51 protein-coding genes and 1 pseudogene are annotated in these 55,837 nt (G+C 72.0%); 20 read left to right on the top strand and 32 right to left on the bottom strand.

The window, feature by feature from the left end; translation table 11 throughout:
• Positions 1-157: 157 nt before the first annotated feature.
• The 3 genes from A5481_RS04260 to A5481_RS04250 form a co-directional block, all read right to left on the bottom strand.
• Positions 158-1,186, bottom strand: coding sequence for a cyclase family protein (locus A5481_RS04260; protein ID WP_048436056.1), 1,029 nt, complete (start codon positions 1,184-1,186; stop codon positions 158-160).
• Between the two features lie 115 nt (positions 1,187-1,301).
• Positions 1,302-2,510 carry an ABC transporter substrate-binding protein gene (locus A5481_RS04255; RefSeq protein ID WP_048436064.1) on the bottom strand — a complete coding sequence of 403 codons (1,209 nt, stop codon included), beginning with the start codon at positions 2,508-2,510 and terminating at the stop codon, positions 1,302-1,304.
• Positions 2,511-2,706: 196 nt separating this feature from the next.
• Positions 2,707-3,393 (bottom strand): histidine phosphatase family protein, encoded by a 687-nt coding sequence (locus tag A5481_RS04250; RefSeq protein WP_048436055.1) that lies wholly within the window; start codon positions 3,391-3,393, stop codon positions 2,707-2,709.
• A gap of 75 nt (positions 3,394-3,468) precedes the next feature.
• On the opposite strand from A5481_RS04250, the gene A5481_RS04245 reads away from it, so the two are divergent.
• The 3 genes from A5481_RS04245 (at position 3,469) to A5481_RS35100 (ending at position 7,282) form a co-directional block, all read left to right on the top strand.
• On the top strand, positions 3,469-3,867 hold the full coding sequence (locus A5481_RS04245) for a PaaI family thioesterase (RefSeq protein ID WP_048436054.1): 399 nt from the start codon (positions 3,469-3,471) through the stop codon (positions 3,865-3,867).
• A 94-nt stretch (positions 3,868-3,961) separates the two neighbouring features.
• Entirely contained in the window at positions 3,962-5,410 is a 1,449-nt protein-coding gene (locus A5481_RS04240) for an MFS transporter (protein WP_048436053.1), read from the top strand.
• Positions 5,411-5,629: 219 nt separating this feature from the next.
• A complete protein-coding gene (locus A5481_RS35100; protein ID WP_064503789.1) occupies positions 5,630-7,282 on the top strand; it encodes a Tle-like phospholipase domain-containing protein in 1,653 nt (550 codons plus the stop codon).
• A 40-nt stretch (positions 7,283-7,322) separates the two neighbouring features.
• Here A5481_RS35100 and A5481_RS04230 read toward each other — a convergent pair whose 3' ends face one another.
• A complete protein-coding gene (locus tag A5481_RS04230; protein ID WP_064503788.1) occupies positions 7,323-8,396 on the bottom strand; it encodes an NAD(P)H-dependent flavin oxidoreductase in 1,074 nt (357 codons plus the stop codon).
• 363 nt (positions 8,397-8,759) lie between these two features.
• Here A5481_RS04230 and A5481_RS04225 point away from each other — a divergent pair, with 363 nt between their 5' ends.
• The 4 genes from A5481_RS04225 to A5481_RS04210 all read left to right on the top strand — a co-directional run bounded on the left by A5481_RS04225 (position 8,760) and on the right by A5481_RS04210 (position 11,642).
• Entirely contained in the window at positions 8,760-10,271 is a 1,512-nt protein-coding gene (locus tag A5481_RS04225; protein ID WP_048432186.1) for a DEAD/DEAH box helicase, read from the top strand.
• 195 nt (positions 10,272-10,466) lie between these two features.
• Positions 10,467-10,652, top strand: a complete 186-nt coding sequence (locus A5481_RS04220; protein ID WP_048432187.1) for a YegP family protein — start codon at positions 10,467-10,469, stop codon at positions 10,650-10,652.
• Between the two features lie 326 nt (positions 10,653-10,978).
• Positions 10,979-11,287, top strand: a complete 309-nt coding sequence (locus A5481_RS04215; protein ID WP_048432188.1) for a hypothetical protein — start codon at positions 10,979-10,981, stop codon at positions 11,285-11,287.
• 160 nt (positions 11,288-11,447) lie between these two features.
• Positions 11,448-11,642, top strand: coding sequence for a hypothetical protein (locus tag A5481_RS04210; protein ID WP_048432189.1), 195 nt, complete (start codon positions 11,448-11,450; stop codon positions 11,640-11,642).
• Between the two features lie 11 nt (positions 11,643-11,653).
• On the opposite strand, the gene A5481_RS04205 is transcribed toward A5481_RS04210, so the two are convergent.
• Genes A5481_RS04205 through A5481_RS04160 form a run of 10 tightly spaced genes read right to left on the bottom strand, consistent with a single transcriptional unit; the run spans position 11,654 to position 25,018 of the window.
• Positions 11,654-12,136 carry an NUDIX hydrolase gene (locus tag A5481_RS04205; RefSeq protein ID WP_048432190.1) on the bottom strand — a complete coding sequence of 161 codons (483 nt, stop codon included), beginning with the start codon at positions 12,134-12,136 and terminating at the stop codon, positions 11,654-11,656.
• Between the two features lie 7 nt (positions 12,137-12,143).
• On the bottom strand, positions 12,144-13,310 hold the full coding sequence (locus tag A5481_RS04200) for an ABC transporter permease (protein ID WP_048432191.1): 1,167 nt from the start codon (positions 13,308-13,310) through the stop codon (positions 12,144-12,146).
• Complete coding sequence (locus A5481_RS04195; RefSeq protein ID WP_048432192.1) at positions 13,307-14,332, bottom strand: ABC transporter permease; 1,026 nt, start codon at positions 14,330-14,332, stop codon at positions 13,307-13,309. Before A5481_RS04195 ends, A5481_RS04200 begins: the two co-directional genes overlap by 4 nt.
• Positions 14,329-16,425, bottom strand: a complete 2,097-nt coding sequence (locus tag A5481_RS04190) for an ABC transporter substrate-binding protein (RefSeq protein ID WP_245238621.1) — start codon at positions 16,423-16,425, stop codon at positions 14,329-14,331. The genes A5481_RS04195 and A5481_RS04190 overlap by 4 nt, the downstream gene beginning before the upstream one ends.
• Positions 16,422-17,303 (bottom strand): hypothetical protein, encoded by an 882-nt coding sequence (locus A5481_RS04185; RefSeq protein WP_048432193.1) that lies wholly within the window; start codon positions 17,301-17,303, stop codon positions 16,422-16,424. The genes A5481_RS04190 and A5481_RS04185 overlap by 4 nt, the downstream gene beginning before the upstream one ends.
• Positions 17,304-17,322: 19 nt before the next feature.
• Positions 17,323-19,200, bottom strand: a complete 1,878-nt coding sequence (locus A5481_RS04180; protein ID WP_048432194.1) for an ABC transporter ATP-binding protein — start codon at positions 19,198-19,200, stop codon at positions 17,323-17,325.
• Positions 19,197-21,446 (bottom strand): glycosyltransferase, encoded by a 2,250-nt coding sequence (locus A5481_RS04175; protein ID WP_048432195.1) that lies wholly within the window; start codon positions 21,444-21,446, stop codon positions 19,197-19,199. Before A5481_RS04175 ends, A5481_RS04180 begins: the two co-directional genes overlap by 4 nt.
• Positions 21,443-22,540, bottom strand: coding sequence for a glycosyltransferase family 4 protein (locus A5481_RS04170; protein WP_048432196.1), 1,098 nt, complete (start codon positions 22,538-22,540; stop codon positions 21,443-21,445). Before A5481_RS04170 ends, A5481_RS04175 begins: the two co-directional genes overlap by 4 nt.
• On the bottom strand, positions 22,537-23,781 hold the full coding sequence (locus A5481_RS04165; RefSeq protein WP_048432197.1) for a glycosyltransferase: 1,245 nt from the start codon (positions 23,779-23,781) through the stop codon (positions 22,537-22,539). The genes A5481_RS04170 and A5481_RS04165 overlap by 4 nt, the downstream gene beginning before the upstream one ends.
• 25 nt (positions 23,782-23,806) lie before the next feature.
• Positions 23,807-25,018, bottom strand: coding sequence for a glycosyltransferase family protein (locus A5481_RS04160; RefSeq protein ID WP_048432198.1), 1,212 nt, complete (start codon positions 25,016-25,018; stop codon positions 23,807-23,809).
• Positions 25,019-25,266: 248 nt separating this feature from the next.
• On the opposite strand from A5481_RS04160, the gene atzD reads away from it, so the two are divergent.
• Positions 25,267-26,382: a cyanuric acid amidohydrolase gene (gene atzD, locus A5481_RS04155; RefSeq protein WP_048432199.1), complete on the top strand. Its 1,116-nt coding sequence runs from the start codon at positions 25,267-25,269 to the stop codon at positions 26,380-26,382.
• 235 nt (positions 26,383-26,617) lie between these two features.
• On the opposite strand, the gene A5481_RS04150 is transcribed toward atzD, so the two are convergent.
• From A5481_RS04150 to A5481_RS04140, 3 genes are all read right to left on the bottom strand, one after another.
• A complete protein-coding gene (locus A5481_RS04150; protein WP_048432200.1) occupies positions 26,618-26,950 on the bottom strand; it encodes a c-type cytochrome in 333 nt (110 codons plus the stop codon).
• A gap of 57 nt (positions 26,951-27,007) precedes the next feature.
• The gene (locus A5481_RS04145; protein ID WP_048432205.1) at positions 27,008-28,282 is read right to left on the bottom strand and encodes a PQQ-dependent sugar dehydrogenase; all 1,275 of its coding nucleotides are present in this window, start codon (positions 28,280-28,282) and stop codon (positions 27,008-27,010) included.
• Between the two features lie 123 nt (positions 28,283-28,405).
• A complete protein-coding gene (locus A5481_RS04140) occupies positions 28,406-29,845 on the bottom strand; it encodes an amidase (protein ID WP_048432201.1) in 1,440 nt (479 codons plus the stop codon).
• A 279-nt stretch (positions 29,846-30,124) separates the two neighbouring features.
• Here A5481_RS04140 and A5481_RS33245 point away from each other — a divergent pair, with 279 nt between their 5' ends.
• Positions 30,125-30,271: a hypothetical protein gene (locus tag A5481_RS33245; protein ID WP_156311708.1), complete on the top strand. Its 147-nt coding sequence runs from the start codon at positions 30,125-30,127 to the stop codon at positions 30,269-30,271.
• Positions 30,272-30,419: 148 nt separating this feature from the next.
• A complete protein-coding gene (locus tag A5481_RS34560) occupies positions 30,420-30,557 on the top strand; it encodes a hypothetical protein (protein WP_167350027.1) in 138 nt (45 codons plus the stop codon).
• Between the two features lie 142 nt (positions 30,558-30,699).
• Here the strand turns inward: A5481_RS34560 and A5481_RS04135 are convergent, their stop codons facing one another.
• The 6 genes from A5481_RS04135 to A5481_RS04110 all read right to left on the bottom strand — a co-directional run bounded on the left by A5481_RS04135 (position 30,700) and on the right by A5481_RS04110 (position 38,637).
• The gene (locus A5481_RS04135; protein WP_048432202.1) at positions 30,700-32,001 is read right to left on the bottom strand and encodes an MFS transporter; all 1,302 of its coding nucleotides are present in this window, start codon (positions 31,999-32,001) and stop codon (positions 30,700-30,702) included.
• Positions 32,002-32,085: 84 nt separating this feature from the next.
• On the bottom strand, positions 32,086-33,639 hold the full coding sequence (locus A5481_RS04130; protein WP_048432203.1) for a UxaA family hydrolase: 1,554 nt from the start codon (positions 33,637-33,639) through the stop codon (positions 32,086-32,088).
• A 269-nt stretch (positions 33,640-33,908) separates the two neighbouring features.
• Entirely contained in the window at positions 33,909-34,652 is a 744-nt protein-coding gene (locus A5481_RS04125; RefSeq protein WP_048436296.1) for an ABC transporter ATP-binding protein, read from the bottom strand.
• A gap of 14 nt (positions 34,653-34,666) precedes the next feature.
• On the bottom strand, positions 34,667-36,496 hold the full coding sequence (locus A5481_RS04120) for a branched-chain amino acid ABC transporter ATP-binding protein/permease (RefSeq protein ID WP_082173419.1): 1,830 nt from the start codon (positions 36,494-36,496) through the stop codon (positions 34,667-34,669).
• On the bottom strand, positions 36,493-37,368 hold the full coding sequence (locus A5481_RS04115; protein WP_048436304.1) for a branched-chain amino acid ABC transporter permease: 876 nt from the start codon (positions 37,366-37,368) through the stop codon (positions 36,493-36,495). The genes A5481_RS04120 and A5481_RS04115 overlap by 4 nt, the downstream gene beginning before the upstream one ends.
• Positions 37,369-37,476: 108 nt before the next feature.
• Positions 37,477-38,637 carry an ABC transporter substrate-binding protein gene (locus tag A5481_RS04110; RefSeq protein ID WP_048436297.1) on the bottom strand — a complete coding sequence of 387 codons (1,161 nt, stop codon included), beginning with the start codon at positions 38,635-38,637 and terminating at the stop codon, positions 37,477-37,479.
• Positions 38,638-38,845: 208 nt separating this feature from the next.
• On the opposite strand from A5481_RS04110, the gene A5481_RS04105 reads away from it, so the two are divergent.
• The 3 genes and pseudogenes from A5481_RS04105 (at position 38,846) to A5481_RS04095 (ending at position 40,660) form a co-directional block, all read left to right on the top strand.
• Positions 38,846-39,916 carry a malate/lactate/ureidoglycolate dehydrogenase gene (locus A5481_RS04105; RefSeq protein WP_048436298.1) on the top strand — a complete coding sequence of 357 codons (1,071 nt, stop codon included), beginning with the start codon at positions 38,846-38,848 and terminating at the stop codon, positions 39,914-39,916.
• A gap of 127 nt (positions 39,917-40,043) precedes the next feature.
• A pseudogene (locus A5481_RS04100) lies at positions 40,044-40,289 on the top strand (BrnT family toxin); the annotation flags it as partial.
• Positions 40,271-40,660 carry a helix-turn-helix domain-containing protein gene (locus A5481_RS04095; protein WP_048436300.1) on the top strand — a complete coding sequence of 130 codons (390 nt, stop codon included), beginning with the start codon at positions 40,271-40,273 and terminating at the stop codon, positions 40,658-40,660. The pseudogene A5481_RS04100 and the gene A5481_RS04095, both read left to right, overlap by 19 nt.
• 3 nt (positions 40,661-40,663) lie before the next feature.
• On the opposite strand, the gene A5481_RS04090 is transcribed toward A5481_RS04095, so the two are convergent.
• Complete coding sequence (locus tag A5481_RS04090; RefSeq protein WP_048436301.1) at positions 40,664-40,888, bottom strand: hypothetical protein; 225 nt, start codon at positions 40,886-40,888, stop codon at positions 40,664-40,666.
• Between the two features lie 144 nt (positions 40,889-41,032).
• On the opposite strand from A5481_RS04090, the gene A5481_RS04085 reads away from it, so the two are divergent.
• Positions 41,033-42,052 (top strand): SMP-30/gluconolactonase/LRE family protein, encoded by a 1,020-nt coding sequence (locus A5481_RS04085; protein ID WP_082984892.1) that lies wholly within the window; start codon positions 41,033-41,035, stop codon positions 42,050-42,052.
• 140 nt (positions 42,053-42,192) lie between these two features.
• Here the strand turns inward: A5481_RS04085 and xseA are convergent, their stop codons facing one another.
• Positions 42,193-43,767 carry an exodeoxyribonuclease VII large subunit gene (gene xseA / locus A5481_RS04080; RefSeq protein WP_048433037.1) on the bottom strand — a complete coding sequence of 525 codons (1,575 nt, stop codon included), beginning with the start codon at positions 43,765-43,767 and terminating at the stop codon, positions 42,193-42,195.
• 154 nt (positions 43,768-43,921) lie between these two features.
• On the opposite strand from xseA, the gene purD reads away from it, so the two are divergent.
• From purD to A5481_RS35660, 4 genes are all read left to right on the top strand, one after another.
• The gene (gene purD, locus A5481_RS04075) at positions 43,922-45,211 is read left to right on the top strand and encodes a phosphoribosylamine--glycine ligase (protein ID WP_048433038.1); all 1,290 of its coding nucleotides are present in this window, start codon (positions 43,922-43,924) and stop codon (positions 45,209-45,211) included.
• 55 nt (positions 45,212-45,266) lie between these two features.
• Positions 45,267-46,175: an alpha/beta fold hydrolase gene (locus A5481_RS04070; RefSeq protein WP_048433039.1), complete on the top strand. Its 909-nt coding sequence runs from the start codon at positions 45,267-45,269 to the stop codon at positions 46,173-46,175.
• A gap of 120 nt (positions 46,176-46,295) precedes the next feature.
• Entirely contained in the window at positions 46,296-47,171 is an 876-nt protein-coding gene (rarD, locus tag A5481_RS04065) for an EamA family transporter RarD (protein ID WP_048433040.1), read from the top strand.
• Positions 47,172-47,255: 84 nt separating this feature from the next.
• On the top strand, positions 47,256-47,378 hold the full coding sequence (locus A5481_RS35660; RefSeq protein ID WP_280818801.1) for a hypothetical protein: 123 nt from the start codon (positions 47,256-47,258) through the stop codon (positions 47,376-47,378).
• A 313-nt stretch (positions 47,379-47,691) separates the two neighbouring features.
• Here the strand turns inward: A5481_RS35660 and A5481_RS04060 are convergent, their stop codons facing one another.
• Positions 47,692-48,459 carry an SDR family oxidoreductase gene (locus A5481_RS04060; RefSeq protein ID WP_048433041.1) on the bottom strand — a complete coding sequence of 256 codons (768 nt, stop codon included), beginning with the start codon at positions 48,457-48,459 and terminating at the stop codon, positions 47,692-47,694.
• A 17-nt stretch (positions 48,460-48,476) separates the two neighbouring features.
• Entirely contained in the window at positions 48,477-49,166 is a 690-nt protein-coding gene (locus tag A5481_RS04055; protein ID WP_048433042.1) for a GntR family transcriptional regulator, read from the bottom strand.
• A 184-nt stretch (positions 49,167-49,350) separates the two neighbouring features.
• Here A5481_RS04055 and A5481_RS04050 point away from each other — a divergent pair, with 184 nt between their 5' ends.
• Positions 49,351-50,277, top strand: coding sequence for a 3-hydroxyacyl-CoA dehydrogenase (locus A5481_RS04050; RefSeq protein WP_048433043.1), 927 nt, complete (start codon positions 49,351-49,353; stop codon positions 50,275-50,277).
• 11 nt (positions 50,278-50,288) lie between these two features.
• The gene (gene kce / locus A5481_RS04045; RefSeq protein ID WP_048433044.1) at positions 50,289-51,218 is read left to right on the top strand and encodes a 3,5-dioxohexanoate:acetyl-CoA acetone transferase; all 930 of its coding nucleotides are present in this window, start codon (positions 50,289-50,291) and stop codon (positions 51,216-51,218) included.
• Between the two features lie 100 nt (positions 51,219-51,318).
• Here kce and A5481_RS04040 read toward each other — a convergent pair whose 3' ends face one another.
• The 5 genes from A5481_RS04040 to A5481_RS04020 all read right to left on the bottom strand — a co-directional run bounded on the left by A5481_RS04040 (position 51,319) and on the right by A5481_RS04020 (position 55,584).
• Positions 51,319-52,038 carry a DUF1013 domain-containing protein gene (locus tag A5481_RS04040; RefSeq protein WP_048433045.1) on the bottom strand — a complete coding sequence of 240 codons (720 nt, stop codon included), beginning with the start codon at positions 52,036-52,038 and terminating at the stop codon, positions 51,319-51,321.
• A 292-nt stretch (positions 52,039-52,330) separates the two neighbouring features.
• Positions 52,331-53,275 (bottom strand): ribose-phosphate pyrophosphokinase, encoded by a 945-nt coding sequence (locus tag A5481_RS04035; RefSeq protein ID WP_048433046.1) that lies wholly within the window; start codon positions 53,273-53,275, stop codon positions 52,331-52,333.
• A 259-nt stretch (positions 53,276-53,534) separates the two neighbouring features.
• Complete coding sequence (locus A5481_RS04030) at positions 53,535-53,783, bottom strand: DUF4170 domain-containing protein (RefSeq protein WP_048433047.1); 249 nt, start codon at positions 53,781-53,783, stop codon at positions 53,535-53,537.
• 158 nt (positions 53,784-53,941) lie between these two features.
• Positions 53,942-55,024: an alkene reductase gene (locus tag A5481_RS04025; protein ID WP_048433057.1), complete on the bottom strand. Its 1,083-nt coding sequence runs from the start codon at positions 55,022-55,024 to the stop codon at positions 53,942-53,944.
• A gap of 155 nt (positions 55,025-55,179) precedes the next feature.
• Positions 55,180-55,584 (bottom strand): hypothetical protein, encoded by a 405-nt coding sequence (locus tag A5481_RS04020; RefSeq protein WP_048433048.1) that lies wholly within the window; start codon positions 55,582-55,584, stop codon positions 55,180-55,182.
• Between the last annotated feature and the right edge of the window lie 253 nt (positions 55,585-55,837).

The raw sequence follows: 55,837 nt of genomic DNA, 5'->3' as shown, positions 1-55,837 counted from the left end.
CTGTTCTCCCGTCGATGGATGCTTCGTGCGTTCGCGCCGACAGAGGCCGTCCGCGGTCGCGGCCTTCCTCTCCCGGGCGCGGCCTCATCCCGAGGTCGCGGCCGGGAGGTGCGGACTGACGCGGATCCCGCACGACCGTCGGACGCTCATCCGCTCGTCATACCGTGGCGATCGGCGTCGTCGGCGAGCCGACCGCGCCCGGCAGCCGCAAGGGAGGCGCGGTGAGGAGGAAGCGGTGGCGACCGTTCGCCCGCAGCCAGGTGGCGAGCGGGGTGAGGTGCCACAACTCGCCGAGATTGACCCCGAGCCGGAACAGGCAATGCTCGTGGAGCGGCAGGGTGGCGCAGCAGCCGTCGCCCGGCAGCGCCGGATGGACCTCGACCGCGTAGTTGTCGGCGATGAGGGCGACGAGCCCCGAATCGGTGATCCAGTTGAGGAGCTTGCGGTCGCGCCCGTCGAGGCCGGCGCAGAGGTCGTGGACCACGGCCGGGTCGGGGTTGCGGTTCATGCCGAGCAGCCGCTCGGCGAAGCCCGTATGCAGGCAGACCATGTCGCCGGGCTCGACCGTCACGCCGTCGGCGTCGAGGATCTGCCGCAACTGGTCGTAGCCCACCGCCACCCGGGCATCGCCGAGATGGGCGTGCAGGTCGATCATCACGCCGCGGCCCTGCATGCCGCGCTCGGCCAGGCGCTCGATGCCGAGCGCCTGGGCGCGGGAGGGCGCGCCCGCCTCCTCCGCCACCGTCGGCCCGGTGATGTCGGAGCCGGCCCGGAAGCCGTTGTAGTAGACCGGGCGCGGGGTGCCGTCGCCCTCGACGTCGAACAGCGAGCCGACATGGGCGAGGCTGTCCCACTGCGTCGAGTATTGCAGGTGCAGCACCGCGAGGTCGTCGCTGATGACGTCGGTGGCGTCGGGCACCTCCTCGCACACGAGGAAGTTCATGTTCGGCCGGCCGCTCGCCCGCACCGTCGGGCGGATCTGCGGCGGGTGGCGGCGCGGGTTCAGCACGTTGCCGCCCGGGAAGTCGAGCGGCAGGCTGAGGCAGAAGGTCAGCCCCTCCCGCACCTCGGCGGCGCCCTGGCGCACCTTCTCGGGGGTCAGCAGGTTGAGCCGGCCGAGCTCGTCGTCGGGGCCGAAATCGCCCCAGGTCGAGCCCTCCGGGCGGCGGCGCCAGCGCATCGTCATGATTGTTGCCCTCGCTGCTGGCGCCGGATGAGCGATCCGCCGCACGCGCGGCGGCGCGCGGTCGCGCGTGCCGACGGCCGGGGGCCGTCCGGTTGCAATGGTCCGGCCATCGGGGTCATTTCTTCACCAGGGGGCAGCGGGAGGCGGAGAGCGGCTGGAAGGCTTGGTCGCCCGGGACCGTGGCGACGAGCCGGTAGAGGTCCCAGGGGCCCTTCGACTGCTCGGGCGTCTTGACCTCGAACAGGTACATGTCGTGGACCATGCGGCCGTCCTCCCGGATGCGCCCGCCGCGGGCGTAGAAGTCGTCGACGGGCATCGCGCGCATCGCCGTCATCACCGCGGCGGTCTCGTCGGTGCCGGCTTTGCGCACCGCCTTCAGGTAGTGCATCACCGTCGAGTAGACGCCGGCCTGGGACATGTTCGGCATCTTGCCGACGCGGTCGAAGTAGCGCTTCGACCACGCCCGCGTCTCGTCGTTGAGGTCCCAGTAGAACCCCTCCGTGAGCCGCATGCCCTGCGTCGCCTTGAGGCCGAGGCTGTGGACGTCGCTGATGTAGACCAGCAGCCCGGCGAGCGTCTGGCCGCCTTGCGTCAGGCCGAACTCGGCCGCCTGCTTGATCGCGTTGGTGGTGTCGGCGCCCGCATTGGCGAGCCCCACCACCGTGGCGCCCGACGCCTGCGCCTGGAGCAGGAAGGAGTAGAAATCGGCCGTGTTGAGCGGCACCCGCACGCTCCCCAGCACCTTGCCGCCCTGCGCCTTCACCACCGCGCTCGCGTCGCGCTCGAGGTCCTGGCCGAAGGCGTAGTCGGCGGTGACGAAGAACCACGACGTGCCCCCGGCCTTCACGGTGGCGAGCGCGGTGGAATTCGCGAGCGCGTAGGTGTCGTAGGCCCAGTGGACCGAGACGGGGGAGCAGGCCTCGTTGGTGAGCCGCACCGCGCCCGGACCGTTGAACACGATCACCTTGTTCTTGGCCTTGGCGATGTCGGCGGCGGCGAGCGCGGTCGCCGAGGCCGCCACGTCGAGGATCGCGTCGACCCCGCCGGTATCGAACCAGGCACGCGCCGTCGCCGCCGCGATGTCGGGCTTGTTCTGGTGGTCGGCGACCACGACCTCGACGGGGGCGCCCAGCACCGTGCCGCCGAAATCCTCCACCGCCATGCGGGCCGCCGCGGCGCTCCCGGGCCCGGTCACGTCGGCATAGGGACCCGACATGTCGAGCAGGAACCCGAGGCGGACCACGCCGTCGGACACCTTCGCCGAGACCTGCTGCGCATTCGCGGCCGGCGCCTGCTGCGCGCGCGCCGCCCCCTGCCAGGCCATGCCCGGCACACCGACGGCCAGAGCCGCCGCCAGAAGCGTTGTCCTCACCCGGTCCGTCCTTCGTCGAAGACGTTCGTTCAAGCGGTACGCCGTCGAGGGCGCCCGGGTGCATGGTCCGGACAAGGGGACCCGGTTGTCAACTGCGGGAGAAGCGGGGCGGTGCTGAAAAACCGGTATGGCCCCGCTTCACTGCCCGTCAGGCGGCCGGCCCGGCTCCCTCGGCCGCGCCGAGCCAGGGCTGCCCGTTGACCATCCCGATGCGCCAGCCCGCCCCGTCGGGACCGGCGTAGTGGTCGAGGCGGGTGAGCGAGCAGTTCTCGACCGCGAAGGCGAGGCCGCCCTGGGGAGGCACGTTCAGCGCGAGCGCGATCGCCGCCCGGATGGTGCCGCCATGGGCCACCGCCACGATGTCGCGGCCGCTATGCTCGGCGGTGAGCTCGGCGATCGCGGCGTTCACCCGCGCGCAGAGTTCGGCAAAGCTCTCGCCGCCCGGCGGGCGCTCGTCGGCGGGGGCGAACCAGTAGCTCGCGGCGGCGGGCTGGCGCTCGGCGAAGAAGCGGGCGCGGTCGAGGCCCTGCCACTCGCCGAGATTCTGCTCGGCCAGGGCCGGGAGCGCGGTGAGGCGAGGGACCGCGCCGTCGACCGTGAAGTCGCCCGCCTGCCACAGGGCCTCGGCGGTCTGGCGGGTGCGGCCGAGATGGCTCGCGACCCAGACCGCGCCGCGGGGCAGCACCGGGGCGAGGCCGGAGAAGACCTGCGCGTCGCCGCAATCGCACGGGATGTCGCGGCCGCCGTAGATGCGGCCGCCGTCGCCCCGCACGGGGGCGTGGCGCACCCACCACCAGCGGGTACGGACGAAGGAGGAGGGGGTCTGGGCGCTCATGCCCCCGTCATACCCCGAATTGCCAGGCTGGCGAACACTCCGCATAGGTGCGGCGACACGAGACGGAGCGACACGATGGACGCGGCGGACGACATGATCTTCGGGGCGAACATCCCGTTCGCCCGGCTCTGCGGCATCGAGGCTCTCGGCGTCGTCGACGGCCGCACGCGCCTGCGCCTGGAGCTGGGGCCGCAGCACGGCAACAACCTCGGCATCGCCCATGGCGGCATCCTCTGCACCCTGCTCGACATCGCCATGGGCACGGTGGCGCGGCTCACCGCCGGCCGCCCGGTGGTGACCCTCGACATGCAGACCCGCTTCCTCTCGCCGGGCCACGGCGTTCTGCTGGCGGAAGGCCGGGTGACCCGGGCCGGCCGGTCGATCCTGTTCTGCGACGCCGAGATCCGCGACGAGGCCGGACGGGTGGTGGCGACCTCGACGGGGGTGTTCAAGCCAGTCGGCGTCAAGGGCTGAGCCGGGCGCCGAACGGTTTCCGGGGTGTTGCGGGTTTCCGCCGCGCGGCCGGGAGCCATGTCTTCAAGCGACATGGTCAGCCGGAAAGGCCCCGATGACGCCTCACACGACCCGCACCGCGCCCGGCGGCGTGATCGAGACCGACGTCTCGGCCCGGCTCGACCGGCTGCCCTGGGGCCGGTTCCACACCCTGGTGGTGCTGGCGCTCGGCATCACCTGGGTGCTCGACGGGCTCGAGGTGACGCTCGCGGGCGCGCTCGCCGGCGCCCTCAAGGCGAGCCCGACGCTGCGCTTCTCGAACGCCGAGATCGGGCTCGCGACCTCGAGCTACCTCGCCGGCGCGGTGCTGGGGGCGGTCGGCTTCGGCTGGCTCACCGACCGGCTCGGGCGCAAGAAGCTCTTCTTCATCACGCTGGCGGTCTACCTCGCAGCCACCGCCGCCACCGGCCTGTCCTGGAACCTGTGGAGCTTCTGCCTCTTCCGCTTCCTCACCGGAGCCGGCATCGGCGGCGAGTACACGGCGATCAACTCGACGATCCAGGAGCTGATCCCGGCCCGCGCCCGCGGCTGGACCGACCTCGTCATCAACGGCAGCTTCTGGCTCGGCGCGGTCCTCGGCGCCGGCACCTCGCTCGTCGTGCTCGACCCCGCCCTGTTCGGGCCGGATACCGGCTGGCGCGTCGCCTTCGGGCTCGGGGCGTTCCTTGGGCTCGTCATCCTGTTCCTGCGGACCTGGATTCCCGAGAGCCCGCGCTGGCTGATGACGCACGGGCGCCACGAGGAGGCCGAGGCCCTGGTCGCCGGCATCGAGGCGCGGTTCCGCGCCGAGGGCCACGCCCTGAGCGACGGCCCGTTCCCGAAGGCGCGCCTGCGCCAGCGCAGCCACACGCCCCTCGCCGAGGTGCTTGCCGCGCTCAAGATCTATCGCCAGCGGGCCTGGGTCGGGCTGGCGCTGATGTCGGCCCAGGCCTTCTTCTACAACGCGATCTTCTTCACCTACGCGCTGATCCTGATCGACTTCTACGGGGTGCCGGCGGACGGCGTCGGCTGGTACATCCTGCCCTTCGCCGCCGGCAACTTCTTCGGGCCGGTGCTGCTCGGCCGGCTGTTCGACACGGTCGGCCGCAAACCCATGATCGCGCTCACCTACGGCCTGTCGGGCGTGCTGCTGGCGCTCAGCGGGCTCGCCTTCCAGCAGGAGCTCGTCACCGCGACGACCCTCACCCTGTGCTGGATGGCGGTGTTCTTCTTCGCGTCCGCTGCGGCGAGCTCGGCCTACCTCACGGTGAGCGAAGTGTTTCCCCTCGAGATCCGGGCGCTCGCCATCGCGCTGTTCTACGCCGTCGGCACCTCGGTCGGCGCGGTCGGGCCGGCCCTGTTCGGGGTCCTGATCGAGGGCCATTCCCGCAGCGCGATCTTCGGCGGCTACCTGCTCGCCTCGGTCCTGATGATCGCCGCCGGGGTGGTGGCGGGGATCTGGGGCGTGGCGGCGGAGCGGAAATCGCTGGAGGACGTGGCGAAGCCGCTGGCGGCGGCGGAGTAGGGGCGCGGTCCGGCCGACCGCACGCGACCCCTTCGCCTCATCCCGGTGCCGCGACAGCGGTGCCCGGCATGATTCCGACCCTCACCTCATCATGAAGGTGCACTGGCGCATAGTCATGAAAGCATGCATTGTCGTCGCTTGCTCCTGTCAATTGGCGCAACAAGCAATCATCAATAAGGAAGATTTGTCAAAAATTCGACACTCCTCGGAGGAAACGCGATGCCGGCCCCGACCACGCAGAATTTCTTCGATGCCTCGAACTGGGTCTACGGCTACAGCGACAGCAATGCGCTGCCGCCGATCCCGGTCGGCTTGACGCCGTTCTATTACAAGACAGGACAATTCGATTCCGGATTGCTGCCGAGCGGGTTCCACGGCGCCGCCTTCCTCATCCCCGGCGCCCGGCCGCAGGTGATCGTTGCTTTCGAGGGCACCGACGTCTCAGGGATCGACATCCGGCCCGATTTCCTGCTGGCGCAGCTCGAAGCGGATGTGAGTCTCTTCGTCGGGGTGGTCCCGCAGGCTCTGCGCGACGCGACGACCTTCACCCGGGAGGTGCTCACAGCGGCCTCGGCGCAAGGCATCCAGCACGATCAGGTCTCCCTCACCGGCCATTCGCTGGGGGCTGCCGCAGCAGCCTACGTCTCGACGCAGACCGGCCTCGACGGGACGACCTTCGCGGCACCGGGGCTGCCGTCCAACACGGTCAACTTCGGCCAGGCCGGCCTGCTCACCAACTACGTCGATCACGGCGATCCGGTCGGGAATTACAGCGCCACCCCGATCGATATCGAGGACGGGTTCCTCTTCTCGAGCGCGATCCGGCGCGTCGGCGATCCGAGCTATACCGGGGACGTCCTGGACGTCATCCCCCTCGCGGCCGCGGCGGCCGCGGCGGCACCGGGCAACCCCGACCCGGTGCGGGCCGGCGGCCTGCTGGTCCTCGGAGGATTGGCGGCGGAGAACCATCCCCTCACGCATTACGGCGAGGACCTGAACCTCCTCCTCAACGACACGCCCGTGCTGGCCGATGCCAGCCGGATCGTCTCGGGCCGGGACTACGCCCAGTTCTACGGCGACATCATCGACCGGAATTTCCTGGTCGGCGATGCGTTCTACGCCATCCGCAATCCCGACGTGCGCGCCGCGGGCGTCGATGCGGAGCAGCACTACGACCGGTATGGCTGGCGCGAGGGCCGCGATCCCGATGCGTTCTTCTCCACCAACGGCTACCGCGCCGCCAACCCGGACGTGCGCGCGGCGGACGTGAACCCGCTGCAGCACTTCGACCAGGCGGGCTGGCGCGAGGGGCGCGATCCGTCGGCGGCGTTCGATACCGGGCTCTACCTCAAGAACAACCCGGACGTCGCAGCGGCCGGAATCGACCCGCTCGCCCATTACCTGCAATACGGCCGGGCCGAGGGCCGGACGATCGCGGCCGCGATCGGCCCGACCGCCTCGTTCACCCACGGGTCGTTCGACGCCGAATACTACCTCCTCGCCAACGGCGACGTGGCGGCGGCGGCCCTGAGCAGCGGCGGCGACACGCTCGACTACGCCTACCGGCACTACGAGCAGTACGGTTGGCGCGAGGGCCGCGATCCGAATGCGTTCTTCGATACCAGGGGCTACCTCGACGCCTACGGCGACGTGAAGGCGGCGGGAATCGACCCGCTGATGCATTACGACACGTATGGCTGGAAGGAGGGCCGCGATCCCTCGAAGGGCTTCGACACCACGGCGTATCTCGCTGCCTACGGCGACGTCGCGCAAGCCAGGATCGACCCGCTGACGCATTACCTGCAATACGGCGCGCTCGAAGGGCGCGCGCCCTTCGCCGACGGCACGTTCGGCGCCGGCGCCACCGGCTGAACGACCGGTGACGTCCCCCCGCCGCAGCGGCGGGGGGCGGCTATCTCAGCGATTCCCGGACCCCCGCCCAGATCCCCGCCGCCACCTCGCCCGCCGGCAGCACCTGCGCCAGTCCCGCCGCCTGCCCGGCCCAGGCCTGCATCCGGGCGAGGTCGCCCTCCCGCGCCGCCGCCTCGCGCATCGCTTGCGTCAGGCCGCGCTGGATCGGGTAGGGGGCGGGGACCGGGGCGTCCGGGTCCGCGGCGGCCGCGACGTAGTCCGTGGCGAGGCTGCGGCCGGCGCGGCCGCTGAAGGCGCGGGTCAGCCGCGTGCCCTCGGGACGGGCGCGGCCGAGGCCGTCGGCCCAGGCCGGCGGGATCCCGGCCTCCGGGCAGCGCAGGAAGCCGGTGCCGACCTGCATGGCGCTGGCGCCGAGGAGCAGGGCCGCGGCGGCGCCGCGGGCATCGGCGATGCCGCCGGTGGCGACGACCGGGATCCCGACGGCATCGACGACCGCCGGGAGCAGCGCCATCAGGCCGACCGCCTCGGCCTCCGCCCGCGCCGGATCGAAGCGGCCGCGATGGCCGCCGGCCTCGGCGCCCTGCGCCACCACGGCGTCGGCCCCGGCCCGTTCGGCGGCCAGCGCCTCCGCCACCGTGGTGACGGTGGCCCACCAGGCGATGCCGTGCGCCTTCAGCCGCGCGACGACCTCCGGCGGGTAGAGCCCCATGATCGAGGAGACGATGCGCGGCCGGGCCGCGATCATCGCCTCGACCTGCGCGGCGAAGTCCGGCGGCGCCGCATCGCCGGCCTCCGGCGCCACCGCCGGCCCGAAGCGGCCGAGGAAGGCGCGAAGGACCGCCTCGTTCCCGGGATCGCGGGCCGGGGCCGGGTCGGGGATCCACAGGTTGACCTGGAACGGCCCGGCCTCCCGCACCGCCTCCGCCCAGGCCAGGATCGCCGCCGGTTGCATCAGCAGCGCCCCGCAGGCCCCGAGACCGCCGGCGCGCATCACCGCGACCGAGAGCGCCGGCGGGCAGGCCCCGGCCATCGGGGCGAGGAGCACCGGCAGGCGCAGGCCGTGCGCGGCCGCGAAGGCGTCGGCGCGGGCGAGGGCAGGGTGGCGGTCGGTCATGCGGGGAAACTCCGGCACGGACGCGACCGGCGTCGACGTCCCGAGCGTAGAGACATCGGCCGGCCGACCCGCGCAAGCCGGGCAGGGGTCCCGCGCAAGCGCCGCAGGGGCCACCGATTGACTTCGCACCTGCACAACGCCATATGGCGGATTGCAGCGTCAGCGGCCGACCATGGTCCGCTCGAGAGGGCTGCGTGACGGATTTCGCCGCGGCACCTGCGCGGCAGGCCCGGCCCTCTCTTAATCGCTCGTCCCTTGGATCGCTCCATCACGCGGGCGGTCTCCCGACATCGGATCGCGATGAGGGCCGTGCGTTGCGCGCGCCTTGCGGCGATCCCGCTGCCAAATACCAAGAAGATTCCCTTGACCCAGTTCACCGATTTCGGCCTCGCGGCGCCGATCCTGAAGGCGCTCGCCCAGGCCGGCTACGTCACGCCGACCCCGATCCAGGCGCAGGCGATCCCGCCGGCCATGCAGGGCAAGGACCTGTGCGGCATCGCCCAGACCGGCACCGGCAAGACCGCCTCCTTCGCGCTGCCGATCCTGCACCGCCTCGCCGGCGACGCGGCCAAGCCCGCGCCGCGCCGCAGCTGCCGCGTGCTGGTGCTCGCCCCTACCCGCGAGCTCGCCAGCCAGATCGCCGACAGCTTCAAGGAGTACGGCCAGTTCCTGAAGCTCACCACCACGGTGGTGTTCGGCGGCGTCACCATCGGTCGCCAGGAGCGGGCGCTCGCGGGCGGCGTCGACGTGCTGGTCGCCACCCCGGGCCGGCTCCTCGACCTGATCGACCGCCGCTCGCTGACCCTCGACGGCGTCGAGTACCTCGTCCTCGACGAGGCCGACCAGATGCTCGACCTCGGCTTCATCCACGCGCTGAAGCGCATCGTGAAGCTGCTGCCGGCCCAGCGCCAGAGCCTGTTCTTCTCGGCCACCATGCCGAAGAACATCGCCGGCCTCGCCGACCAGTACCTCAAGAACCCGGTCCAGGTCGCCGTGACCCCGGTCGCGACCACCGCCGAGCGGGTCGACCAGAAGGTCGTCTTCGTGCCGACCGGCTCGAAGCAGTCGCTGCTCGCCACGATCCTGCGCGACGAGTCGATCGACCGGGTGCTGGTCTTCACCCGCACCAAGCACGGCGCCGACCGCGTGGTGCGGGGCCTCGAGCGCGACGGCATCGGCTCGGCGGCGATCCACGGCAACAAGTCGCAGCCGCAGCGCGAGCGGGCGCTCGCCGCCTTCCGCGCCGGCACCTGCCGGGTGCTGGTCGCGACCGACATCGCGGCCCGCGGCATCGACGTCGACGGCGTGTCCCACGTCGTCAACTTCGACCTGCCGAACGTGCCGGAGGCCTATGTCCACCGCATCGGCCGCACCGCGCGCGCCGGCAAGGACGGGCTGGCGATCTCGTTCTGCAACGACGAGGAGCGCGCCTACCTGCGCGACATCGAGCGCCTGACCCGCCAGAAGGTGCCGCTGATGGCGATCCCCGAGGGCTTCGTGCCGCCGAGCCGCGAGGAGGCGGCGCAGGCCGTCGCCGAGGCCGAGCGCGACCGGCGCCAGCCCGGCTCGGGCCCGCGCGGCCAGCGCCCCGGCGGCGGCCGCCAGGGCCAGCAGCCCGGCGGGCGCCAGGGCCAGCCGCGCCACGGCGCCGGCCGTCCCCAGGAGCACCGCGAGCCCCGCGCCGACGGCCGCGGCGGCCACGAGGGCCGTCAGGCCCGCCCGCAGGGGCAGGGCCAAGGCCGCCCGCAGGGGCAGGGACAGGGTCGCCCCCAGGGCGGCCAGCGCGCCGACGGCAACCGCCAGCAGCGCCCGGCGGGCGGCGGGGCCAACCGTGACGGCCGCGCGATCGGCTGGCTCGACCGCGCGCCGCGCTGACGCGCCTGAACCGCTCCGACGACTGAGAAGCCCGCGCTCCGGACAGGAGCGCGGGCTTCCCGCATTTCAGGCGCTGATTCAGCGCGGTGCGATCCGGCATCGGATCGTCACGCTGCGAACGCGATGCCGGCCGGCGTTGCCTCCGGTCGTTGCGGCGCCATCTGTTGCCATGACACGTCTTGGCAGGAGACCCCGATGCGCTTCGAACTCTATCGCGACGGCAAGGGCGAGTGGCGCTGGCGCCTGCGGGCCGAGAACGGCGAGGTGGTGGCCGATTCGGGCGAGGGCTATGTCCGCCGCGAGGATTGCGAGCACGGCATCGCCCTGGTGAAGGGCGCCACCAACGCCCGGGTCGTCGACATGACGCTCAAGATGGCCTGACGACCGCTGCATACGCAGCCGAGACGTCAGGCAGGGCGGCTCGTGATCGCAGGGTTGGCGGAGCCGACGAGATTGACGAATGGCCCGCCAGGGACGGAACGATCCGATGGTTCGGCCGCGTATTGCATCGTTGCGCTGGCCGGGAGATGGAAATGCCGCACCGAACAGGCCGCGATCCCGAGCGATCTCGACATCGCCCCGGTCCGAGGCGGCAACGCATCGTTCACCTCATGACGGACGACGCGCAACGCTTTTCCGGTCCCGTGCGTTTCCGCCGTCCATGCCTCCGTCCGGCGGCATGCCCGTACGAGTGAGGGACCGATCCCGTGCTGAAGACCGTGATGCTGGCCGCTGGCCTGATCCTCGGCGGCGCCGCCGCCCTGCCGCAGGCCGCGACCGCCGCCCCGCTGACCGAGACGGCCGCCGCGCCCGTCGCCGCCGCCCCGACCGCCTGGGCGCAGTACGGCTATTACGGCCGTCCCCGCCATTTCGGCCCGCGCGGCTACGGCTACGGCTACCGTCGCCATTTCGGCCCGGGCTACGGCTTCCGCGGCCCGCGCCATTTCGGCCATCGCCACTGGGGTCACCGGGGCTACGGGTACGGCGGCCCGCGCGGCTATTACCGCGGTTTCTGAGAGGCTCCGCCGGCCGGCCGCCGCATCCGGGGCGGCCGTGCCACACTCTCGCCCCATCTATGACCTTGGCTGTAACAGCTCGGCCGTTCCGGCGGCCGGGCTTGGCTCATGGCGGGTCCGCTCGCGCAGCGGGGCCGCCCCACAACCAAGGGGAACCGGAATGCCGCACACCATCGCGGAGCGTCGCCGGCGCGTCGAAGCGCAGCTTCAGGACTACGAGCGGATGCTCGCCGAGATCCGTTCCTCGGCGGGCCTCGGCGCCAACAGCCGCGCCCTCCAGCTGCAGCACGCCCGCCTGATCTCGCAGGCGCGCACCGAACTCGCGTCGCTCGACGCCGAACTCTCCCGCGCGTAGGCCGGCAGACGTCACCCGGTCCCGCGGCCCTCCGCGGGACCCTCGAGGACGGCTCGCGCCGCGTCGTAGAGCACCACGACATCCGCCGGATAGATCCGGATCGGCGGCGCCGAGAGCTCGGCCCGCGACCACCAGCGATGCTCGGCCAGGACCTCGGCCTCGTGCGGCGTCCAGCCGTCGCGCGACAGGGGACCGCTCCCGGCCCTCACGGCGAAGAACCGCTCCCGCGCCCGGACCCGCTCGCCGTCGGCCAGGCGCATCGTGAACGTCCGCTCGCCGATGTCCGGCGCCGCCTCCGGACAGGTCAGGCCGGTTTCCTCGCGCAATTCCCGGATGGCGGCCTCGGAAAAGCTCTCGCCCGGCTCGACACCGCCGCCCGGCGTCGCCCAGTACTCCTCGCCGGCGAGCGCGCCTTCGCGGAAGAGGAAGCGGAACAGCAAGAGCCGGTCCTCGCCGGCGAGCACGACGAGCCGCGCGGCAGGGCGCTCGCGCATGAATGCCCTAATGGTACGGATCGGCCGCGTCGCGCAGACCGTCGCCGAGGAAGTTGAAGGCCAGCACCACGATCACCACGGGCAGGATCGGCGCCAGCAGCCAGGGATGGAGCTGCACCGCCGCGAGATTCTGCGCCTCGTTGAGGAGCACGCCCCAGCTCGTCACCGGCGGGCGCAGGCCCAAGCCTAAGAACGACAGGGCGGTCTCGCCGAGGATCATCGAGGGGATCGACAGCGTCGCCGAGGCGATCAGGTGGCTCATGAAGTTCGGGATCAGGTGCCGGGCGATGATCCGGGTCTTCGACGCACCCATCAGCTCGGCGGCACGGACGTAATCCTCCTCGCGGAGCGCCAGCAGCTTCGAGCGCACGGCGCGGGCGAGGCCCGGCCAGTCGAGGAGGCCGAGGATCAGCGTGATGCCGAAGAACACCAGGATCGGGCTCCAGTTCGGCGGCAAGGCCGCCGACAGCGCGAGCCAGAGCGGCAGTTCGGGCAGCGAGCGCAGGATCTCGATCACGCGCTGGATCACGTTGTCGACCCAGCCGCCGAGATAGCCGGCAAGCCCGCCGAAGAACAGCCCGAGGGCGAAGGACACCGCGATGCCGACGAGCCCGACGGTGAGCGAGATCCGGGTGCCCGAGATGATCCGCGAGAGCAGGTCGCGCCCGAGCCGGTCGGTGCCGAGCAGGAACATCGTCCCGTCCTTCGGCGGGCAGACCAGGTGCCAGTCGGTGTCGAACAACCCCCAGAACGCATAAGTATCGCCGCGGCAGAGGAAGCGCAGGGGCTGCACGACGCTCCGGTCCACCGTGTAGTCGCGGTGGAAGGTCTCGATGTTGAAGGTGAAGTGGTAGGGGTGGGTGTAGGGCCCGACGAACCGGCCGTCGTGGAACAGGTGGACCGATTGCGGCGGCGCGTACAGGAAGTCGCCGTGGCGCTTGGCCGGATTGTAGGGCGCGATCACCTCGACGAACGGGATCAGGGCGTAGAAGGCGATCAGGATCAGCCCCGCCGCCACCGCGACCCGGTGCTTGCGGAACTTCCACCAGGTGAGGCGCCAGGACGAGGCGCGGTCGACGGCGCTTCTCTCGGCGCCCGCCGGCTCGGTGCGGCCGGGATCGAAGGGCGCGGCGTCGACGAAGTGCTGCGGCCTGTCGCGGAGATCCAGGTTCATCGGCCGCCTCCCCCGAGGCGGATGCGCGGATCGAGCCAGGCCAGCAGCAGGTCGGAGACCAGCATGCCGATCACGGTCAGCATCGCCACGAACATCAGGATGAATCCGGCCAGGAACTGGTCCTGGCTCTTGAGGGCGGCGAGCAGGATCGGCCCGACGGTCGGCAGGCTGAGCACCAGCGAGACCAGCACCGAACCCGAGATCAGGTGCGGCAGCAGGTTGCCGATATCGGCGATGAACGGGTTGAGCGACATCCGGAACGGGTATTTCAGCAGCGCCCGGGTCGGCGGCAGGCCCTTGGCGCGGGCGGTGACGACGTATTGCTTGCCCAGTTCGTCGAGGAGGTTGGCGCGCATCCGCCGGATCATCGCGGCGGTGCCGCCCAGCCCGATCACCAGGGTCGGGACGACGAGGTGCGCGAGCAGCGAGCGCACCTTGTCCCAGGTCCAGGGCTGCCCGGCATAGGCGCTGTCGAACAGCCCGCCGATCGAGACCCCGAACCAGCGGTTGGCGTAGAACAGCATCACCAGCGCCAGCAGGAAGGACGGGGTGGCCAATCCGATATAGCCGATGAAGGTCGCGACGTAGTCGCCGATCGAGTATTGCCGCGTCGCCGAGTAGATCGCGATCGGGATCGACACCAGGTGGACGAAGATCACCACCGCGAGGTTGACGACGAGGGTGAGCCACAGCGCGTCGCCGACGACCTCGCGCACCGGGCGGTCGTACTCGAACGACCAGCCCCAATTGCCCTGGAGGAGGCCGTTGAAGGCGCCCTCCGGATTGGGCCACAGCCCGATCCAGCGCAGGTACTGCTCCCAGACCGGGCGGTCGAGGCCGTATTGCTGCATCAGGAACTGCGCCTTGGCGACCGAGGCCGCCTCGCCCTGCGAGCGCAGCTCGGCGATCTGGTTGGTGAGGAAGTCGCCCGGAGGCAGCTTGATGATGACGAAGACGAGGGCGGAGATGATCAGCAGCGTCACCGCCATGGTGACGAGGCGGCGGGCGAGGTAGCGGATCACCGCGCGGCCTCCTTCGGGTTCGGCCCCCAGTAGAACTGATCCATGCGGTAGATCCCGATGAGCGCCGTCGGCTTCCAGCTGTAGATCTGCTTGTCGGGCACGTTGAGGAGCCTCGTCTTGGCGACCACCGGCTGGAGCGCGCCCGAGACGGTGCCGATCACCCACTGGTTCTCGGCCCGGTTCTGCAGCATCGCGCCCCAGATCTTCGCCTGCTCGACGTTGTCGCCGGTCGCCATCCAGCGGGCGTTGAGGTCGAGGAGCGCCTGGGCCTGCGGCATGTCGCAGGGCTCGCCCTCCTTGCCCCGCGTCTCGACGTACTGGCCCCATTTCGGCCAGGCGTAGGTGTCCTGGTGGACCGGGGCGAGCTCGTCGGGCGGCATCTCGGCGGTGGGCATCGCGAGGTCGAGGCCTTGCGCCGCCACCATCACGGCGGCACCCGAATAGGCGCGGTTGCGCAGGATCGTGCGGTCCTGCGGCTTGACGAACAGCTTGACCCCGATCTCGCGCCAGAACTCCGCGATCAGCGTCAGCCCGTCGGTGAGGATGCTGCTCTCGCCGTCGGTCTCGACCACGATCTCGAGCTCGCGCCCGTCCGGCAAGAGGCGGATGCCGGCGCCGTTGCGCTGCGTCAGCCCGACCTCGTCGAGCAGGCGGGAGGCTTCGGCAGGGTCGTAGCCGGCATAGAGCGTGCGGTATTCCGGCTTGTAGAGCGGGCTCTTCTCGACGACCGTGTCGTTGCCCTCGGTGCCGAGGCCGAACAGCAGGGCGTTGTTGAGGGTGCGCCGGTCGATGGCGAGCGACAGGGCGCGGCGGTAGCGCAGGTCGCGGTTGAGCGCGCGCCAGACCGGATCGGTCACGGTCAGGTTGGGGTAGAGCGCCAGTTCCGAGCCGCGGGCGGTGGGCCAGAGATGGGTGCGGTAGCCCTTGGCGCGCTCGCCCTCGCGCAGGATCGGGATGTCCTCCATGTTGAGGCCGCGGAACAGCAGGTCGGCCTCGCCCGCATTGGCCTTGGCGGCCAGCAGCCCGCTCGCCGCGACGTCCATGTTGACCGTGTCGATGTAGGGGAGTTGCTGCCCGTTGGTGTCGACCCGGTGGTAATAGGGGTTGCGCACGAAGACGAAGCGGGCCGCCGGCGCGGTGTTGGTGACGCGCCAGGGCTGGAGCGTCGGCAGGTCGGGGTTGGTCTGCTCGAACATCGCGTCGAGCCGGTTATGGAGCGCGGCCCAGCCCTTGACCTTCGCCTGCTTCACCAGCGGCTCGATCTCGGCCTTGGGCGTGTAGCGCGGGTTGAACTTCTTGAGGTAGTGCGCCGGCCGGTAGATGAAGGGATCGCGCGGCGAGGCGAGCTCCGGCAGGAAGCGGGGATTCGGCTTGTCCCAGCTGAAGCGGACGTGGAGGGGATCGATCACCTCGAAGCGCGGCGGCTGGCCGTCGACCATCATGAATTCCGGCGGGCCGGACGGGCTCAGATCCTTGCTGAGCGCCACGTCCTCCCACCAGTAGCGGATGTCCTCGGCGGTGAACGGCTGGCCGTCGGACCAGCGGTGGCCCTCGCGCAGGGTAAAGGTGAAGACCTTGTCGTTGTCGCTCTCGAACTTGTCCAGGATGTCGGGCTTGAGCGCCAGCGCCTCGTCGTAGCCGACGAGGCGGGTGTAGCTGTAGGTCGAGATGTAGCGGATGTCCCGGGCCTTCGCGACGAGCGTCACGATGCTGCCGCCGGGCTTGCCGACCTGGCGTCCCTGGGCGGCGGAATCGACGACGAGGGGCTGCTTGGGGAGGCGGTCGGAAGGGGAATCGGAGGCGAGTGCAGGGGAGGCAAGGAGCGGCAGCAGGAGAGACAGGACGGCGCTGCGCCGCCAACCCTTCCCCCTCTGCGGGGACGGGTGCCCGGCGGCGAGCGCGAAGCACTCGTGCGCCGGGCGGGCGAGGGGCAGCGCGACGCCGATCGACGTGGCGCCCGTCCCCCCGGTCGCGACGTCTCCGGAAGCGGCGCCCCCTCTCCCGGCCTGCTCCGCAGGCCACCCTCCCCCAGGGAGGGGGGAGGGTTCACCCGCGGCGGCGCCCGTGAAGAGATGTCGGAACCGTAGCGTCATGTCCCGTCCTTCCCGTGCAGGCGCACCCAGGTGATGCGGGTGGGAGAGTAGCCGGTCGCGGCGTGCAGGTCGTCGAAGGCGTGGGTGGCGGCGATCGCCGCGCGGGCTCCTTCCGCCTCCGGGTCGTCGGGGCGGTAGACGAATTCGCGGCCGTTGCGGCGCCACCGCACCGGCTCGCCGGAGCGGGGCGCGGTCAGCATCGCGATGGTCGGGAAGGCCGGTCCGCCATGGGCGTGGAGACGGTGCGCGGCGGCGTCGTCGTCGAAGACGAGCCGGGTCAGGCCGCGCTCGCGGGCTTCCAGAACCCGCCTCGCCTGGCTGATGTGGTCGTCGAAGAAGCCGACGGCGCGGTCCGGATCGAGCCGCGGCAGGCTCGCGGCCGACCAGTCGCCGGCGTGGTAGCGCGCGCGCGGGTCGCGGTAGCGCAGGCCGGAGAGGTCGGGATCGAAGCAGAAGATCTCGGCACCGGGACAGGCCTGGCGCATCACCCAGGTGGTCAGCCCGCGGAACACCCCCGATTCGACGATCACCTCGGGCTTGAGCGCCCGCATCAGCACGTAGAGCTGGAGCGCGCCGTTGAAGCCGTTGCCGCCGCGCTTCTGCGCCACCGGCGCCGCGGCGATCAGGTCCCAGAAGGTCGCGACCGCGGGCCCCGCCCCGCCGGGGAGGCGCAGCCCGGCCGCCGCCAGGTCGCGGTCGAGGCGCTCCGCCGCCGCGGCGATCAGCGCGTCGGTCTCGGGCGCGGAGAGCGGGCGGTGGTTCCAGTCCGACACCGCCGGGACGAGGTCGTAGCCGAGGCGATCGAACAGGCGGCCGAGGAACCGGCGACGCAGCCGCTCGACGAAGGGGTGGGGACGGAGGGCGGCGCCGTGGGGCATCGATATCTCTCGGGATCGTTCAGGCGGCCCGCTCCACCGCCGGGCGCGAGACCCGGACGCGGTGGCCGGGCTCGATCTCGGTCATGGCCCCGGCCGCGCCGCCGGCGAGGCGGAACGGTTCGGGCCAGCTCGCCGGGTCGGAGAAGCGGTCGCTCATCAGGAGCTTCAGGTCGAGGGGGTGGTCGAGGTCGGGCTCGGGCACGGCGGCGAGCAGCGCCCGGGTGTAGGGATGGGCGGGGTTGCGGAACAGGGCCTCCTTGGGCGCCTCCTCGACGATGTAGCCCCGGCACATGACGGCGATGGTGTCGGCGATGTAGTCGACCACCGCGAGGTTGTGGGAGACGAACAGGTAGGAGATGCCGAGGCTCGCCTGCAGGTCCTTCAGGAGGTTGAGCACCTGGGCCTGGACCGAGACGTCGAGGGCCGAGACCGGCTCGTCGCAGAGCAGCACCCGGGGCTTGAGCGCGAGCGCCCGGGCGATGCCGAGGCGCTGGCGCTGGCCGCCCGAGAAGGCGTGCGGGTAGCGGCGCAGCGAGGAGGTGTCGAGCCCGACCATGTCGAGCAGCTCCTTGGCGCGCTCGTACCGCTCGTCGGCGGTGCCGACGCCGTGGATGCGCAGGGGCTCGGTCAGGAGCTCGTAGACCGTCATGCGCGGGTTGAGCGACGAGAACGGGTCCTGGAACACGAACTGGACCGCGCGGCGGAAATCCTTCAGCTCGCGGTCCTTGAGGGCGAAGACGTCGCGCGGCCCGCTCCCCGAGCCGTCGTCGAAGGTCACGGTGCCGGCATCGGGCCGCAGCGCCCGCATCACCACCTTCGACAGGGTGGTCTTGCCGCAGCCCGATTCGCCGACGAGGCCGAGCGTGCGGCCCGGATGCAGGCTCAGCGACACGCCGTTGACGGCGTTGATGGTGCGGGTCTTCCCCTTGAACCAGCCCGAGCGCAGGGTGAACGACTTGCGCACCCCCTCGATGGCGAGCAGCGGCCCGGCCGGATCGGGCCGGTGCGGCTCGCCGGCCTTGCGGGCGAGCACGGCGCTCTTCACCTCGCGGATCGGGGTCAGGCGCTCGCCGGGCTCCATGTGGAAGCGCGGCACCGCCCGCATCAGCGCCTTGAGGTAGGGGTGGCCGGGGCGGCGGAAGATGTCCTCGCGCGAGCCCGCCTCCATCACCCGGCCGCGATACATCACCACCACGTCGTCGGCCATGTTGGCGACGACGCCGAGGTCGTGGGTGATGAGCAGCATCGCCATGCCGGTCTCGGCCTGCAATTCGCGCATCAGTTCCAGGATCTGCGCCTGGGTGGTGACGTCGAGCGCGGTCGTCGGCTCGTCGGCGATGAGGAGGGCGGGCCGGGTGATCAGCGCCATCGCGATCATCGCGCGCTGGCGCAGGCCGCCCGACAGCTCGAACGGGTAGGTGACGAGGGCCCGCTTCGGGTCCGGGAAGCCGACGCGGTCGAACACCTCGATCGCCCGGGCCCTGGCCTCGTCGGCCGAGACGTCGGCGTGCAGGCGCAGGGCCTCGGTGACCTGGTCGCCGATCGTGTGGAGCGGCGACAGCGAGGTCATCGGCTCCTGGAAGATCATCGCGATGCGGCCGCCGCGCAGGGACTGCATCCGGGCCGAATCGGGTTTCAGCGCCGCGATGTCGATCCCGCCCGCGGGACCGGCGGGATCGTGCAGGCGGATGTGGCCGCCGGTGATCCGGGCGACCTTGGGCAGGATCTGCAGGATCCCCTGAGCGGTGACCGACTTGCCCGAGCCCGATTCGCCGACGAGGGCCACGGTGCGGCCCGCCGGCACGTCGAGGGACAGGCCGTCGACCGCCCGGAACGAGCCGGAATCGGTCGTGAAATCGATCGTCAGGTCGCGGATCGACAGGAGCGGTGCCGTCATCCTGGTGCCGTGCTGTCCTCTCGGGGCGGGGGCGTCCCCGGATCACCGCGGAAGATAGGGCTCGGTTGTGACACGGGCGACGCCGGGTGAGCAAACAAAGCGGCGGCGCGCGATATTCTCGGGCCCCGGCCACTCGCCGCCTGCGCCGCGAGGCGGTCGAGGAGCCGGGCGCAGAAGGTCCAGGTCGCCTCGTCCTGGACGAGATGATGCGTGAGGAGCCCGACCGGCCCGCCCGCCGCGACCGCCCGGGCCGCCTTGTCGATGATCCAGGCCGGATCGGCGAGGCCGCCGCCGGCGCGCCAGGCGACCGGGTCGACCGCGGCATGGGCCTGGATCAGGCCGGGCACCGGCGGCAGCGGCGCGGCGGCCGAGACGCCGCGATACCCGAGGGCGGGCAGCGCCGCGACGAGATCCGGGGCGATGCGGTTCCAGGGCGGCACCAGCACCGGCAGCAGGCGGGGGCCGAGGCGGGCCGTCGCGAGCGCCAGGGCGTCCGCCGCGTCGGCCCGCAGGGCCGTCGGGGAGCGGTGCGGGCCGAGTTCGGCCGTCTTCGACCCCGGGGGGGCATGGTCGGCATGGGCGAGGCCGTGGACCAGGAGGTCGATGCCCGCCTCGTAGGCGAGGCGACCGGCCAGCGACGGCTCGGCCCGGGCCGGCACCGCCGCGAGCGCCAAGGGCCAGCCGCTCCGGCTCGCCAAGGCGAGCAGGCGGTCGAGGGCGGGGGTGTGGGCGGTTGCGTCGTCGTCGCGCCACCAGAGATCGACGGTGCGGCCCTCGTCCGCGGCACGGGTCAGCGCGTCGATGAGGAGACGAAAATCGGACAATGGGTGGATCGCCGGACGACCTCCACCCGACGGTCCAGCCTGCACGGGCTCCCCCTCGCTCCGCGGGCGGGGAGAGGGCTCCGCCCCCCTTGTCGGGGGTGGAGCAAGCGCAGGCGCAGCCGGAGCGAGGGTGAGGGGGTATCTCCGGATGAGGCTCCTCCGGAACCACCCCCTCACCCTCGCGCTTCGCGCTGCTTTCGTCCCCGACGAGGGGGACGAAAGCCTCTCCCCGCCCGCGGAGAGAGGGGAAATCCGAACCTCACCCGATGACTGCGAGACCCGGGAGCAGCGATTCTCCGCCAGCAACCCTTCGACGATCGCCACGCTCCGCCGCGCCCCGTCGCGGGCGATGGCGTGAGGGGCGCCCGGGGGCGGAGGGGCCAGGACGGCCTGCGCCAGGCTCTCCGCCGTCAGCGCGTCCTCCGGCAGCACCCGGGCAAGGCCGTGCGCCGCCAGGGTGTCGGCGCGCAGGCGCTGCTCGGTCTCGTGGCCGGCCTCGAACGGCACCAGCACGGCCGGGCAGCCGCCGTGCAGGAGATCGAGCACCGTGTTGTAGCCGGCCTGGCTCACCGACAGGGCGCACCCGCCCAGGAGCGCACGGAAATCCGGCCGCGCCCGCTCGACGACGGCGTTCGCCGGAGCGGCGGCCCGCAGGGCCGCGAAGGCGGGCTCCGGCACGGCGCGGCCGACGAGGATGCGCCAGGACAGGAAGGGGGTCAGCGAAGCGGCCGCGACCGCCGCTTCCTGAAGCGGCAGCCCGGCGGCGCTGGAGCCGCCCGAGACCACGATGCCGGCGCGCGGCCCCTCCGGCACGGGCGCCGCCGCGCCCTCGTCGACGTAGCCGGTGTAGCGCAGGCGCCCCGCCACCGCCGGGTCGAGCGGCCAGGAGGCGTCGAGCGGCAGGAGGGCGGGATCGCCGTGGACCAGCACGGCATCGTAATCCGCGAGGCGGGCATGGGTGGCGGCGATCCGCTCCGGGCGGCTCGGGGTCGCCAGGATGTCGCGGATCGAGGCGAGGAGCAGGGGCCGGGGCCGGGGCGAGGTGGCCCGGGCGGCCGCGGCCAGGGCCTCGAATTCCGGCGCCAGGACCCGGCGGCCGAACGGCCAGAGCTCGGTGATCACCGCCTCGGGCGCGGCCTCGGCGAAGGCCTGCACCAGGGCGTCGCGGCGCGCCGCCAGGCGCTCGGCGGCGACGGGCGCGCCGTCTGGATCGAGGAGCGCCGTGAAGGCGGTGCCGGCGATGCGCACCGGCGGGAGCTGCACCAGGCGAATGCCGTCGAGGCCGGCAAGCGCCGCCGGCATCCCGCCGGAGACCAGCGTCACGGCATGGCCCGCCGCCGCGAAGGCGCGCGCCAGGGCCGCCGCCCGGGTGAGGTGGCCGGCCCCGAGCAGGTGGGTGACGGCGATCAGGATCCGGCTCATGCGCGGGCCCCGCCGAGCAGCGGCGCGAGCCGCGCGCGCAGGATCGCGGCCGCCCCGGCAAGGCCGCGCTCGGTGCGGGCGAAGGCGAGCGCCGCCTCGCGCATCGCCGCGAGGCGGGCAGGCGCGCCGGCGAGGTCGCGGATCGCCGCGGCCATCGCGTCTGGATCGCCCGGCGGGGTCACGCGGCCGGTGACCCCGTCGCGCACCACGTCCGGCACGCCGCCGTAGCCGCCGGCGACCACCGGGCAGCCCTGCGCCTGCGCTTCGAGCAGCGCCATGCCGTAGGCCTCGTTGACCGCCGGCCAGACCAGGAGGTCGGCGGCCCCGTAGAGGCCCGAGAGCGCCGGGGCCGCCACCGCACCGTGGCGGCGCACGCGCGGGCCGAACGGCGCCAGCAGGGCGGCGACCTCGGCGGCCGCCGGCCCATCGCCGGCCACATCCAGGATCCAGGGCCGGTCGCCGAGCCGCGCCAGCACGTCGGCGAGGAGGTGGTAGGAGGCGAGCTTGTCGCCCTCCCGCATCATCGCGACGACGAGGAGGCGCAAGGGGCCGGGCGCCCGCGCGGAGCCGGCGAGCGGCCAGTCGGCGGGATCGAGGAAGGGCGGCAGGTCGGCGAGGATCTGCCCCGTCGGCGCCGCCGCCTCCAGGGCCGGCCGGTCGCGCCGGTTCATCACCAGGATCAGGTCTGCGGCGTCGAGCGCCGCCTCGGCGCCGGCATGGCCGAGCGCGTGCGGGCCGTGCGCGCGCCTGGCCGCCCGCGAGCCCTCCGCCACCACGTAGGGGATGCGAAGGGCGGCCGACACCGCCGGGCCGATCCAGTCCGGCGCCTTGTAGTAGACGTGGTAGGTGAACCACAGCACCGGCGGATCGGCCCGGTAGCGCGCGACCAAGCGCGCGGCCTCGGCCAGCGACTCCGCCCGGAGGGCCGGGTGACGCGACCCGTCGGGATCGCGGGTGCGCAAGGCGCTGGCGAGGTCCGGGGCGAAGCCCGCGGCCGCGAGCGCCCGCAGGAGCAGCCGCGCCATCGTGCGCTCGCCGGAGGGGACCGGATGATCCGGGCTCTTCAGCGGCGCGTAGAAGGCGATCCGGCTCATCGCCCGGCCGCGTCCCGCAGCAGGCGGGCGACCGTCTCGAACCCGGCCTCGGCACCGAACTCGGAGCGCAGGCGTTTGAGCGCCGCCGCCGCGAGGCGCGCCCGCTCGCCGGGATCGCGGGCGAGCAGGTTGATCGCGTTCGAGAGCGCCCCCCAGTCGCCCGGCGGCACCAGCCGGCCCTCGACCCCGTCGCGCAGGAATTCCGGGATGCCGGCGAAGTCGGTGGCGATCACCGCGAGGCCCTGCGAGGCCGCCTCCATGATGACGTTGGGCAGCCCGTCGCGGTCGCCCGAGGGCGCGCGCTTGGCCGGCAGCACGAACAGGTCGGCCTCGCGCAGCAGCGCCACCACCTCGGGCTGGGGCTTCGCGCCGAGGGAGATCACCTTCTGCGACAGGCCGAGCGCCGCGGCCTTGGCCCGCAGGGATTCCAGCGCCTCGCCGCCGCCGACATGGGCGAGGCGCCAGTGCAGGTCGGGGGGCAGGGCGGCGAGCGCGTCGAGGAGGTCGTCGAAGCCCTTCTTCGCCACCGCCCGGCCGACCGTGACGAGGCGCAAGGGGTCTGCCGGGTCCGACCCGTCGCGGGCGGGGCGGGATTCCGGCGGCTCCGGGAACCGCGACAGGTCGAGGCCGTGATAGACCAGCGAGACCCGGCCCGGATCGCGCGACACCTCGCGCAGCCGCGCCGCGCCGGTCGCCGTGCAGGTCACCGCGAAGGCGAGCCGTGCGTCGTCGAGCTTCTCCGACAGCTCCCAGTCCGGCGTGGTCCAGATGTCCTTGGCGTGGGCCGAGGCGCTCCAGCTGCGCCCGCTGAGCAGGGCGGCGTAGCGCGCCACCGAGGCCGGGGTGTGCAGGTAGTGGACGTGGATGTGCCCGATCTCCGCCGACAGCTCCCGGGCAAGCACCAGGGCCTGGCCGAGGCGGCGGCCGCGATTGGGGGTGAGGTCGCGGGCGAGGTCGCGGCGGAGGAGGGCCAGCAGCGGCCACAGGCCCGGCCGGCGCAGGGCCGCGAGCGCGCCGCGCAGCACCCGCCAGGGCGCCTGGTACAGATACTCGGGCAGGTACGCGACGGGGGCGCGGATCTGCCGGTGCATCGGGTGCACGGCGCCGTCATGCGGCTGGCGCAGCGACCAGATCGCGAGGTCGAGGCCGCGCGCCTCGAGGCCGATCAGTTCCTGGGCGATGAAGGTCTCGGACAGGCGCGGATAGCCCTTGACGAGGACGGCGATGCGGAGCGGGGGCATGTCGGTCGGGGCTTGGTGCGAAGGCTTACTCGGCGGCGACGCAGGCCGCGTCGGCGGTGACGGCGAGGCGGCGGATCGCCGGCAGTCCGTCGAGGAGGCCGGGGATCGGCCGGGCCGAGGGGGACGGCCGGCGCGGCAGGGCATCGAGCGCCGCGGCCATGCGGGCGGTCTCGGGCACCGCGTCGGTCTCCGCGCCCGGCTCGATCACGCCGACGAGGCCGAGCCGGGCGGCGGCGCGGGCGCGGATGAGCTGCTCGCGCCGGGGCCGCACCCGGGGCAGGATCAGGCCGGGGCGATCGAAGGACAGGATCTCGCAGAAGGTGTTGTAGCCCCCCATCGCCACCACGCCGGCGGCCCGGCGCATCAGCCGCTCCAGCCGCGCGTCGAAATCGAGGGAGGCGAGCCGCGGATGCGCGGCGATGCGGGCGCGCAGACGCTCCTGCTCGGCGGCGGGGAAGAACGGCCCGAACACCACCAGGGCGCGGTGCTCGAGGGCATGCGCCTCGTAGGCCCGCACCACCGCCTCGACGAGCTCGACCCCGTCGCCACCGCCGCCCGGGGTGACGAGGAGGAACGGCTCCTCCGCCGCCTCGTCCTCGGCCGCGGCGGCCGGCGCCTCGCGCCGCAGGTAGCCGGTATAGGTCAGGCGGTCCGCGATGCCGGTCGGCAGCGCCAGCCCGTCGAGGGGCGCGTAGATCTGCTCCAGGCCGTAGACCCAGAGCGAATCGTAGAGCGGCAGCACCGCGAGCGCGCCCTTGCGCTCCCATTCGGGCGCCAGCAGGTCCGGATCGTCGAGCACGTCGCGCAGGCCGAGGACCAGCCGGCAGCCCCGCGCCTTGAGGCGGTGGAGCGTCGGCAGCACCTCGCCGTGGAAGCCCGCCGGCTCCTTGTCGACGAGGAACAGGTCGGGGTCGAAGCGCTCGGCGACGTGGCGGATCAGGGCGGCGCGGGTCGCCACGACCTCGTCGAGGTGGTGGCCGGCGCCGAGGCTGCGATACTCGCCGCTGGCAAGCTTGGTCACTCCCGGCAGCCGCCGGCAGGTCACCCCGGGGGCGAAGCGGAAGGCGTGGCTCACCGGCGAGCCCGACAGGATCACCACCCGCCGCTCCGGCGCCTCCGCCACCAGGGCGTGGGCGATCGCCCGCGACCGGCGCAGGTGGCCGAGCCCGAACGTGTCGTGCGAGTAGATCAGCACCCGCTGCGGAGAACCGCCGGGCCCGGGCGAGGCGAAGCTCATCCGGTGGACCGGACGATCCGGGGGAGGGAGGCCCGTGCGGACACGGCGGGCCGGGAGCGGCTCAACGGCATCGGCATCGGGTTGCGGACCTCCCGGGCGCGGGAGGCCAGACTAGCGCATCCGCCCCCGGCCCGGCTACCCGGGCTCTCGCAGTTATGGCCAGGCTTGTGATCGGGCGGCATCGCCGTCCGGGTTGGCGACGGATTTGCAAGGTGCGCGCCTCTCGAACCGTCCGTGAGTCCGCCGACATGCCCGAGTGCCTCGTCTTCCGCGTCCGGACCCGGCATCCCGCCGACGTCTCGGGGCTCGACGCCCTGATCGCTTCCGGTGCCGTCGCCCCGGAGGAGATCGTCGCGGTGTTCGGCAAGACCGAAGGCAATGGCTGCGTCAACGATTTCACCCGGCCGCTCGCCGTGATGGCCCTGGAGGCGGCCTTGGGCGCGCGGCTCGGGCTCTCGCCGGCGGAGGTCGGCGCCCGGGTCGCCCTGGTGATGTCCGGCGGCACCGAGGGCGGGCTCTCGCCCCACCTGCTGATCCTCGCCCGGCGCGAGGGACCGGCCGGGGAGGCAAGGGCCGCGGAGAGACGCGCTCTCGCGGTCGGCACCGCCTTCACGGACGACTTCGCGCCGGAGGAGATCGGCCGCATGGCGCAGGTCCGGGCCACCGCTTCCGCCGTCGAACGCGCCCTGGCGGCGGCGGGCCTCGAGGACATCGCCGACGTGCACTTCGTCCAGGTGAAGTGCCCGCTCCTTACCAGTGCCCGCATCCGGGAAGCGACCGCCCGCGGCCGGAACGTCGCCACCCACGACACCTACGCATCGATGGGCCTGTCCCGCGGCGCCTCGGCCCTCGGGATAGGGCTGGCGCTGGGCGAGATCGATGAATCGGCGCTCGACGACGACGTCATCGGCGTCCGGTCCGACCTCTATTCCGGCCGCGCCAGCGCCTCGGCGGGAATCGAGCTGATGCGCAACGAGGTCATCGTGCTCGGCAATGCCCCGGGCTGGAGCGGCCCGCTGCGGATCGCCCACCGGGTCATGCGCGACGGCATCGACCTGCCGGCGATCCAGGAGGCGCTCGCCGATCTCGGCTTCCCCGTCGCCGGCCAGCTCGCGCCGGAGGAGGCCTCGCGCGTCGTCGCCCTGCTCGCCAAGGCCGAGCCCTCGGGCAACGGCCTGATCCGAGGGCATCGCCACATCATGAACGACGACAGCGACATCAACGCCACCCGGCACGCCCGGGCGCTGGTCGGGGGTGTGGCCGCAGCGGCGATCGGGCGGACGGACCTGTTCGTCTCGGGGGGAGCGGAGCACCAGGGGCCGGATGGCGGTGGGCCGGTGGCGGTGATCGCGGCGGCGGGATGAACCCGTGCGACGAGGAAGGTCGGTCTCGCACCCTCCATCGTCTTCCCGCGGCCGCGGAGCCGAACCCGGGATCGATGCCGCCGACGATGCGGGATGAAGCGGAAACCCTCTCCGCCCGATCCTCGACCATCAGCGGCTAAGGATCCCGGGTTCTCGGCTGCGCCGAGCCCCAGGACGACGAGGGGGAGTGGTCGACGTGAGCGCGCATCAGTAAAATATTGTCACCGGAAATAGTTCACCCCGGCGGGATCACGTCGATCTGGATCCCGCTGTAATATGCCGCCAGATTCGCGATATCGGCATCCGACAGGTCGGCTGCCGCCACCGACATCACCTCGTTCTTGCGCGTCCCGTTGCGGAACTCGGTGAGCGCCTTGACGAGGTAGGGCTCGACCTGGCCGGCGAGGTTCGGCGCATCGGGCAGCTTCGAGAGACCGTCGAGGCCGTGGCAGGCCTGGCAGCCGACGGCCTTCGCCCTTCCGGCCTTGGCGTCCCCCGCCGCCGCCGGCGCGGTGGCGGCCGGAACCGTGGCGGCCAGCAGCATCAGGAGGGCGAGGGTGCGGGTCATGGGCGTCTCCTGAGGGGAAGAGGGGGCGGCCCGCGGACCGCCCCGCTCCGGAAAGACCTACTTCTCGTAGGAGATGCGGTAGATCGCGCCGGCCGTGTCGTCGGAGACGAGCAGCGAGCCGTCCGGCAGGGTCGCGACGTCGACCGGGCGGCCGAGATACTCACCGCCCTCGGTCAGCCAGCCCTCGGCGAAGGGCTCGGGTTTGCCGGCGGTGCCGTCCTTGTTGACCGGCACGTACATCACCCTGGCGCCGATCGGCGTGGTGCGATTCCAGGAGCCGTGCTCGGCGGTGAAGATGCCGCCGCGGTACTTCTCCGGGAACTGCTTGCCCTTGTAGACGATCATGCCGAGATCGGCGGCGTGGGGCGGGAGTTCCGCCTTCGGCGGCACGACGTCGGCCGGGACCTTGTCGTCCTTGTACTCGACCGTGCGGACGCCGCCGCCGCCGTACCACGGGAAGCCGAAATTCTGGCCCGGCTTGGTGATCTGGTTCAGCTCGCCCGGCGGCTGGTCGTCGCCCATGCCGTCGACCTGGTTGTCGGTGAACCACAGGGTCTTGTCGGTCGCGAAGTCCATGCCGACCGAGTTGCGGATGCCGGTGGCGTAGACCTCGCGGTTCTTGCCGTCGGCGTCCATGCGGATGATGCCGCCGATGCCGGTCTTGGCGTAGAGCTCGGCCTTGTCCTTCGGCGGCACGTTGTAGGGCTGGCCGAGCGAGACGTAGAGCTTGCCGTCCGGCCCGATGCGGCACATCCGGGCGGTGTGGTTGTAGCTCTCTTCCGCCGGCGGGATCAGCTCGCCCTGCTTGACCACGACGACCGCCGGGCCGTCCGTGCCCTCGTAGAAGAACTCGGCCGCCGGGAAGGCCAGCACCCGGTTCTGCTCCACCACGGTCAGCACGCCGTCGCGGGAGAAGCAGACGCCGTTCGGGATCTTGAAGTCGACGCCGGGGGCGTAGACCTTGACCTCGTCGGCGACGCGGTCCTTGTCGCGGTCGGTGACCGTGTACATCTTGGACTTGCGGGTGCCGACGAAGACCACGCCGGCATTCGGGCCGACCGCCATGGCGCGGGCATCCGGCACCACGGCGTAGAGCTCGATCTTGAAGCCGTCCGGCACCTTGATCTTCTGCAGGGTGCGGTTGATCGCGTCGGCGCGCCGGCCGGTCTGCGGGATCGGCGCCGGCTCGGCGACGCCGGTCTGCTTGAAGCTGCCGAGCTTCTCCAGGTTGTCGACCTTGGCCTTGGTGTCGCCGGCGGTCGTGTCCTGGGCGAGCGCAGCGCCGGTGAAGGACACGCTGGCGGCGAGCGCCGCCATCAGGAATGGCTTCATCAGGGTCTCCTCCGGGTGCCGGCCGCTTGAGGCGTGGCCGACCTTGTTGCCCGCCATGTATGCCGTCAGGCCCGGCCAGCGGCAAGCAGCGCAGTCAGCCTATCCCGTTCGGAGCGGACCGTTTCAGGCGCGCAGGGCCGGCGGCAGGATGCGGTCGAACCCGGTCGCGGCCTCCCAGGCCGCCGCGACGCCGAGCAGGTCCGCCTCGGCCTGGTTCGGGGCGATGAGCTGGAGGCCCATGGGCAGGCCGTCGGCATTGAAGCCGACCGGCAGGCTGACGACCGGGCAGCCGGACATCGTGCCGGGCACCACCACCTCCATCCAGCGGTGATAGCTGTCCATCGCGCGACCGGCGACGTGGCGCGGCCAGGTCTCGTCGGCGTCGAACGGGAAGACCTGGGCCGAGGGCAGCGCCAGCAGGTCGAAGCGCGCGAACAGCCCGCGCACGCACTGGTACCAGCCGGTCCGGGTGACGCTGGCGGCGTGCAGGTCGAAGGCGGTGAGCGTCATCCCCTGCTCGACCTCCCAGACCGCTTCCGGCTTCATCTGCGCGCGCTTCTCCGGATCGCGCCAATGGGCGGCGAGGCCGGCCCCCGTGAGCCCGTGGCGCAAGGTCACCCAGGCACGCCAGATCGCCTCCGGGTCGAAGGCCGGCCGCACCGGCTCGACGACGGCGCCGTGGTCGGCGAAAGTCTTCAGGCCGGCCTCGCACAGGTCGAGCACGCCGGGCTCGAACGGCAGATGACCGCCGAAATCGCCGATCCAGCCGATGCGCAGGCCCTTCAGCGCCCGCGGCCGGATCGCCGCGAAGGCGGCGGGGTCCTGGCGGATCGCGTTCGGGGTGCGCGGGTCGTACCCGGCCTGGACCGAGAGCAGCAGGCCGAGATCGGCGGCGTTGCGCGCCATCGGCCCGATCACGCCGAGCTGGGGCATGAAGACCTCGTCGGCGTTGCCCGGCACCCGGCCGGCGGCGGGGCGCAGGCCCAGCACGTTGTTCCAGGCGGCGGGGTTGCGCAGCGAGCCGCCATGGTCGCTGCCGTCGGCGAGCGGCACCATCCGCAGGGCCAGCGCCACCCCGGCGCCGCCGCTCGAGCCGCCGCCGGACTTCGCCGGGTCGTAGGCGTTGCGCGTCACGCCGAAGACCGGGTTGGTGCTGTGCGAGCCGAGGCCGAATTCCGGCACGTTGGTCTTGCCGATCAGGATCGCGCCGGCGCTCCTCAGGCGCTCGACGTGGATCGCGTCGGCCTCCGGTACGGTGTCGCGAAACAGCGGCGAGCCCTGCGTGGTGCGGATGCCGGCGGTGGCCGAGAGGTCCTTCACCGCGTGCGGCAGCCCGTGCAGGGGGCCGCGCGGACCGCGCTCCTTCAACTCGCGGTCGGCCTCGTCGGCCTCGGCAAGGAGCAGGGCGGGATCGCGCAGCGAGACGATCGCGGTCACCGCCGGGTTGTGGCGGGCGATCTGGTCGAGATGGGCCTGCATCACCTCCCGGGCCGACACCGCCCGGTCGCGGATCGCCCGCGCGAGATCGGTGGCACGCATCATGACGAGATCGGAAGGGGGCATGGCTCGGTCCTGGACAACGTCCCGACAGCGGAGCACGGGGGCGGGCGGCGCAACAAGCGCGTCCGGCGCAGGGCTCGGGTCCGTCGCCGCGCCGTCCGCCCGCCGTCGCTGCCCAGGCCGCGGGCAGAGGCGCGGCACCGGCGCATCTTTGAGCGCCGGTGCCTGACCGTTTTTCGTCCTTCCTGCTGCGAGGGCAGGCCCTGCGCTGTAGGATGAGGCAGGGACGCCCGCACGAGACGGGCGCCCGGAGGATGCGAACCCGTCCGAGGGAGACAATCCATGCGCCACGTCGCACAGGCACCGGACGCCCCGCTGCCGCGGGCCGAGAGCACCGCCTGGTGGGCCGCGATGCCCCTCGACCTCTGGGGCGTGATCCTGGCGGTGATCGCCGCCGGCGGGCTCACGCTCGCCGGGATCCTGCCCTGAGCTCTCCACGCCGCCGTCGCACTCTCGCCAAAACCCCGGACCAGCCTGCCCGGCAAGATTTTCGCCACGCAAGAGTTTCGCAAGATTCGCCCGGCACGATCCCTGCCTGGCTCGCTGGCGAATCGATCGCGCGCAGGAGGACGGTTCCATGCTGATGGCTTTCGTCGGACGCCTCACCCAGCGTTGGCGGGACCTCGTCGCGGAGCTCACCGACCCCTATCGGCCCGAATTGCACTACATGCGCGGACCCGGCCCGCGCTGGCGCGAGCGGCATCCGGAGCGCTGACGACGTCCAGTCGCGGTCGGGGACGCCCCTGGTCGACGCGGAGCCGATGTCTCGCGAGCATACGGCCCGCGCCATCACTGCGTTGCGCCGCAGCGCTGCTCGAGCCGGACCGCCCCGAAACGGGGCGGCCCGGCAACGACACTCAGCCCGAAACCGGTACAGGCTCGGCAAGAGTCGTCGGCCGGTCCGAGAGCCGGCTCGCGACCACGAGGCCGATCAGCGCCGAGGCCGCGATGATGAGCCCGGGCGCCGCCGTCCAGCCGGTGGCGCCGATCAGCGCGTTGGCGGCGAGGGGCCCGAGGCCGCTCAAGAGCGTGAAGCCGACATTGAGCGACAGCGCGACGCCGCTGAACCGCACCCGGGTCGGGAACAGGCCGGCGAGCAGGAAGGCGAAGCTGCCGTTGGCCCCGGCCACCGCCATGGTGAGGAGCGGCAGCACCAGGAACAGGTCGGCGTCGCCCCGCGCCAGCATCCCGTAGGCCGGGATCACGCCGATCAGGATGATCAGCGCGGAAGCCTGCATCAGCCGGCGCGGCGGCACCCGGTCGGCGAAGAACGAGGCGAAGAGCAGCGAGGCGGACATGGCGAACAGCGCGACGTTCATCGCCATCGCCACGGTCTTCGGCGGGTACTTGAGCACCTGGATCAGGTAGGCCGGCATGTGGGCGAACAGGATGCCGTTGAAGCCCGCCGTCAGCGCCACGATGCCGATGCCGATGAGCACCTCGCGGCGGTGATGGCGCAGCACCTCGACGATCGGGCTGCGGGCGGCGCGGTGCTGGAGGCGCAGGAACTCGGGCGTCTCCTCAAGCGAGCGCCGCAGCACGAAGCTCACGAGCCCGACCACCCCGCCGAACAGGAACGCGATGCGCCAGCCGTACTCGGCCATCGCCGCCGGCGGCAGGAAGGTTTGCAGGCCGAGATTGACCAGCGCCGCCAGCAGCACGCCGCCGTTGACGAGGCAGAAGACGATGCCGCAGGCGAGCCCCGGGCGGCGCGACGCGGTCTCGACCACGAACGTGATCGCACCGGGCAACTCGCCGCCGATGCAGAGCCCCTGCACGAAGCGCAAGGTCACGAGGAGCAGCGTCGCCCATACGCCCCAGGAGGCATAAGCCGGCACCAGGCCCATGCCCAGCGTGCAGGCCGACATGGTGAAGACGGTGACGACGAACACGGTCTTGCGGCCGTAGCGGTCGCCGAAATGGCTCAGGACCAGCCCGCCCAGCGGCCGGGCGAGGTAGCCGACCGCGAACACCGCCAGCGACAGGGTCAGGGCCGCGACCGGATCGCTCGCCGGGAAGAAGGCGGCGGCGATGTCCTTGGCGAAGATCCCGTAGACGATGAAGTCGTAGTACTCGAGCCCGCCGCCCAGGCTCGCGAGCAGCGTCATCTTCCATTGGCGGCGGGTGAGATCCTGCCCGCTGCTCACATCCGGTGTCATCGTGGTGTCCTCCGGGGCGTTCTTGTCCTTGTGCCCCGGAGCGCCCCTTAGAACGGTTCGGCCGCCGCCGCCATATCGCGCCGGCTACATCACCGCCCCGATCTGCCACGGCACGAATTCGGCGTCGCCGTAGCCGAAGCCCTCGGACTTGGTGCGCTCGCCCGACGCCACGCGCAGGACCGTCTCGAAGATCTGCCGGCCCTTCTCCTCGATCGAGACGCCGTCGAGCACGTCGCCGCAATCGATGTCCATGTCGTCCTGCATCCGCCGGTACATCTCGCTGTTGGTGGCGAGCTTGATCGACGGGGTCGGCTTGCAGCCATAGGCCGAGCCGCGGCCGGTGGTGAAGCAGAGCACGTTGGCCCCGCCCGCGACCTGGCCGGTCGCCGCCACCGGATCGAAGCCGGGGGTGTCCATGTAGACGAAGCCCTTCGCCGTCACCGGCTCGGCGTAGCGGTAGACGCCCGCGAGCGTCATGGTGCCGCCCTTGGCTGTGGCCCCGAGCGACTTCTCCAGGATGGTGGTGAGGCCGCCGGCCTTGTTGCCGGGGGAGGGGTTGTTGTTCATCTCGCCGCCGTTGCGGGCGGTGTAGGCCTCCCACCAGTGGATCATCTCGACGAGCTTGTGGCCGATCTCGGGGGTCGCGGCGCGCGCCGTCAGCAGGTGCTCGGCGCCGTAGATCTCCGGCGTCTCGGACAGGATCGCGGTGCCGCCCTCGGCCACCAACCGGTCGACCGCGGCGCCGAGCGCCGGGTTCGCCGTGATGCCCGAATACCCGTCCGAGCCGCCGCATTGGAGCGCCAGCATCAGCTCGGAGGCCGGCACGGTCTCGCGCTTCGCCTTCGCGACGGAGGGCAGCATCTCGCGGAGCGCCGCGACGCCGGCCTCGATGGTGCGCCGCGTGCCGCCGGTATCCTGGATGGTGAAGCTGCGGAAGGTCTCGCTCTCCTCGATGCCGTAGGCGCGCTTCCAGCGGTCGATCTGCAGGCCCTCGCAGCCGAGGCCGACCATGATCACGCCGCCCATGTTCGGGTTGGCGGCGTAGCCCCACAGCGTGCGCTTGAGGATGTCGGCGCCCTCGCCCTGGATGTCGTAGCCGCAGCCGGTGCCGTGGGTGAGCGGGATGATGCCGTCGATGCCGGGGAACTGGTCGAGGAGGCCAGAGCGGCGCGCCTCCTCGGCGATGAAGCGGGCGACGGTCGCCGAGCAGTTCACCGAGGTGAGCACGCCGACATAGTTGCGGGTGCCGACCTTGCCGTCGGCCCGGCGGTAGCCCTCGAAGGTGGCGCGCTGCGTCTCCGGCACCATCGCGACGGGCCTCGCCTCCTCGCAGAAGCGGTAGTCGCGGGCGAAATCGCCCTTGGCTTCGCCTAAGCCGACATTGTGCTCGTGCACCCACTCGCCCGGCGCGATGGCGCGGCTGGCGAATCCGATGATCTGGCCGAACTTGCGGATCGGCGCGCCCTCGGCGATCGGCACGACCGCGAATTTGTGGCCCCGCGGGACGCGGGCCGAGGCGGTCACGCCCTCCACGGTTGCGCCGGGCACGATCGGATCCACCGCCACCACGACGTTGTCCTCGTGGCTGAGGCGCACGATGCGGGGGTTGGTGGGGTGAAGCGGGGTGGGGGCGGACATGGGCGGGACCTTGTGAGTCTGAAGAGCCATCATACGGCCGTGGGGTCCGTCGGGCCATTCTGCGTTTCGCGTGTCATAGAGCGCGGGATCCCCTCTCCCGTGTGGGAGAGGGGTAGGGGTGAGGGTGCTACGGTTCTGAGTCTAGATCCGACCGTTCCGCTGCCAGCACTACGCTCAGAGGTTCACGCTGAAGCGTGTCACCCTCACCCCCATCCCCTCTCCCACACGGGAGAGGGGGGACCCGCGCCCTCCTTTTCAGCAGGACAGGCTCAATGCGCCAAGGCCTCCGCCTTGGCCCGCCCGCCCAAGTAAGCCGCCCGGATGTCGTCGTTGGCCCACAGCTCCTGCGGCGCGCCGCTGAGCACGAGCTTGCCGGTCTCCAGCACGTAGCCGCGATCGGCGACCGAGAGGCCCATGCGGGCGTTCTGCTCGACGAGGAGCACGGTGGTGCCGCGCCGGCGCACCTCGGCGATGATCGCGAACACCGCCTGGACGATCACCGGGGCGAGGCCGAGCGACGGCTCGTCGAGGAGCAGGATGCGGGGCTTCGCCATCAGCCCGCGGGCGAGGGCCACCATCTGGAGCTGGCCGCCCGAGAGCGTCCAGCCGAGCGCGTCGCCGAAGCGGCGGATGTCGGGGAAGAGCTCGAACATGCCCTCCGCCTCGTCCTTGATCTGGCGGGTCGAGAGACCCTTCCGGTTCGAGGCGCCGAGCATGATGTTCTCGCGCACCGTGAGGCCCGGGAAGACCCGGCGCCCCTCCGGCACATGCGCCACGCCGCGGCGCACGATCTCCTCGGGGTTGAGCCCGAGGAGGGACTTGCCCTCGAACAGCACCTCGCCGCCAGCCGGCTTCACCAGGCCGGAGACGGTCTTGAGCGTCGTCGACTTGCCGGCCCCGTTGGAGCCCAGCAGCGTCACGACCTCGCCGGGCTCGACCGAGAACGAGATGCCGCGCACGGCCTCGATCTCGCCGTAGCGCACGGTCAGGTCGCGGATTTCCAGGAGTGCCATCCGTGTCTCCCGTTCTAAGCCGTCGCGAGGTCGGTCTTGAGGCCGACATTCGGCCCATCGGACGCTTCCTGGCCGAGATAGGCCTCGATCACCGCCGGCTCGCGCAGCACCGTGGCGGTGACCCCGTCGGCGATGCGCCGGCCGAAATTCAGCACCGTGATGTGGCTCGCCACGTCGCTCACCAGCGTCATGTCGTGGTCGATGATCAGGATGGTCAGGCCCTTCGCCGCCATCCGGCGCAGGAGCACGGTGAGCGCGTTCTTCTCCGACGAGTTGAGGCCCGCCGCCGGCTCGTCGAGGAGGAGCAGCACCGGGTTGCCGGCCAGCGCCCGGGCGATCTCGACCAGGCGCTGATGCCCGTAGGAGAAGGACGAGATCGGCTCGTCGGCCCTGGCCTCCAGGCCGACGAAGGCGAGGGCGGCGCGGGCCCGCGCCTCCAGCGAGGCACGGGTCTGGGCGACGATGCCGTTGCCCGGCCGCTCGGCGCCGATCACCACGTTCTCGAGCGCGCTCATCGAGCGGAACAGGCGGATGTTCTGGAACGTCCGCCCGAGCCCCGCGCCCGCGCGCTGGTGCGGCGCGAAGCGGGTGATGTCCCGCCCGTTGAGCCGCACCCGGCCGCCGGTCGGGGTGTAGAGGCCCGACAGCACGTTGAGCGTCGTGGTCTTGCCCGATCCATTCGGGCCGATCAGCGCGTGGATGCCGCCGCGGGTCACCGTGAAGCTGACCTCGTCGACCGCCTTCAGGCCGCCGAAGTGCTTGGACAGCCCCTCGACCTCGATGACCGGGGCGGCGATGCCTGCGTCCTGCGTCAGCGTCAGGTCTTGCGCCCGGGGGGCGGCGGCCTTGCGCGGCCGCAGGCGCTTCACCTGGTCGCCGAGGAAGCCCCAGATGCCCTCCGGCATGAACACCACGATCAGGATCACGGCGAGCCCGTAGATCGCGAGGTAGAGCCCAGGGATCTCCTTGAGGAAGCGCAGCCATTCCGGGATCAGGATCAGGAGGCCGGTGCCGATCACCGCGCCGACCGGCGAGCCGACGCCGCCGAGGAGCGCCATGGTGAGGAACACCACCGATTCGGCGAAGGAGAACTGGTCCGGGCTGATATAGGTGAAGCTGCCGGCAAACAGCCCGCCGCCTAAGCCCGCGAGCAGCGCCCCGATGGCGAAGGCCATGACCTTGGTGCGGTAGATGTCGATGCCGGTGACGCCGGCCGCCAGCTCGTTGTCGCGCACCGCCCGCATGGCGCGGCCGAGGCGGGTCTTCGGCATCCGCCACACCGCGTAGGCCACCGCCGCCAGCACGACGACGCAGAGCGCGAGGTAGCTCTGGCCGTCGGTGAACAGGCCGGGGCGCTTGATGTTCGGCACGCCGTCCGGCCCGTGGGTGACCGGGATCCAGTTGATCATGATCAGCGTCAGGATCTGCTGGAACGAGATCGTCACCATGGCGAGGTAGTGGCCGCCGAGGCGCAGCGTCGAGGCGCCGAGCACCGCGCCGAGGACGAGGGCCAGGACGAGGCCGATCGGCAGGCAGAGCCAGAAGCTGATCCCGAGATCGACGGTGCCGAGGCCGACCGCGTAGGCGCCGATGCCGAAGAACGCGGCCTGCGCCAGGTTGATCTGCCCGCACAGGCCCAGCACGACGGTGAGCCCGATGACCGCGATGGCGTAGGTCGCGGCCTGCATCAGGATGTTGAGCACGTAGCCGCTGAACGGCGTCGTGGCGGCGAGGAACACCGCGACCGCGACCAGGGCGACGTAGGCGAGGGTGCCGACGGGAAAGCGGCGGGCGGGCGCCACGGACACCGGGTCCGCCGCGACGGGGCGAGGGGAGCCGGTCATGCTTTCTCCGCGATGCGTTCGCCGAAGATGCCCTGCGGGCGCAGGGCCAGGAAGGCGACGAGGACGATGAAGGCGAAGGCGTCCTTGTAGGGGACCGAGATGTAGGCGGCGCCGAAGGTCTCGATGATGCCGAGAGCCAGCCCGCCGATGATCGCCCCGGTCACGTCGCCGAAGCCGCCGATGATGGTGGCGGCGAAGGCCTTCAGCGCGATCGTCGCGCCCATCTGGATCGACACGAACAGCACCGGCGCGACCAGGATGCCGGCGATGCCCCCTAACACGGCGCTGTAGACGAAGGTCAGCATGATCATCCCGGCGACCGGGATGCCGAGGAGCGCCGCCATCTCCTTGTCCTGCGAGGTCGCCTGGAGCTTCTTGCCGATCAGGGTGTGCTCGAAGAACCAGTACTGGAACGCCACCAGCACCGCGGTCACGGCGATGATCAAGAGGTACTGGGTGTCGAGGTAGACCGGGCCGACCAGGAAGCCTTGCGTCTCGAAGACCGGCGGCAGCACCTGCGGCTGCGGCCCGTAGAGGGCGAGCGTGGTGTTGGCGAGGAAGATCGAGGCGCCGATGGTCGAGATGATCACCGGCAGGTAGGTGCGGTGGCGCAACGGATAGTAGACGCCGAGGTTGAACAGCGCGCCCAGCATCGCCATGCCGCCGATGGCGAGCAGGAACGACAGCCAGTACGGCCATTGCAGGTCGACGGCGAAGACCACCATCAGGAAGGCGGCGACCATCGAGAACTCGCCTTGCGCGAAGTTCACCACGTTGGTGGCGCGGAAGATCAGCACGAAGCCGAGCGCCACGAGGGCGTAGACGGCGCCGATGCCGATGCCTGTGAACAGAAGCTGGAGGATGAGGTCCATGCGGGCCCGCCCCGATCGGATGAAAAGGGTCGCGCCGCCGCGCATCGGGCAGCGGCCGAAACGGCGCCGGGACGGCTCGAGCGCCGTCCCGGTGAGATGTCCGACAGGTCAGCCCTTGTAGAAGTCGATGCGCTTGTCGAAGACGATGTTGCCCTTGTCGTTGCGCACCACGTTGTAGCCGTGCAGGCCGTCGCCGTTCTGGTCGAAGTTGTAGGTGCCTTCCGCCCCCTCGTGGCCGCGGATGGCGAGGAGCGCCTCGCGGATCGCCTTCGGGTCGATCTTGCCGGCGGCGTTGATGGCCTTCGCCAGCACCGTCACGGCGTCGAAGGTCCAGGAGGACTGGTTGTCCGGCGGGATCTTCATCACCGCCCGGTAGGCCTTGCCGAAGTTGCGCGCCGCGTCGCTCGATTCCTCGGCGTAGTCCGCGACCCCGTAGGTGTTGTAGAGCGAGGGACCGGCGAGCTTGAGCGCCGTGACGTTGACGATCGAGGCCGAGCCGACCCAGGGCGCCTGGACGCCGAGCTGGCGCAGCTGGCGGGCGAAGATGCCGAGGTCGTTCTCGAAGGTGAAGTAGGAGCCGATCACGTCGGCGCCCGACTGGCGGATCGCCAGCACCACCGGGGTGAAGTCCTGGCTCTGGTTGGAATAGCCCTGGTCGAGCGCCACCGTGGCGCCGGACTTTCCGAGAGCCTCCGTCAGCGCCTTGGCGCCGCTGGTGCCGAAGGCGTCGGTCGAGTGGATGATCGCCCACTTCTTCTTGGCGAGCGTGCCGACGCCGTACTCGGCGATGACGCGGGCCGAGAAGCTGTCGTTCGGGCGGAAGCGGAACAGCCAGGGGTTGCCGAGCTGGGTCAGCACCGGGTCGGTGCCGCCGAAGGCCACGGGCTTTCCGGTCTTCAGGATGTCCGGCGCCATGGCGTGGTTCTGGGTCGAGCGGATCGAGCCGAGGAACGCCACGAGATCGGGTTGCGAGGCGAGCTTCGAGAAGGCCAGCACCGCGCCCGGATTGGTGGTCTGGTCGTCCTCGGTGACGATCTCCATCGGCTTGCCGAGCACGCCGCCGGCCTTGTTGACGGCTTCCAGCGCGATCTTGGCGCCGTTGAGGGCGAAGCGGCCGGCATCGGCGCCGGGCCCGGTGACCGGCAGCACCATGCCGATCCGCACCGTCCCGCCCTGGGCGCTCGCGGGGCGGATGATCGACGGCGCGACGACGCCGGCAGCCGCGACCGTGGCCGCACTCTTCAGGAAAACGCGGCGCGTCGTCCTCATCGGCATGTTCCTCCCAGGGGAAATGACCGGTGCTTCGAGGCCCGGCCTTGGGCGGGATGAGACACCGGCAGCGCTGCCATGTCCATCCCCCCAGTCCCTCCTCCGGGATTAAAAATGCCCGGGCAGATCTGCACCGGACGCCCTCGACCGCGGGCGCCGGCGCGGCCATTCTCCCGCGCGCCAGAACCAAGAAACCGGGAGGATTTCCATGCAGATCTCAGCCAGCGGCCTGACGGCCTACGTGCGGGACATCTTTTCGCGCGCGGGCTGCTCGGAGGCCGAGGCCGAGCGGATCGGCCGCTACCTCGTCGCCGCCAACCTGACCGGGCACGACAGCCACGGCGTCATCCGGGTGCCGCGCTACGTCGCCTGGCTGCAGGAGGGCGAGGTCGAGGCCGACCGGACGCCCGAGGTGGTGACCGACGGCCCGGCCTTCGCGCTGATCGACGCGCATTACGGCTTCGGCCAGACAGCCGGTCCGTTCGCGACGGAACTCGGCATCCGCAAGGCGCGGGAGAACGGCGTCGCCATCGTGGCGCTGCGCCATGCCGGCCATCTCGGCCGCATCGGCGAGTGGGCCGAGCAGGCGGCCGCCGCCGGCCTCGTCTCGGTGCATTTCGTCAACGTGGCGGGCAGCCTCCTCGTCGCGCCGTTCGGCTCGGTCGACCGGCGCTTCTCGACCGCGCCGTTCGCGGCCGGCTTCCCCGTCCAGGGCGCCGAGCCGGTGATCCTCGACTTCGCGACGTCCGCGGTGGCCGAGGGCAAGGTGCTGGTCGCCTCGCAAGGGGGCAAGACGCTGCCCGAGGGCGTGCTGATCGAGCCCGACGGGCGCCTGTCGAGCGATCCCGCGACGCTCTACGGCCCCCTCGACGGCCCGGAGCGCGACAACCTCAAGGGCGCCGGTGCGATCCGGGCCTTCGGCGAGCACAAGGGCTCGGGGCTCGCCCTGCTATGCGAATTGCTCGCCGGCGCGCTCACCGGATCCGGCACCGCGGGCCCGGGGGCGCGGCGGTTCTGCAACGGGATGCTGTCGCTCTACATGACGCCGGAGGCCTTCGGCTCCGAGGACGCGATGGTGCGCGAGACCCGCGCCTATCTCGACTTCTTCAAGGGCGCGCGGCCGGTGCCGGGGGGCGAGGTGCTGCTGCCGGGCGAGCCGGAGCGGCGGACGCGGGCCAAGCGCCTGGCGGAGGGTGTGCCGCTGCCGGATCCGGTCTGGGACACGCTGCTGGCGGCGGGAAGGCCGTTCGGGCTGGATGGGGAGGCGTATCGGGAGTGATCTGAAGTTGCGCTCCCGCGAACGCCAATCCGCAACCTCCCCGTATAGGCATCTTGCGGCTGGTACGCTGTAAGCTTACCTTGCCGCTTGGCTTTCGACTGGCACGACGAGAAGCTGGCACGACGAGAAGAACGAGAAGGTGCGCGCAGAGCGCGGCTTCGGCTTCGAGGACGCCGTCGGGATCTTCCTCGGCCAGACCGTCGAGTGGCAGGACCTGCGCCAAGCCTACGGCGAGCCTCGCATGATCGCGGTCGGTGAGGTCGGGGGCAGGTTCTACACCGTCGTCTACACGGATCGGGGGCCGGTGCGCTGGATCATCACCGCCTGGCCCTCGAACAGGAAGGAGCGTACCCGATGGCGAAATTCAGTCTGAGCCAGGCGCTTCTGCACCGCCCCCAGGTCGACGAAGTCAAACTGGATGCAACGACCGAAGAGGATATCCGGGCCTATCAGGAGGAGGACGGCTTTGACCCCGAACTCGAGCCGAAAGCCGTGCGGGTCGTGCCGGGTCCGCGAGACGTGCGGGTCCGTCTCGGCCTGACGCAGAAGGAGTTCGCGGAGGCGCTGCACATCCCTCTGGCGACGGTCCGCAACTGGGAGCAGGGCCGTACCGTTCCGGATGCGCCGGCCCGCGCCCTGCTGACCGTCGTAGCGCGAGAGCCGGAGGCTGCCTTCGCGGCGCTCGGCACCGGCGTCGTGCCGGATGATCTCGACGAGACCGCCGGCTCACCGCCATCGCGGTGAGCGTTACAGATCGTCACACTCATCCGGCAGGCCGTCATGAAGATCGGACAGCATGTCGGCCGGCATGCTGTCGATGATGTCGAGGAGGACGGAGAGGTTGTCCGGGCGTTCGCGCAAGATCGTCTCACCACTCGGCTGATTGATGCCGGCCTCGACCCTGTCGGGCATGGATCCCGGTGGCGCGTGAACCTGTCGGTTCGCGCCAAGCTTGATCATATCGCGAGCCATTCCGCCGTCTCCAGTCCCAACGATTCTATGGCGCTCCCGGCCGCGGCACCATCGCCTCATCGGCCAGAAAATCACGAGACACCGCGCCCCGCTTCCGTACAATCCCCCCGTCCGGCGCGAAGACCGGACGGGAGGAGACGAGTGATGAACCGACGTGACGTCCTCGCGGGCGCCGCCGCCCTGACCGCGACCACGGTCGCGGCGCGGGCCGACCGGCTGCCCCTCGGCGACCTGCCGGGCACCCGCTATCCCGACCCGCGGGTCGAGGCGCTGGACAAGCGCTTCCGCTACAAGGTCGGCAACGCCGCCATCGAGCGCATCGCCACCGGCTTCCGCTGGGCCGAAGGCCCGGTCTACTTCCGGGACGGCGGCTACCTCCTGTGGAGCGACATCCCGAACAACCGGATCATGCGCTGGCTCGAGAACGGCCATGTCAGCGTCTACCGGGCGAATTCCAGCTACTCGAACGGCAACACCCGCGACCGCCAGGGCCGGCTCATCACCTGCGAGCACGACACCCGCCGGGTGACCCGCACCGAGCCGGACGGCAAGATCACGGTGCTGATCGACACGTTCGACGGCAAGCCGCTCAACGCCCCCAACGACGTGGTGGTGGCCTCCGACAACGCGGTGTGGTTCACCGATCCGGGCTACGGCATCGACGGGTTCTACGAGGGCCACAAGGACAAGGCGGAGCTGCCGACCCGGGTCTACCGCCTCGATCCGTCGACCGGCCAGGCCAAGGTGGCGGCGGAGGGGATCGACCGCCCGAACGGCCTCGCCTTCTCGCCCGACGAGAAGACCCTGTACGTCGTCGACAGCGGCCTCACCCATGGCGGGCGCGCCAACATCCGCGCCTTCTCCGTCGAGGGCGATCGCCTCACCGGCGACCGGGTCTTCGCCGAGGGCTTCGCGCCGGGCTTCACCGACGGGGTGCGCACCGACGTCGACGGCAACGTCTGGTGCTCGATGGGCTGGGCCGACCCGAAGGAGGACGGGGTGCGCTGCTACACGCCGTCCGGCGACCTGATCGGCAAGATCCACCTGCCGGAGACCTGCGCCAACCTCTGCTTCGGCGGGCCGAAGAAGAACCGGCTGTTCATGGCGGCGAGCACCTCGATCTACGCGGTGTACGTGGAGACGCAAGGGGCGATGGTGCCGTAAGGGCGAGGGGCCGGCCCTCGGCCCGACGGCCCTCGTGCGCAGGGCGGTCCGGCTCGGAGGGATCGGCCCGCGCGAGGCCGTGGCCGGCACCCGGGACGGCAGAGGGGAGGGGATCGAGGGCCGCGCGTCGTCGATCCCGGTCAGATCTCGAACAGCGACCCCTGCACGGCGCCCGTCACGGCCGCCTTCGTCTCGGTGGCCGGTTCCTTGCGCCTGGCCGCCCGGCGCGGGGCCGGCTTCGGCGGCATCGCGGGCGGTGTCTCCGGCGGCGTGCCGGGTGCGGGCGCGCCGTCGACGGAAGCCGCCACCCGCCCGTCGGCGAACTCGACCGTGAGGCGCCCCGCGGCCCGTGCCGCCCCCGCCGAGCCGACCGGCGTGCCGGAGCCGTCGAGCACCAGGGCGTAGCCGCGGGCCAGCACCGACCGGTAATTGAGGCTGGCGAACAGGGCGGTCGCCCGCGACAGCCGCCCGGCGAGTCGTTCGAGTCCCTGGCCCGGCGCCCGGTCGAGCCGTCGCGACAACCCGTTCAGCCGCTCGCCCTGCACCGCCAGCACCCGCTCCAGGGCGTGGCGCGGGCGGTGGTCGATCGCCGCGAGGCGCTCGCGGGCCCGGGCCAGGCGCAAGGAGGGCGGATTGCGGGCGAGCCCCTGGAGCGCGCGGTTGAGGCGGGCTTGCGCGTCGCGGGCATTGCCGGCGAGCGCCGGCGCCAGGCGGGCCTCCGCGAGGTCGAGGCGCTGGCGTTTCTGGGCGAGCAGCGCCTCGGGCCCCGGCAGGGCGCGGGCGAGGCCGCGCAGCTCGCCCCGCCGCTGCTCGACGAGGCGCAGGAGCGCCCCGGCATGGCGCCGGCCCAACGAATCGAGGTCGGCCAGCAGCTCGTGCAGCACCGGCACCGCCATCTCGGCCGCGCCGGTCGGGGTCGGGGCGCGCCGGTCGGCGGCGTGGTCGATCAGCGTGACGTCGGTCTCGTGGCCGACGGCGGAGATCAGCGGGATCGTGCTCGCGGCGGCGGCCCGGACCACGATCTCCTCGTTGAAGCACCACAGGTCCTCGATCGAGCCGCCGCCGCGGGCGACGATCAGCACGTCGGGCCGCGGGATCGCGCCGCCGGGCGCGAGCGCGTTGAAGCCGTGGATCGCCGCGGCGATCTCCTCGGCCGCGCCGTCCCCCTGCACCCGCACCGGCCAGACCAGGACCGGGCGCGGGAAACGGTCGGCGAGGCGGTGCAGGATGTCGCGGATCACCGCGCCGGTCGGCGAGGTGACGACGCCGACGACCCGAGGCAGGTACGGCACCGGCCGCTTGCGGGCGGCGTCGAACAGCCCCTCCGCCGCGAGGGTGCGCCGGCGCTCCTCCAGCAGCGCCATCCAGGCGCCGGCCCCGGCGGGCTCGAGCGAATCGACCACGATCTGGTAGGCGGACTTGCCCGGATAGGTCGTGATCCGCCCGGTCACCACGACCTCCAAACCCTCCTTGGGCTTGTGGCGCAGCCGCAGCATCGTGCCCTTCCAGATCACGGCGTCGATCTTGGCGCCGCCGTCCTTGAGGCTGAAATAGGCGTGGCCGGAACCGTGCGGGCCGCGATAGCCCGAGATCTCGCCCTTGAGGCGCACATGCCCGAACGCATCCTCCAGGGTGCGCTTGAGGGCGGTCGCCAGTTCGGTGACCGACCACTCGGGCACGTTGGCGATCGGGGCGGAGAGAGCGGAGGCCGACATCGCGCACGAGGCTACCGGCTCGGGCAGCGCCGCGGAAGGCCGGGGCCTGCGCCTTGCGGAAACCCGTGTCCCCCGCGCATCAGTCCCGGTTGCCGCGTCGGGCCGGGGCCCCTAAACCGTCGCGCGAGAGAGATCCACCGTTTCGGAACCGGCGATGCGCGACCAGCACCCCCTCACCCTCCTGCTGATCGGCTCCGGCGGGCGCGAGCACGCGCTGGCCTGGAAGCTCGCCCAGAGCCCGCTCTGCCGGCGCCTGCTGATCGCTCCCGGCAATCCGGGCACCGCGGCGCACGGCACCAACCTCGCCCTCGACGTGACCGACCACGCCGCGGTGATCGCCGCCTGCCGGCGCGAGGGCGTCGATTTCGTGGTCGTCGGCCCCGAGGCGCCGCTGGTGGCGGGCCTCGTCGACGCGCTCTCGGAGGCCGGCATCCGGGCCTTCGGGCCGAACGCAGCGGCGGCCCGGCTCGAAGGCTCGAAGGCCTTCACCAAGGAGCTGTGCCGGGACTTCGCGATTCCGACCGCCGCCTTCGCGCGCTTCAGCGCGGTCGCGCCGGCGCTCGCCCACCTGCGCGCCGGCCCCGTCCCGGTCGTCGTCAAGGCCGACGGGCTCGCCGCCGGCAAGGGCGTGGTGGTGGCCGAGACCCTCGACCAGGCCGAGGCCGCGGTCGAGAGCATGCTCGGCGGCGGGATGGGCGCGGCCGGCGCCGAGGTGGTGATCGAGGCCTGCATGGTCGGCGAGGAGGCGAGCCTGTTCGCCCTGTGCGACGGCACGAACGCCGTTCTCCTCGGCACCGCCCAGGACCACAAGCGCGTCCATGACGGCGACAAGGGGCCGAATACCGGCGGCATGGGCGCCTACTCCCCGGCTCCGGTGCTCACGCCCGCGCTCGAGGCCGAGGTGATGGCGCGGATCATCCGCCCGACCCTCGACGGGATGCGGGCGCGCGGCACGCCGTTCTCCGGCATCCTCTATGCCGGGCTGATGCTGACGGCCGAGGGCCCGATGCTGATCGAGTACAACACCCGCTTCGGCGATCCCGAATGCGAGGTGCTGATGCCGCGCCTCGCCTCGGACCTGGTGCCGCTGCTGCTCGCGGCCGCCGAGGGCGACCTCTCGGGCGTCACGCCGGAATGGCGCGACGAGGTCGCGCTGACCGTCATCATGGCCGCGCCCGGCTATCCCGGCACCGTCGCCAGGGGCTCGGAGATCCGCGCCCTCGCCGAGGCCGAGGCCGCCGGCGCCCTGGTGTTCCAGGCCGGCACGAAGCGCGAGGGCGACCGGCTCGTCGCCGATGGCGGCCGGGTTCTTGCGGTGACGGCGCTCGGCCGCGACGTGCGGGAGGCGCAGACCCGCGCCTACGCCGCCCTCGACCGGATCGACTGGCCGGAGGGCTTCTGCCGCCGCGACATCGGCTGGCGCGCGGTGGCGCGCGAGACCTGAGCCGTATTTGCGCGTTACCCCGGGGTCCGACCGACAAGACCCTGGGGAGCGCCCGATGTCCGCCGACCTGTTTCCCGGCTTCACCTCGCACTGGATCGACCTGCCCGACGGCCGCTTCTTCGCCCGGGCCGGCGGTCCTCCGGAGGCGCCGCCGCTCGTGCTGCTGCACGGCTTTCCCCAGACCCATGCCTGCTGGCACCGGATCGCACCGGCGCTCGCCCGCACCCACCGGGTGATCTGCCTCGACCTCAAGGGCTACGGCTGGTCGGCGGCGCCCGCGGGCGACGCCGCGCACGAGGCCTATTCGAAGCGGCAGATGGGCCGGGAGGTGGTGGCCGTGATGGAGCGGCTAGGCCATGTCCGCTTCGGCCTCGTCGGCCACGATCGCGGCGCACGGGTCGGCTACCGCCTAGCCCTCGACGAGCCGGGCCGGATCGACCGCCTCGCCCTCCTCGACATCCTGCCCACGGTCTCGCAGTGGCAGACGATGGACCGGGAGCCCGGAGCCTATCCGCACTGGCGCTTCCTGGCGCAGCCCGCCCCGGTGCCCGAGCGGGAGATCGGCAAGGCGCCGATTCCCTATTACGAGGACCTGCTGCGGCTGTGGACCGGCGACGGCACCCTCGACGCCTTCTCGCCCGGCGCCCTCGACCTCTACCGCCAGAGCTGGAACGTGCCCGAGCGCATCCACGCGAGTTGCGAGGATTACCGCGCCGGAGCGGGCCCCGACCGGGCCGCCGACGAGGCCGACCTCGCGGAGGGACGCCGCCTCGCCGGGCCGGTGCTGGTCCTGGCCGCCGACCGCTTCGTCGGCAAGAACGGGCTCGGTCCGGTGCGGCAGGCCTGGACCGGCACCTTCGCGCCGCCGGACACCACCTTCGAGATCGTCCCGTCGGGCCATTTCGTCGCCGAGGAGAACCCGCAGGCGACCCTGGCGATCCTGGAGCGCTTCCTGCAAGCCTGACCCGAGCGCCCGGCGACAGACCCGCGCCGGGCGGGGGACGGCCCCCCGTCCCGGACCGTAGCGGGGAGGGTGCGCCTGCGGCACAACCCGGGCGGGCGGCACCGCCCGGGGGAAACATCCGTGGGTCTGTTCTACGCGCTCGGCGCCTTCCTGAGCTGGGGCCTCGTGGTCCCGGTGCATTTCCGCCTGCTCGACGGGGTGCCGGCCTGGGGCATCCTCGCCCACCGCATCGTCTGGTCGAGCCTGTTCATCGTCCTCTTGCTCGCGACCCTGCGCCTGCTGCGCCGGGCTCCCCGGATCCGGCTCGAGCGCCGCCACGGCTTCCTGCTGCTCTCGGCCCTCCTCATCGCGGGCAACTGGTCCTTGTACCTGTGGGCGGTCCAGAACGGGCGGATGCTCGACGCGAGCCTCGGCTACTTCATCAACCCGCTGGTCAACGTCGCGCTCGGTGCCCTGGTCCTGCGCGAATCCCTGCGCCCGCTCCAGCTCGCCGCGGTGGCGCTCGCCGCCATCGGCGTCGTCGCGGCGGTGGCGGCGGCCGGCAGCCTGCCCTGGGTGGCGCTCGCGCTGGCGGTCAGCTTCGCGATCTACGGCCTGATCCGGAAGCTGGTGCCGATCGACCCGATCCTGGGGCTCGGCGCCGAGACGATCGCGCTCCTGCCGATCGCCCTGGCCTATCTCGCGGTCGCGCCGACGCCGCCCGGCCAGGGCACCGGGCAGTGGCTGCTCCTGATGCTCACCGGCATCACCACCGCGGTGCCGCTGATGTGGTTCGCCGCCGCCGCCTCCCGGCTCAAGCTCTCGACCATCGGCCTGCTGCAATACATCTCGCCGACGGGCCTGCTCGTCTTGAGCGTGCTCGCCTACGGCGAATCCCTGCCGCCGTCGCGGGCGCTGGTCTTCGGGCTGATCTGGGCGGGACTGGCGCTCTACGCGCTCGATGCGGCGCGGCCCCGGCCGGTGGCCCTGGGGGCCTCGACGGACAGCCCAGCCTGACGCAAGCTCCACCGGTCAAGCTTCCCCCGTCCAACCATAATCGCGGGGCTTCCTGCTTCGGGCGACGAATCGGCGGGGGCCGCGATGATCCTGGACGACGTGAAGACGAGGGACGAGGCCGGACCGCATCCGATCTGGCTGGTCCTCGGCCCCTGGGCGGTGTTCGCCGTGGCGGTGGGCGGGTTTCTCGCGCGCTGGCTGCCGTGAGACCGGGGTTCGACAGGGGTTCGTCGAACGGACACTGACCGCGACCGGCAACGACGACCCGCGTGGAAACACCTGCGGGCAGACAACCGCTCCCGGCAGGCCACCCCGTTTCCCGGACGATTGCAGCGATCGCGGAAGGCGATCCGGGATCCAGACGGAAGACTCGCCCCGAAGCGGCTCGGCATGCCGCACCGTTGCAAGGATACGGGCGCTTCGCGCCGTCTTGCGCTGGATCCCGGATCTCCTTGCACATCAAGAGACCGGTCCGCGTCGTCCCGGGTTCCGCTGCCGCCGCCCCGGGACGAGGCTCCCTCTACGTCAGCATCTGCAGGTCGCCGTCCACCGCCAGCGCTTGGCCCGAGATGGTCTTGCCGCGCTCGGAGGCCAGGAACAGGATCTGGTCGGCGATCTGGCGGGCGGTGACGTAGTCCTTGATCGAGGCCGCCGCGAAGGCCGAGGCCTCCATCTCCGCGAAGCTGACCCCGCGCTGCTGCGCCTTGGCCTCCAGCACCCGGCGCTGGCGGTCGCCGGCGACGATGCCGGGCAGGACCGCGTTGACCCGGACGCCGTCGGGCCCGAGTTCCCGCGACAGCGACTTAGTGAAGCCGATCACCGCCCATTTCGCCGCCGCGTAGGGCGTGCGCAGCGGGAAGCCGAACCGCCCCGCCACCGAGGACAGGTTGACGATCGACGGGTTGGCGCTGCGGCGCAGCAGCGGCACCGCCAGCCGCACGCAGTTGAACTGCCCGGTGATGCAGATGTCGAGGGTGCGGTCCCAATCCTCCGGGTTGATCTCCTCGACCCGGCCGGTCGGCCCGGCGATGCCGGCATTGTTGACGAGGCAGTCGAGCCCGCCGAGCGCGGCCTCGGCTTCGGCGAACAGGCGGGCGACGTCGCCGCGCGAGGCCACGTCGGCGTAGGTGCCGGTGATGCCGGGGGCTAGGGCCGCCAGCGCCGCGCGGTCGACGTCGCAGACATGGACCCGCGCGCCCTCATCCACGAAGGCCTGCGCCACCTCGAGCCCGATGCCACCGGCGCCGGCGGTGACCAGCACCTTCAGGCCGCCCAATCCCATCTCCATGATCGTCCTCCGATGTGTCAGGGCGCGAGGCGCCCGGTCGTCTCGATGAAGTCGGCGCTGGCGGCGATGTCGGCGGCCAGCGCCGCGCGGGCGCCGTCGCCGTCGCCGGCGGCGAGCGCCGCCGCCAGGTGGGCATGGTGCACCTGCGCCCCGCCCTCGGCGACGCGCCGGCGCGACGAGCGCATGTCGAGGTTGAGCACCGGCCCGATGCGCAGCCACAGGCCCTCGATGATCGCGACGAGCGAGGGCAGGCCGGCGGCCCGGTAGACCGCGAAGTGCAGGTCGCGATTCGCCCGCATCGCCCGTTCCAGGTCGGGCTCGGGGGCCAGCACCTCGTGGCGGAACGCGGCGTCGTGGCTTCGGATCGCCGCGAGGTCGTCGGGAGCGAGCCTGCGCGCGGCCTCGGTCGCGGCGAAGCCCTCGACGGCGATGCGCACCCGGGTCAGCTCGCGGAACGTCGACAGCGTCATCACCGGCACCCGCACGGCGCGGTTCGGCAACACCTCCAGCGCCTCGTCGGCGACGAGCCGCGACACCGCCTCGCGCGCCGGCATCACCGAGGTGCCGAGCCCCTCGGCGAGGGTGCGCAGCGACAACCGCTCCCCCGGCGCGAGCGCGCCGGCGATCAGCCGGTCGCGCAGGGCCTCGTAGGCCTGCGCGCCCAGGGTGGCGTGCGCGACGCGGCCGATCCGGGCGATGCTCTCCACCGCCGCCTCCCTCAAGGTCCCGCTGCTTGGCCCGCCGGCATCTCGACAGGCGCGCGGTTTGGTGCGAGCCTAAGTGTGATCACAGATCACGGCAACCCCAACGACCGTGAGGCAGGGCAGGACACGCAACCGACGCACCGGCTCGTCCGCCGCGCCGTGACGTCTTCCGAGGGATTGTTTCGCGATGCCAACCGTCGCCGTCGTCGGGGCCGGGCTGATCGGCCGGTCCTGGGCCGTCGTCTTCGCCCGGGCGGGCTTTTCCGTCCGGCTCACCGACCTCCATCCCGCCGCGCTCGCCGCCGCGCCCGGCCATGTCGAGGAGGCCCTGCGCCAGCTCGAGGGCCACGGCCTCGTCGCCGACGTGCCGGCGGCGCTCGCCCGCATCCGGACCTGCGCCGACCTGTCGGAGGCGGTGGCCGGCGCCGACCTCGTGCAGGAGAACGGCCCCGAGACGGTGGAGGCCAAGCGCGCACTCTTCGCCGAGCTCGACGCCCTGTGCGCGCCGGACACGATCCTCGCCTCCTCGACCTCGGCGATCGTCGCCTCGCTGTTCACCGAAGGGCTCGCCGGGCGCGCCCGCTGCCTCGTCGGCCACCCGGTCAACCCGCCGCACCTCGTCCCGGTGGTGGAGCTGTGCGGCGCGCCCTGGACCGACCCGGCGGTGGTCGAGCGCGCCCGCGCCCTCTACGAGGCGGCCGGCCAGGCGGCGGTGACGGTGCGTCGCGAGGTCGAGGGCTTCGTGCTCAACCGCCTGCAGGGGGCGCTGCTCTCCGAGGCGTTCCGCCTCGTCGCCGAGGGGGTGGTGAGCCCGGCCGACCTCGACCGGACGGTCGCCGAGGGGCTGGGGTTGCGCTGGTCGTTCCTCGGGCCCTTCGCCACGATCGACCTCAACGCGCCGGGCGGCGTCGCCGACTACGCCACCCGCTACGGCGGCTTCTACGGCCGGCTCGCCGCCGATCCGGCCCCGGCCTCGGTCTGGTCGCCCGAGAGCGCCGCCCGCATCGTCGCCGCCTGGGACGGCGGCCCCGATCCCGCCCCGCCGGCGGAGCGCAGCCGCCGCCGCGACGCGCGCCTCGCCGCCCTGATTGCGCACAAGCGCGCCCAATCGTGAGAGGAAACCCCATGGCCACGCGAAAAGTCGTCATCACCTGCGCCGTCACCGGCGCGATCCACACGCCGTCGATGTCGCCGCACCTGCCGGTGACCCCCGACGAGATCGCCGAGGCCGCGATCGGCGCGGCGGAGGCCGGCGCGGCGATCGTCCACCTGCACGCCCGCGACCCGAAGACCGGCAAGCCCGACCAGTCGCCCGAGGCCTTCGAGCCGTTCCTGAGGGTGATCAAGCAGCGCTCGAACTGCGTGGTGAACCTCACCACCGGCGGCGCCCCGACCATGGGCATCGACGAGCGCCTCGGACCGGCAGCCCATTTCAAGCCGGAGGTCGCCTCGCTCAACATGGGGTCGATGAATTTCGGCCTCTACCCGATGCTGGAGCGGTTCAAGACCTTCCAGCACGACTGGGAGGAGCCCTATCTCGCCGGCTCGCGCGACCGGATCTTCAAGAACACTTTCGCGGACATCGAGCACATCCTGACGACCTGCGCCGAGAACGGCACCCGGTTCGAGGTCGAGTGCTACGATATCGGCCATCTCTACACGCTCGCCCACTTCGCCGATCGCGGCGTGATCAAGCCGCCGTTCTTCGTCCAGAGCGTGTTCGGCATCCTCGGCGGCATCGGCCAGCACCCGGAGGACGTGCAGCACATGAAGCGCACCGCCGACCGGCTGTTCGGCGACGATTACCGCTGGTCGGTGCTGGGCGCGGGCCGCAACCAGATGACCATCGCCGCCCAGGCGATCGCGCTCGGCGGCAACGTCCGGGTCGGGCTGGAGGATTCGCTGTGGATCGGCCCCGGCAGGATGGCCGAGTCGAACGCCCAGCAGGTCGTGAAAGCCCGCCAGATCATCGAGGGCTTGGGCCTCGAGGTCGCGAGCCCGGACGACGCGCGCGAGATCCTGGCGCTCAAGGGCGGCGACCGGGTGAGCTTCTAGGGTCGCCTCGTGTCGGGAACCCGGGCCTGCCCGGGTTCCGCGTCCGTCCGCCTCAGGTCGGGCGGGGGCCGGCCGCCTTCGCGGCCCGCCCCGACCCGGCTCAATACTCGTCGTCGTCCTCGTCCGCCTCGCCCTTCCGCATCGGCTTGAGGCGGGCGAAGACCGAATCCGCGTCCAGGCGCTCGTCGCCGCGGCCGGGGCGGTGATCGGCGTCGCGGTCCTCGGGCTCGGGCAGGACCGAGAGCTCGGGCGGCATCAGGGTGGCGCCGCCCTCGGCGGACTCGACCAGCGGACGGTCCTTGGCGGCGCGCTGGACCTCGAAGTCGAGGTCGATCTGCGAGCACAGGCCGAGGGTCACCGGGTCCATCGGCTGCAGCGAGCCGGAATTCCAGTGGGTGCGCTCGCGGATCTGCTGGATCGTCGACTTGGTCGTGCCGACGAGGCGCATCACCTGCGCGTCCTTCAGCTCCGGATGGTTGCGCAGCAGCCACAGGATGGCGTTCGGCCGGTCCTGGCGGCGGGAGAGGGGGGTGTAGCGCGGGCCCTTGGTGCGCTTGACCTCGGGCAGCTTCACCTTCGACACCGCGACCTTCATGCGGTGGTTCGGGTTCACCTGCGCCCGCTCGATCTCCTCGCGGGTCAGCTGGCCGGTGGAGACCGGGTCGAGGCCCTTGATGCCGGCCGCCACCTCGCCGTCGGCGATGCCCTTCACCTCGAGGGGGTGGAGCTTGCAGAAATCGGCGATCTGATCGAAGGACAGCGACGTGTTCTCGACGAGCCATACGGCCGTCGCCTTCGGCATCAGCGGACCCTGGGACATACTACACCTCCACGGGCATTCCGGCTTCGCGGAACGCGGCCTGCCGCTCCCGGGGAAGCGGCCTTGCGACACGGGCCCCTCGGCGCGACAGGGCGCCCGGGGCGGAGCCGGGGGCCCCGCCGGCGTCCCGGATGATCGGAACGGCCTGTCTCACGCTGTGAGGGAATCGCCCGATATATAGGCGCGTCGCAGGCCCGGCGCAAACCGGTTTGTGGAGGCAAATCGGTTCGCGGCGGACGGTGTCGTCTTCTGGAGTCCCGGATTGTCGGACGGGCGCCGCCCGGCCGGCCGCTCAGACGAACAGGCTCGAGACGCTCGATTCGTCGGCGGTGCGCCCGATCGCCTCGCCGAGCAGCGGCGCGATGGTGACGACCCGGATGTTGCGGGCGAGCTTGACCGCCGCGGTCGGCTGGATCGAATCGGTGATCACCAGCTCCTTGAGCTTCGAGGAGGCGATGCGCGACACCGCGCCCCCCGAGAGCACCCCGTGGGTGATGTAGGCCGAGACGTCCTTGGCACCCTTGGCGAGCAGGGCTTCGGCGGCGTTGACCAGGGTGCCGCCGGAATCGACGATGTCGTCGACGAGGATGCAGGAGCGGCCCTCGACCTCGCCGATGATGTTCATCACCTCGGATTCGCCGGGCCGGTCGCGGCGCTTGTCGACGATGGCGAGCGGCGCGTCGATGCGCTTGGCGAGCGCGCGGGCCCGCACCACGCCGCCGACGTCGGGCGACACCACCATCATGTCGGCGGGCTCGAGCCGCTCCTTGATGTCGCGCACCATCACGGGGGCGGCGAACAGGTTGTCGGTCGGGATGTCGAAGAAGCCCTGGATCTGGCCGGCATGCAGGTCGAGGGTCATGACGCGGTCGGCGCCGGCCTCGGTGATGAGGTTGGCCACCAGCTTGGCCGAGATCGGGGTCCGGCCCGAGGTGCGCCGGTCCTGGCGGGCATAGCCGAAATACGGCAGCACGGCGGTGATCCGCCGCGCCGAGGAGCGCCGCGCGGCGTCGATCATGATGAGCAGTTCCATCAGGTGATCGTTGGCCGGGAACGAGGTCGACTGGACGATGTACACGTCCTCGCCGCGCACGTTCTCCTGGAGCTCGACGAAGATCTCCATGTCGGCGAAGCGGCGCACCGAGCAGACGGCCAGCGGCTTCTCGAGATAGGCCGCGATCGCCTCGGCCAGCGGGCGGCTCGCGTTGCCGGCGACGATCTTGATCGAGGATTTCATCGTGCTTCCATCGTGGCCCGCGCCGAGACCCCCGGCGCGGCCGCGGGATGCTCGAACGAAGCCCGCGCGTCGGGGTTGAGGGACAAACGCATCGAGCGTCGCGCGAATGCGGGCCCCTCGCGCGACGATGCTCTCGTGTGACGGGCGAGGCTCTTACCAGCGCCGGGATACCGTCACAATGCTTTCATGTGCGCCGAATTGCGCAAGTCGCCGGCTTTCGCCCGCACGGTGACTGCTTTCCTAAGCGCGGGGATGCGTCTCAGGGCTGCAGCAGCCGGTGGAGATGCACGATGAAGTAGCGGGTCTGGGCGCTGTCGACCGTCTGCTGCGCCTTCGCCTTCCAGGCCATCGCGGCGCTGGCATAGTCGGGGAAGATGCCGACGACGTCGAGCTTCGAGAGGTCGCGGAAGGTGACGCTGTCGAGGTCGGTCAGCTCGCCGCCGAACACGAGGTGGAGGAGCTGCTTCGGCTCCTGGGAGGTCGCAGGGGTGTTGCCCGGGTTGCTCATGCGCGTCGTCTCCGCGTGCCGCCATGATGCCGCTCGTCCGGTCCGACGGACGGCGCCTGCCCGGTGGGCAGGCGCCGAGCGGCGTCGCAAACGCGGCGGGCCGCGTCAAGCCGGATCATGGTGCGGTGCACCCGCGGCCGCGATCCGGGCAATCCGCCTCAGGCGGCGTCGAGGGACGGGTAGTCGACGTAGCCCTCGGGCCCCTGGCTGTACCAGGTCTTGTAGTTGTCCTTGGCCAGCGGCGCGCCCTTGGCGATCCGCTCCGGCAGGTCCGGGTTGGCGATGAAGGTGCGGCCGAAGGCGATCGCGTCGGCGCGGCCCTCGTCGAGGGCGGCCTGCCCCTTGGGGCCGTCGTAGTCCGAGTTCAGCACCAGGGGCCCGCGGAAGGCGGCCTTGATGGCGGGCGCCACCGGCGGCCGTGCCGCCTTGCCGAAGGTGCCGTTCGGCCCCGGCTCGCGCAGCTCCAGGAAGGCGACGCCGATCCCCGACAGGGCGGCGGCGGCGGCCGGGAACAGCGCCTCGGGATCGGGATCGTCGACGCCCTGGATCGGCTCGTTCGGCGACAGGCGCACCCCGGTGCGGTCGGCCCCGACGGTGTCGGCGACGGTGCGGGCGACCTCCGACAGCAGGCGGATGCGGTTCTCGATCGAGCCGCCGTAGCGGTCCTGGCGCAGGTTGGTGCCCGAGCGCAGGAACTGGTCGATCAGGTAGCCGTTCGCCGCGTGGATCTGCACCCCGTCGAAGCCCGCCTCGACCGCGTTGCGGGCGGCCTTGGCGTAATCCGCCAGCAGCCGCGGGATCTCGTCCTCGCGCAGGGGCCGCGCCTCGGCGTAGGGCTTCTTGCCCTCGTAGGTATGGGCCTGGTCCGGCGCCGTGGTGGCGGAGGCCGAGACGGGCGCCTGCCCGCCGAGGAAATCGGGATGGACCACCCGGCCCATGTGCCAGAGCTGGGCGACGATGCGCCCGCCGGCCTCGCGCACCGCGGCGACGACCGGCTTCCAGGCCTCGACCTGCTCCGCCGACCACAGGCCCGGCGCGAAGGGCCAGCCGGTGCCTTCCTGCGAGATGCCGGTGGCCTCGCTGATGATCAGGCCGGCGCCGGCGCGCTGGCGGTAATACTCCGCCATGATCGGGGTCGGCACGTGGGTCCGGCTGGCGCGGCCGCGGGTCAGCGGCGCCATCAGGATGCGGTTCGGTGCCAGGATGGCGCCGAGCTGGATCGGGTCGAACAGGGAAGGCACGTCCAAGACTCTCCGGATCGAGCCCGGCTTCAAGGGCCGGGCGATGCGGGAGGGATGTGGGCGTTGCAGCGCAGCAGACCAGGGGCGGGCCCGCCACCCGCGTCCCGCGATGTGCGCTGCCTCACCTCCCGCCGCGGATCAGGCCGCGCCGCCTCTCACGACTTGTCCATCTGCTCCCGGGCATCGGAGACCGCCTTCATGCAGCCGGCCTCGTCGCCCTTCTTGTCGAGCTCGCGGGCGCGGTTGAGGCTGGCACGCGCCTCCATCACGCCGGTGCCGCCGCCGCTCGCCTTGGCGACGTCGGCGGTGGCCTGCGTCTCGGCCGAGCCCGGGGCGGGGCCCTTCGGGAGGGAGGAGGGGCTGGTGCCCTTCTCGGTCGCCGCCTCGGCCTGGGCCTCCCGCCGGGAGGCCACCTCCTTGCCGCCGCTCGACGCCGCGATGGTCTCGCGCCCCTTGGCGTCGAGGCGCGGCTCCAGGGAGGAGATCTCGGTGCCGCAGGCACCCGCGAAGGCGGGCCCGGCGAAGGCGGCGAGGAGGCCGGCGGCGAGGATGAGCTTCATGGCGTCTCTCCCTGTCGTTGAATCGTGCCCGTTCCCGAACCTTGGCGTGAAGGGCTCCGTCCGCGAACACCGGCCCGGGGGCAGGGGTTCCGGGGGAGATAGAAACGCGACGAAAAAAGCAGGCCCGCCTCCCCCTCTCCCGTGTGGGAGAGGGGTCGGGGGTGAGGGTGACACGCTTCAGTATAAAGCGGCGACTGTTGTGCTGGCAGCTCTATGTTGAGTGCTTCACACGGAACCGTAGCACCCTCACCCC

Origin of the sequence: Methylobacterium platani (assembly GCF_001653715.1) — a bacterium.
Lineage (GTDB): Bacteria > Pseudomonadota > Alphaproteobacteria > Rhizobiales > Beijerinckiaceae > Methylobacterium > Methylobacterium platani.
Note: the sequence above shows the minus strand (reverse complement) of the source record. Positions and strands in the feature narration are given on the sequence as shown.

Coding starts and splice junctions, on each gene's coding strand:
- A5481_RS04260 (WP_048436056.1), bottom strand. CDS start 1,186: ATGACGATGCGCTGGCGCCGCCGCCCGGAGGGCTCGACCTGGGGCGAT.
- A5481_RS04255 (WP_048436064.1), bottom strand. CDS start 2,510: ATGGCCTGGCAGGGGGCGGCGCGCGCGCAGCAGGCGCCGGCCGCGAAT.
- A5481_RS04250 (WP_048436055.1), bottom strand. CDS start 3,393: ATGAGCGCCCAGACCCCCTCCTCCTTCGTCCGTACCCGCTGGTGGTGG.
- A5481_RS04245 (WP_048436054.1), top strand. CDS start 3,469: ATGGACGCGGCGGACGACATGATCTTCGGGGCGAACATCCCGTTCGCC.
- A5481_RS04240 (WP_048436053.1), top strand. CDS start 3,962: ATGACGCCTCACACGACCCGCACCGCGCCCGGCGGCGTGATCGAGACC.
- A5481_RS35100 (WP_064503789.1), top strand. CDS start 5,630: ATGCCGGCCCCGACCACGCAGAATTTCTTCGATGCCTCGAACTGGGTC.
- A5481_RS04230 (WP_064503788.1), bottom strand. CDS start 8,396: ATGACCGACCGCCACCCTGCCCTCGCCCGCGCCGACGCCTTCGCGGCC.
- A5481_RS04220 (WP_048432187.1), top strand. CDS start 10,467: ATGCGCTTCGAACTCTATCGCGACGGCAAGGGCGAGTGGCGCTGGCGC.
- A5481_RS04210 (WP_048432189.1), top strand. CDS start 11,448: ATGCCGCACACCATCGCGGAGCGTCGCCGGCGCGTCGAAGCGCAGCTT.
- A5481_RS04205 (WP_048432190.1), bottom strand. CDS start 12,136: ATGCGCGAGCGCCCTGCCGCGCGGCTCGTCGTGCTCGCCGGCGAGGAC.
- A5481_RS04200 (WP_048432191.1), bottom strand. CDS start 13,310: ATGAACCTGGATCTCCGCGACAGGCCGCAGCACTTCGTCGACGCCGCG.
- A5481_RS04190 (WP_245238621.1), bottom strand. CDS start 16,425: ATGACGCTACGGTTCCGACATCTCTTCACGGGCGCCGCCGCGGGTGAA.
- A5481_RS04185 (WP_048432193.1), bottom strand. CDS start 17,303: ATGCCCCACGGCGCCGCCCTCCGTCCCCACCCCTTCGTCGAGCGGCTG.
- A5481_RS04180 (WP_048432194.1), bottom strand. CDS start 19,200: ATGACGGCACCGCTCCTGTCGATCCGCGACCTGACGATCGATTTCACG.
- A5481_RS04175 (WP_048432195.1), bottom strand. CDS start 21,446: ATGAGCCGGATCCTGATCGCCGTCACCCACCTGCTCGGGGCCGGCCAC.
- A5481_RS04170 (WP_048432196.1), bottom strand. CDS start 22,540: ATGAGCCGGATCGCCTTCTACGCGCCGCTGAAGAGCCCGGATCATCCG.
- A5481_RS04165 (WP_048432197.1), bottom strand. CDS start 23,781: ATGCCCCCGCTCCGCATCGCCGTCCTCGTCAAGGGCTATCCGCGCCTG.
- A5481_RS04160 (WP_048432198.1), bottom strand. CDS start 25,018: ATGAGCTTCGCCTCGCCCGGGCCCGGCGGTTCTCCGCAGCGGGTGCTG.
- atzD (WP_048432199.1), top strand. CDS start 25,267: ATGCCCGAGTGCCTCGTCTTCCGCGTCCGGACCCGGCATCCCGCCGAC.
- A5481_RS04150 (WP_048432200.1), bottom strand. CDS start 26,950: ATGACCCGCACCCTCGCCCTCCTGATGCTGCTGGCCGCCACGGTTCCG.
- A5481_RS04145 (WP_048432205.1), bottom strand. CDS start 28,282: ATGAAGCCATTCCTGATGGCGGCGCTCGCCGCCAGCGTGTCCTTCACC.
- A5481_RS04140 (WP_048432201.1), bottom strand. CDS start 29,845: ATGCCCCCTTCCGATCTCGTCATGATGCGTGCCACCGATCTCGCGCGG.
- A5481_RS33245 (WP_156311708.1), top strand. CDS start 30,125: ATGCGCCACGTCGCACAGGCACCGGACGCCCCGCTGCCGCGGGCCGAG.
- A5481_RS34560 (WP_167350027.1), top strand. CDS start 30,420: ATGCTGATGGCTTTCGTCGGACGCCTCACCCAGCGTTGGCGGGACCTC.
- A5481_RS04135 (WP_048432202.1), bottom strand. CDS start 32,001: ATGACACCGGATGTGAGCAGCGGGCAGGATCTCACCCGCCGCCAATGG.
- A5481_RS04130 (WP_048432203.1), bottom strand. CDS start 33,639: ATGTCCGCCCCCACCCCGCTTCACCCCACCAACCCCCGCATCGTGCGC.
- A5481_RS04125 (WP_048436296.1), bottom strand. CDS start 34,652: ATGGCACTCCTGGAAATCCGCGACCTGACCGTGCGCTACGGCGAGATC.
- A5481_RS04120 (WP_082173419.1), bottom strand. CDS start 36,496: ATGACCGGCTCCCCTCGCCCCGTCGCGGCGGACCCGGTGTCCGTGGCG.
- A5481_RS04115 (WP_048436304.1), bottom strand. CDS start 37,368: ATGGACCTCATCCTCCAGCTTCTGTTCACAGGCATCGGCATCGGCGCC.
- A5481_RS04110 (WP_048436297.1), bottom strand. CDS start 38,637: ATGAGGACGACGCGCCGCGTTTTCCTGAAGAGTGCGGCCACGGTCGCG.
- A5481_RS04105 (WP_048436298.1), top strand. CDS start 38,846: ATGCAGATCTCAGCCAGCGGCCTGACGGCCTACGTGCGGGACATCTTT.
- A5481_RS04095 (WP_048436300.1), top strand. CDS start 40,271: ATGGCGAAATTCAGTCTGAGCCAGGCGCTTCTGCACCGCCCCCAGGTC.
- A5481_RS04090 (WP_048436301.1), bottom strand. CDS start 40,888: ATGGCTCGCGATATGATCAAGCTTGGCGCGAACCGACAGGTTCACGCG.
- A5481_RS04085 (WP_082984892.1), top strand. CDS start 41,033: ATGAACCGACGTGACGTCCTCGCGGGCGCCGCCGCCCTGACCGCGACC.
- xseA (WP_048433037.1), bottom strand. CDS start 43,767: ATGTCGGCCTCCGCTCTCTCCGCCCCGATCGCCAACGTGCCCGAGTGG.
- purD (WP_048433038.1), top strand. CDS start 43,922: ATGCGCGACCAGCACCCCCTCACCCTCCTGCTGATCGGCTCCGGCGGG.
- A5481_RS04070 (WP_048433039.1), top strand. CDS start 45,267: ATGTCCGCCGACCTGTTTCCCGGCTTCACCTCGCACTGGATCGACCTG.
- A5481_RS35660 (WP_280818801.1), top strand. CDS start 47,256: ATGATCCTGGACGACGTGAAGACGAGGGACGAGGCCGGACCGCATCCG.
- A5481_RS04060 (WP_048433041.1), bottom strand. CDS start 48,459: ATGGAGATGGGATTGGGCGGCCTGAAGGTGCTGGTCACCGCCGGCGCC.
- A5481_RS04050 (WP_048433043.1), top strand. CDS start 49,351: ATGCCAACCGTCGCCGTCGTCGGGGCCGGGCTGATCGGCCGGTCCTGG.
- kce (WP_048433044.1), top strand. CDS start 50,289: ATGGCCACGCGAAAAGTCGTCATCACCTGCGCCGTCACCGGCGCGATC.
- A5481_RS04040 (WP_048433045.1), bottom strand. CDS start 52,038: ATGTCCCAGGGTCCGCTGATGCCGAAGGCGACGGCCGTATGGCTCGTC.
- A5481_RS04035 (WP_048433046.1), bottom strand. CDS start 53,275: ATGAAATCCTCGATCAAGATCGTCGCCGGCAACGCGAGCCGCCCGCTG.
- A5481_RS04030 (WP_048433047.1), bottom strand. CDS start 53,783: ATGAGCAACCCGGGCAACACCCCTGCGACCTCCCAGGAGCCGAAGCAG.
- A5481_RS04020 (WP_048433048.1), bottom strand. CDS start 55,584: ATGAAGCTCATCCTCGCCGCCGGCCTCCTCGCCGCCTTCGCCGGGCCC.